The organism is Acidobacteriota bacterium (assembly GCA_016196035.1).
In the GTDB taxonomy this organism is placed as follows: domain Bacteria; phylum Acidobacteriota; class Blastocatellia; order RBC074; family RBC074; genus JACPYM01.
Genome location: JACPYM010000062.1, coordinates 1 through 45,288 on the forward strand (window position 1 = coordinate 1; position 45,288 = coordinate 45,288).

General features: G+C 59.8%; 35 protein-coding genes and 1 tRNA gene. 16 read left to right on the plus strand and 20 right to left on the minus strand.

The genetic code is table 11. The annotated features are described in order from the left end of the window. The 3 genes from HY011_18865 to HY011_18875 all read left to right on the plus strand — a co-directional run. Positions 1–105 (plus strand): IS110 family transposase (locus HY011_18865; protein ID MBI3425003.1); only part of this gene is annotated, 105 nt, incomplete at its 5' end. A gap of 761 nt (positions 106–866) precedes the next feature. Then, entirely contained in the window at positions 867–7,343 is a 6,477-nt protein-coding gene (locus HY011_18870; protein MBI3425004.1) for a PAS domain S-box protein, read from the plus strand. Next, positions 7,318–7,947 carry a response regulator transcription factor gene (locus HY011_18875; protein MBI3425005.1) on the plus strand — a complete coding sequence of 210 codons (630 nt, stop codon included), beginning with the start codon at positions 7,318–7,320 and terminating at the stop codon, positions 7,945–7,947. The genes HY011_18870 and HY011_18875 overlap by 26 nt, the downstream gene beginning before the upstream one ends. 128 nt (positions 7,948–8,075) lie before the next feature. Here the strand turns inward: HY011_18875 and HY011_18880 are convergent, their stop codons facing one another. Both HY011_18880 and HY011_18885 read right to left on the minus strand, forming a co-directional pair. Further along, positions 8,076–9,056: an asparaginase gene (locus HY011_18880; GenBank protein ID MBI3425006.1), complete on the minus strand. Its 981-nt coding sequence runs from the start codon at positions 9,054–9,056 to the stop codon at positions 8,076–8,078. Positions 9,057–9,188: 132 nt separating this feature from the next. After that, positions 9,189–12,668 (minus strand): HEAT repeat domain-containing protein, encoded by a 3,480-nt coding sequence (locus tag HY011_18885; GenBank protein ID MBI3425007.1) that lies wholly within the window; start codon positions 12,666–12,668, stop codon positions 9,189–9,191. Positions 12,669–13,002: 334 nt separating this feature from the next. Here HY011_18885 and ppc point away from each other — a divergent pair, with 334 nt between their 5' ends. Further along, on the plus strand, positions 13,003–15,918 hold the full coding sequence (ppc, locus tag HY011_18890) for a phosphoenolpyruvate carboxylase (protein MBI3425008.1): 2,916 nt from the start codon (positions 13,003–13,005) through the stop codon (positions 15,916–15,918). Between the two features lie 77 nt (positions 15,919–15,995). After that, positions 15,996–16,601 (plus strand): P1 family peptidase, encoded by a 606-nt coding sequence (locus HY011_18895; protein ID MBI3425009.1) that lies wholly within the window; start codon positions 15,996–15,998, stop codon positions 16,599–16,601. 149 nt (positions 16,602–16,750) lie between these two features. Here HY011_18895 and HY011_18900 read toward each other — a convergent pair whose 3' ends face one another. Further along, a complete protein-coding gene (locus HY011_18900) occupies positions 16,751–17,089 on the minus strand; it encodes an STAS domain-containing protein (protein ID MBI3425010.1) in 339 nt (112 codons plus the stop codon). 346 nt (positions 17,090–17,435) lie between these two features. Here HY011_18900 and HY011_18905 point away from each other — a divergent pair, with 346 nt between their 5' ends. From HY011_18905 to HY011_18915, 3 genes are read left to right on the plus strand one after another with little or no spacing between them, the layout of a single operon-like run. Continuing rightward, positions 17,436–18,989, plus strand: coding sequence for a GNAT family N-acetyltransferase (locus HY011_18905; GenBank protein MBI3425011.1), 1,554 nt, complete (start codon positions 17,436–17,438; stop codon positions 18,987–18,989). A 17-nt stretch (positions 18,990–19,006) separates the two neighbouring features. After that, positions 19,007–19,954, plus strand: a complete 948-nt coding sequence (locus HY011_18910) for a hypothetical protein (GenBank protein MBI3425012.1) — start codon at positions 19,007–19,009, stop codon at positions 19,952–19,954. 60 nt (positions 19,955–20,014) lie between these two features. Further along, positions 20,015–20,488, plus strand: coding sequence for an OsmC family protein (locus HY011_18915; GenBank protein MBI3425013.1), 474 nt, complete (start codon positions 20,015–20,017; stop codon positions 20,486–20,488). Positions 20,489–20,726: 238 nt separating this feature from the next. Here HY011_18915 and HY011_18920 read toward each other — a convergent pair whose 3' ends face one another. The 4 genes from HY011_18920 to HY011_18935 all read right to left on the minus strand — a co-directional run bounded on the left by HY011_18920 (position 20,727) and on the right by HY011_18935 (position 29,081). After that, entirely contained in the window at positions 20,727–22,088 is a 1,362-nt protein-coding gene (locus HY011_18920; GenBank protein MBI3425014.1) for a DUF1501 domain-containing protein, read from the minus strand. Positions 22,089–22,508: 420 nt separating this feature from the next. Further along, positions 22,509–25,583 (minus strand): DUF1800 family protein, encoded by a 3,075-nt coding sequence (locus tag HY011_18925; protein MBI3425015.1) that lies wholly within the window; start codon positions 25,581–25,583, stop codon positions 22,509–22,511. Between the two features lie 920 nt (positions 25,584–26,503). Then, positions 26,504–28,219 (minus strand): alkaline phosphatase family protein, encoded by a 1,716-nt coding sequence (locus HY011_18930; GenBank protein ID MBI3425016.1) that lies wholly within the window; start codon positions 28,217–28,219, stop codon positions 26,504–26,506. A 118-nt stretch (positions 28,220–28,337) separates the two neighbouring features. Beyond that, positions 28,338–29,081, minus strand: a complete 744-nt coding sequence (locus tag HY011_18935; protein MBI3425017.1) for a TlyA family RNA methyltransferase — start codon at positions 29,079–29,081, stop codon at positions 28,338–28,340. Between the two features lie 131 nt (positions 29,082–29,212). Between HY011_18935 and HY011_18940 the strand changes: the two genes are divergently transcribed. Continuing rightward, positions 29,213–29,286 (plus strand) — tRNA-Arg (locus HY011_18940). 140 nt (positions 29,287–29,426) lie between these two features. On the opposite strand, the gene HY011_18945 is transcribed toward HY011_18940, so the two are convergent. The 4 genes from HY011_18945 to HY011_18960 form a co-directional block, all read right to left on the minus strand. Then, positions 29,427–29,828, minus strand: a complete 402-nt coding sequence (locus HY011_18945; GenBank protein ID MBI3425018.1) for a PIN domain-containing protein — start codon at positions 29,826–29,828, stop codon at positions 29,427–29,429. Continuing rightward, positions 29,825–30,058, minus strand: a complete 234-nt coding sequence (locus tag HY011_18950; GenBank protein MBI3425019.1) for a hypothetical protein — start codon at positions 30,056–30,058, stop codon at positions 29,825–29,827. Before HY011_18950 ends, HY011_18945 begins: the two co-directional genes overlap by 4 nt. A 93-nt stretch (positions 30,059–30,151) precedes the next feature. Further along, on the minus strand, positions 30,152–30,385 hold the full coding sequence (locus HY011_18955; GenBank protein MBI3425020.1) for a hypothetical protein: 234 nt from the start codon (positions 30,383–30,385) through the stop codon (positions 30,152–30,154). Then, a complete protein-coding gene (locus HY011_18960) occupies positions 30,385–30,783 on the minus strand; it encodes a helix-turn-helix domain-containing protein (GenBank protein MBI3425021.1) in 399 nt (132 codons plus the stop codon). Before HY011_18960 ends, HY011_18955 begins: the two co-directional genes overlap by 1 nt. A gap of 112 nt (positions 30,784–30,895) precedes the next feature. On the opposite strand from HY011_18960, the gene HY011_18965 reads away from it, so the two are divergent. The 7 genes from HY011_18965 to HY011_18995 all read left to right on the plus strand — a co-directional run bounded on the left by HY011_18965 (position 30,896) and on the right by HY011_18995 (position 34,107). Then, positions 30,896–31,222 (plus strand): hypothetical protein, encoded by a 327-nt coding sequence (locus HY011_18965; GenBank protein ID MBI3425022.1) that lies wholly within the window; start codon positions 30,896–30,898, stop codon positions 31,220–31,222. Positions 31,223–31,245: 23 nt separating this feature from the next. After that, positions 31,246–31,677, plus strand: coding sequence for a DUF1071 domain-containing protein (locus HY011_18970; GenBank protein ID MBI3425023.1), 432 nt, complete (start codon positions 31,246–31,248; stop codon positions 31,675–31,677). A gap of 54 nt (positions 31,678–31,731) precedes the next feature. Then, complete coding sequence (locus tag HY011_18975) at positions 31,732–32,070, plus strand: hypothetical protein (GenBank protein ID MBI3425024.1); 339 nt, start codon at positions 31,732–31,734, stop codon at positions 32,068–32,070. A gap of 85 nt (positions 32,071–32,155) precedes the next feature. Further along, entirely contained in the window at positions 32,156–32,581 is a 426-nt protein-coding gene (locus tag HY011_18980) for a hypothetical protein (protein MBI3425025.1), read from the plus strand. A gap of 130 nt (positions 32,582–32,711) precedes the next feature. Then, complete coding sequence (locus HY011_18985) at positions 32,712–33,497, plus strand: hypothetical protein (protein ID MBI3425026.1); 786 nt, start codon at positions 32,712–32,714, stop codon at positions 33,495–33,497. Between the two features lie 8 nt (positions 33,498–33,505). Then, entirely contained in the window at positions 33,506–33,871 is a 366-nt protein-coding gene (locus tag HY011_18990) for a hypothetical protein (GenBank protein ID MBI3425027.1), read from the plus strand. Then, on the plus strand, positions 33,868–34,107 hold the full coding sequence (locus HY011_18995) for a hypothetical protein (GenBank protein MBI3425028.1): 240 nt from the start codon (positions 33,868–33,870) through the stop codon (positions 34,105–34,107). The genes HY011_18990 and HY011_18995 overlap by 4 nt, the downstream gene beginning before the upstream one ends. 327 nt (positions 34,108–34,434) lie before the next feature. On the opposite strand, the gene HY011_19000 is transcribed toward HY011_18995, so the two are convergent. The 9 genes from HY011_19000 to ssb all read right to left on the minus strand — a co-directional run bounded on the left by HY011_19000 (position 34,435) and on the right by ssb (position 45,100). Continuing rightward, positions 34,435–34,869 carry a hypothetical protein gene (locus HY011_19000; GenBank protein MBI3425029.1) on the minus strand — a complete coding sequence of 145 codons (435 nt, stop codon included), beginning with the start codon at positions 34,867–34,869 and terminating at the stop codon, positions 34,435–34,437. Continuing rightward, positions 34,869–35,177 (minus strand): hypothetical protein, encoded by a 309-nt coding sequence (locus HY011_19005; protein MBI3425030.1) that lies wholly within the window; start codon positions 35,175–35,177, stop codon positions 34,869–34,871. Before HY011_19005 ends, HY011_19000 begins: the two co-directional genes overlap by 1 nt. Further along, a complete protein-coding gene (locus HY011_19010; GenBank protein ID MBI3425031.1) occupies positions 35,174–39,412 on the minus strand; it encodes a lytic transglycosylase domain-containing protein in 4,239 nt (1,412 codons plus the stop codon). The genes HY011_19005 and HY011_19010 overlap by 4 nt, the downstream gene beginning before the upstream one ends. Before the next feature lie 11 nt (positions 39,413–39,423). After that, entirely contained in the window at positions 39,424–41,232 is a 1,809-nt protein-coding gene (locus HY011_19015) for a hypothetical protein (GenBank protein ID MBI3425032.1), read from the minus strand. Positions 41,233–41,369: 137 nt separating this feature from the next. Continuing rightward, entirely contained in the window at positions 41,370–41,651 is a 282-nt protein-coding gene (locus HY011_19020) for a hypothetical protein (GenBank protein MBI3425033.1), read from the minus strand. Positions 41,652–41,663: 12 nt separating this feature from the next. Beyond that, positions 41,664–42,446, minus strand: coding sequence for a hypothetical protein (locus tag HY011_19025; GenBank protein ID MBI3425034.1), 783 nt, complete (start codon positions 42,444–42,446; stop codon positions 41,664–41,666). Then, a complete protein-coding gene (locus HY011_19030) occupies positions 42,343–43,887 on the minus strand; it encodes a hypothetical protein (protein ID MBI3425035.1) in 1,545 nt (514 codons plus the stop codon). Before HY011_19030 ends, HY011_19025 begins: the two co-directional genes overlap by 104 nt. Then, entirely contained in the window at positions 43,802–44,440 is a 639-nt protein-coding gene (locus HY011_19035) for a hypothetical protein (GenBank protein MBI3425036.1), read from the minus strand. The genes HY011_19030 and HY011_19035 overlap by 86 nt, the downstream gene beginning before the upstream one ends. Before the next feature lie 192 nt (positions 44,441–44,632). Beyond that, positions 44,633–45,100, minus strand: a complete 468-nt coding sequence (ssb, locus tag HY011_19040; protein MBI3425037.1) for a single-stranded DNA-binding protein — start codon at positions 45,098–45,100, stop codon at positions 44,633–44,635. Between the last annotated feature and the right edge of the window lie 188 nt (positions 45,101–45,288).

Sequence of the window (45,288 nt, forward strand, 5' to 3'; positions counted from 1 at the left end):
GCGATTATCGCGACGGCGCGCAAGTTCCTGGGGGTGATCTACCGGACGCTGAAGAACAAATGGGTGTTCGCAGACTTCCCCCATTTCGTCCTCGCCGAGGGCTAACAACCACCTCGGAGTAGACAACTCATCATAGGAGGAATAATTTTCGTTTCAATTTCGGATCAAATCGAACAGCCAGCACGGCGCGGACAGCAGGCGCCTGAGCAGCGTTTGAGCGCGAGTGCGCGGCGTCTGACCTCATTTTTCAATTCAGCAAACTCAAGTATGCTTAACCCGTCACGCCTGACAGGAAGCCGGACTTTTTGCTGGCCAACTTTCATGTCTTGCGCGTCACGGGCATGAACAAGCTGCCACCCAGGCTCTCCGGTTAGCGCCGCTGCACTGCGCGCTTTTCACTCATTTGCCTGGCGGGAGAAGCTCCCTGCTGATGCGCGCCACGCCTGAACGTTGCGCGCATCAGCTTGCTTGGCTGTCGCAAAACCAATTTGGCTACATTGCAGCTTGCCTGCGGGCCAGGATGACTGGTAGACGTGGATAGCGGGGCAAAACCGCACTTGGTGTCTGGCCGCCGCGCAAAGCCAAACAGAGTTTAGGGGTGGCTCCCATGCGCCTTGCACCTGTACAGCGGCAGTGGTAGAAGGGTGTTGTCTGAAACTGAAAATTTTTCCCAAGCCAAATTCATTATTGATTTATTTTTTTTGACTGTGATTGCTGCGGAACGTCCGCTGAACAGTGATTTGGCACACCACCGCACAGTTTTGGATTAGCCGCGAAATCAAACATACCACCCACGCTTACTCCACGTGTTGAGATTGTTCTCCGTGTTGGTCAGGGAAGCTGTCCCACCCTCCCTAGAGTCGTCTATGTTGCATCAATCTCCCCTATTGAAGCACTTGCTCAAGCGCGCTGGCGGTCTCCTGCTATGCCTATTATGCCTGCTGTGCCTGCTCACCTCCCCCGCGCTGGCCCTGGCGCTACTGCCCGAACCCGGTTTAAGCAGCGCCAGCCTTATTTTCCTGCCCTGGCCAGGGAAGCTTGTCTGGCTGGGGCTGCTTTGTCTGGGAATGGCGCTTTACCAGTCAACGCCACAGGCCGCAGACCTCAACGAAGACCTCAACCTCGATCAACCTTTCGCCAAAATCTTCGATGACTTGCCGGTGCCGATGGCGCTCATGCGCATACGTGATCGCGTTTTCGTCTCGGCCAACCAGGAATTTCAACGCCTCACGCGTTTGCCACTCACTGGCATTGTGGGCAAAACCCATCAACAAGTTGGGTTCGAAGTGGCACCCGCCGAACAGCAACGCTTTTACGCTTGCATTCTGGCGCAACCGCGCGTGCGAAATTACGAATTGACGTTGCGCTTCTCTGGGCATGAACTTGTCTTGCTGATTTCGTCTGAACAGATCAGCTTCAACGGCGAGCCTTGCCTGCTTGGCTCATTTCAAAACATCACGGCGCGCAAGCTGGCCGAAGAGCGCTTTGCCAAAGCCTTTCACGCCAATCCGGTCTCGATGACGATCATTCGCCGCCGCGATTACCGCATCGTCGAGACCAACCCCAGCACGTTAAAACTGACCGGCCTCACGCGCGCCGACATGCAAGACAAAACCTTGCGCGAGCTGAACGTAGAGATTGCGCCGGCAACCTGGCAGGAAATCAACGCACGTCTGGCCGCCACCGGCCAGCTCAGCGACTATGAATTCAAAGTCATTTATCGCGGCCAGGAGCGCACTTTACTGGCAGGCGCTGAAACGATTGAGTTCAACGGCGAGCCTTGCATTTTGTGGTCGCAACAAGACATCACCGAACGCAAACTCGCCGAAGAGCGCTTTGCCAAAGCCTTTTATGCGAACCCGCTGCCGATGTGCATCAGCCGCGCCAGCGACCTGCGCTTTATCGCTGTGAATGAGAGCACGCTACGTTTTACCGGCTATACGCGGGCGGAAATGCTGGGCAAAACGCGCTGCGAGTTGGGCATGGTCGCCGATGAAGCAGAAGAACAAAGGCTGCAAGCCCAATTGCAAGACCACCAGGCGTTGCAGGATTTTGAGTCGAATGTAACCCTGCAAGGAAAACGCCATACGCTGTTGGTTTCGGTTGAGTCAATCGTGCTGAACGGAGAACCCTGCTGGCTTTGGACTTCGCAAGACATCACCGAGCGCAAGCGCATAGAGGAACGCTTTACCAAAGCCTTTTTCAAAAGCCCTACGCCCATGACGATCTCGCGGTTTGCCGACCGCCGCCATCTGGCCGTCAATGATAGTTATGCGCAACTCACGGGGGTGACGCCAGCCGAGTTGGTGGGCAAGACGGCGCAAGACCTGGGGTTTGTCGTTGACCCGGTGAAACAAACGCTATTCTGGCAAACTTTGCTAGAGACCAAGTCCGTGCGCAATTTCGAGCTTGAAGCGCAATACCGCACGGGCAACCGGAGCTTGCTGGTGTCGGCGGAATTGCTGCCCCTGGAAGGCGAATTGAGCATCTTGTGGACGCTGCTGGATATTACCGAGCGCAAACAGGCTGAAGAACGCTTCACCAAAGCCTTCCAGGCGCACCCGCTGCCGATGGTAATTTTGCGGTATGGCTCACATGAAATTCTGCATGCCAACGAGATTTTTCTCCGGCGCTCCCGGCGCTCGCTCGCCGAGGTGCAAGGGAAAGTGCCCGCCGAAATCGGTTTCGGCATTGATCTGGCAAAGGTCAAGGCCATTACCGAGATGTTGCGTGCGACAGGGTCGGTGCGGGATTACGAGTTACAGACCAGCTATCAGGGGCAGGAACTTTATTTTTTGACCAGCGCCGAGTCTATGAACCTGGACGGCGAACGCTGTGTGCTGTGGTCATTTCAGGACATCACGGCCCGCAAACGCGCCGAAGCGGCCTTGCAAGAAAGCCAGGCCCGCTTGTGTATGGCGCTGGAAGCCGCAGCGCTGGGGATTTGGGAACACGATCTAAAGACCAATCTCGTCTATCTGGATGAGCGCGCGCAAAAGCATTTCGGCCTCGCCTCCGGCCTGCCCCTCGCTGAAATCTTTTGCCGCATTCATCCGGATGATTACGAAGCCGCGCGGCGCGTGATGCACGCCCTGCACGATCCGCAAACACCGCGGCAACAGCAATCGCTCGAATATCGTTGGCGGCATCCGGACGGGACGACCCGTTGGCTGCGCTTCGACCTCTATGTCAGTTTTGCGGGGGAAGGCAGCCAGCGTCATCCCGTGCGCAGCATCGGCACCAGTCTCGACATCACGGAACGCAAGCAAGCTGAAGAAGCCTTACGGGAAAGCGAATGGCGCTATCGCAGTCTGGTCGAAGATCAAACTGAATTCGTCGCGCGCTGGCGGCCCGATGGGACGCGCACCTTCGTCAACGACAGTTATTGCCGTTTCTTCGGCTTGCCCCGCGAGAAAGCAATCGGCACGAAATGGTTTCCGGCGACTTTTGACGAGACCACGCAAGCGGAATTTGCCAAACTGCTCGCCTTGACGCCCGCGCAGCCCTTGCATCAGGTCGAACACTTGACCCGCCGCAAAAATGGGCAACTCACCTGGACCCACTGGAGCAATCGCGCCATCTTCGATCAGGGCGGACACCTCAGCGAATTTCAATCCGTGGGGCGCGACATCACTGAACGCAAGCAGGCCGAAGAGATTGCCCAGCGCTGGCAGAGCGTGTTTAACCAAACGCATTGCGCCATGGCCTATCTCAATGCCCGGGACAACACGTTTATTGATGTCAACGAAGCCTATGCCGGCGCCCACGGCTATCGGCGCGAAGAGTTACTGGGCCAGCCCCTCGCCATCCTTTATCCGCCTGCCCGGCGCGCCGAATTGGCCGCCGACATTCAATTGACTCAGCAGGCCGGCCATCGCGTTTTTGAATCTACGCACGTGCGCAAAGACGGCACCAGCTTCCCGGTGTTTTTGGAGGTCACCGCGTTGCAAGACGCCGCTGGCCGGCCCTTCGCGCGCATCGTTTATGCACGGGACATCACCGAACGGAAACAAGCGGAAGAAGCTTTGCGCGCCAGCGAATTGCGTTACCGGCAATTGGTCGAAGATCAGCTTGATTTCCTCGTGCGTTGGACACCGGATGGCCTGCGCACCTTCGTCAATGATAGCTATTGCCGCTTTTTCGGCTTGCCACGCGAAACGGCCATCGGTACAAGCTGGTTCGATATGGCAGCGCTCGCCGCAGACGATCCCCTTCGCCAAAAACTGGCGGGCATCTCGCCCGAGACACCGATTGTTGAATGGGAGCACCAGTGCCCTGCCCCGGACGGCAGCCTAGCTTGGACGCATTGGGTCAATCGCGCCTTTTTCGATGAAGCTGGCCGCCTCGTCGAATTTCAATCAGTCGGACGCGACGTCACGGCGCGCAAACAGGCAGAAGAACGCTTCGCCAAAGCCTTTTACGACAATGCGGTGCCGATGAGCATTGTGCGCGCCGACAACGATGTCATCATCGAGGTCAACCGCGCGTATACCGTACTCACCGGCTGGTCGCAGGAAGAAGCGTTGGGCAGGACTTGCGCCGAAGCCGGCATCCAGTTTTCGGTTGAAGATCATCAGCGCGCGCTGGCTGAATTGCGCAGGACTGGGTTGTGCAATCCAGCCGAATTCAAGGCCGATTTCAAGACCGGCCCCAAAACCCTGCTCTCCTCCGCCAGTTTGATCTTCTTTAATGGAATGGAGTGTGTGCTCTGGTCGGAACAGGACATTACCGAACGCAAGCAGGCCGAAGAAATCGCCCAACGCTGGCAAAGCGTTTTTAGCCAAACGACTTTCGGGCTGGCCCACACCAACGTGGCTGACAATACTTATCTGGATGTTAACGAAGCCTATGCGCGCACGCGCGGTTATACGCGCGCGGAACTGATTGGCCAGCCGGTTGCCATCATCTATCCACCAGAAGAGCGCGCGCGAATTGCACAGATCACCATCGAAATTGATCGCACCGGACATGCCATTTTCGAGACCGTCCATCAGCACAAAGATGGCTCGCAATTCCCTGTGCTGATGGAAATCACGGTCATCCGTGATGCTCAAGGTAAGCCCGTTTCGCGTATCAGCTACACCAGTGACATCAGCGAACGCAAAAAGGTCGAGGCCGCGTTGCAAGCCAGCGAAGCCAAATTCCGCATTCTGGCCGAAACCTCGCAGGCGGCGATTTTTATCACCGATCAGGAGCGTTTCCTGTATGCCAATCCAGCGGCAGAAAAAATCTTCGGCTACACGCCAGCGGAAATGTTGCAGCATTCGTTTGCGGGTCTGGTGCATCCTGATTCTCTGCCCGCCATTCAAGCGCGTTACAACGCCTGGTTGCACGGTGAACCCGTCGCCACCCGCACCGAGTTAAAGATTGTGACGAAAAGCGGCGCGCCGCGCTGGATTGAGTCGGCGGGCGACAGCCTCGTGCTCAACGGCCGCCATTGCTATCTCTCAACGATCCTCGACATTACCGAACGCAAACAGGCCGAAGAAGCCTTGCGCGCCAGCGAAGCCAAATTCCGCGCGCTGGCTGAAACCTCGCAGGCGGCGATTTGTATTTACGATGCGCAGGATACCTTTATCTACGCCAACCCTGCCAGCCATGAGTTATTTGGTTATACGCCGGCTGAACTGACCAGCAGAACGATCTGGGACGTGATTCATCCTGATTCGCGCCCTGCGGTGGTAAAGCGTCAAGCGGCCCGCTTGCGCGGCGAGACCGTTCCCCCACGTAATGAAATCAAGATTCGTAATCACGCCGGTGAGACTCTCTGGGTAGATTATTCAATCGGTCAAATCGAATTTGCAGGCCGCTCTTGTTACGTCATCACGAACTTTGACATCACGGAACGCAAACACACCGAAGAAGAATTGCGCATTTCCGAAGAACGTTTCGCCGCCGCCTTTAACGCCAGCCCCGATGCCATGGCGATCACCACTTTTGACGAAGGCCGCTTTGTTTTGGTCAATGATGCCTGGGTCAAAACTTTCGGCGTCACACAGGCAGAAGCGCTCGGCCAGCGTTTTCAAAGCCTCAACCTCTGTGTGGACGAGGCGCAACGCAACTACCTTTTCAATCAAGTGCGAACAGTTGGGCCGGTGGTGGATTACGAGGTGACGACGCACGCTCCGGAGGGCCAGACCAGCACGCTATTAGTCACTGCCAAATTGATCAAACTCGGGGCTGAAACCTTTGTGCTCTCCGTAAGCAGAGACATCAGCGAACGCAAGCGGGCCGAAGAAGAGTTGCGTATTTCCGAAGAGCGATTCGCCGTCGCCTTTAACGCCAGCCCGGATGCTATGGCCATCACGACCTTTGATGAAGGCCGCTTTGTTTTGATCAATGACGCTTGGGCCAGGATTTTTGGTGTCAACCCGGCAGCGGCACCCGGCCAGCAATTGCAAAACCTCAACGTCTGGATGGACGAAAAAGACCACCATTATATTTTCAATCGGGTGCGCACAGCCGGGTCGGTGGTTGATTATGAAGTAACCGGGCGCACGGCGCAGGGCCTCTCCATTACGTTTCTGCTCACGGCTAAATTGATCAAACTCGGCGCCGAAACCTTTGTGCTGTCGGTGATCAAAGACATCACCGAACGCAAACGCGTCGAAGTGGAATTGCAAACCTCACAAGCACAATTACGCAATCTGGCCGGACGTTTACAAACCGTGCGGGAAGAAGAGCGCACCGCCATCGCCCGCGAGATTCACGACGAACTGGGTCAAGCCTTGACCGGCATCAAAATGGATTTGAAATGGCTGGAGCAATTGCTGCCGCCTGAGGCTGAACCGGCGCGCGAACGCCTCACATCAGTGTACAGTTTGATTGGGAATACGGTGCAGAGTGTGCGGCAATTGGCCACTTCGCTGCGTCCGGGCGTGCTGGACGACTTCGGACTGGTCGCGGCGCTGGAATGGCAAGCCCGTGATTTCACCAAGCGCACCGGCATCGCCTGCGGCTTTGACGAACTACCCGAAGAGTTGCCGCTGGAACCCGCGCATGACACCGCGCTGTTCCGCATCTTTCAAGAAGCACTGACCAATGCCGCGCGCCATGCCGGGGCCAGCCAGATCAACGTGCGGTTACGTTATGAGAGCAACGCCTTACGCCTGCAAATTCGTGACAATGGAAAAGGGATTAACGCCGACGCCATCAAACACAGCCGTTCGCTGGGTTTGGTCGGAATGCGCGAACGCGCGTTATTGTTGGACGGAGAATTCAGCATTGAAGGCAGTCCCGGCGCCGGTACGACCATCAACGTACACATTCCGGTGGCTGCCCACACTCAACCAGAACCTCTAACCGGGGAGAACACGAATGATTCGCATCCTGATCGCCGATGACCACGCCATTGTGCGCAGTGGCCTGAAACAAATCGTCACGCATACGCCCGACTTGACCGTCGTCGGTGAAGCCACCTCGAGCCAGGAATTGCTCACGCTGGCGCGCCAACAGCCTTGGGACCTGATCATCCTCGACATTCACATGCCCGGCCGCGGCGGCCTCGAAACGCTCAAAGACCTCAAACGCGAGTTTCCCAAATTGCCCGTGCTGATTCTGAGCATGTACCCCGAAGACCAATACGCCGTGCGCGCCATCAAGGCGGGCGCTTCCGGTTACCTCAGCAAAGACAGCGCGCCCGACGAATTGCTGACTGCCATCCACAAAATCCTGCGCGGCGGCAAATACATCAGCTCCATCGTCGCGGAGCACTTGGCGACCGCCGTTGATGCCAAATCCGACAAAGCGCCGCACGAATTGCTCTCGGACCGCGAATACCAAATCCTCTGCCTGATCGCTTCCGGCAAGACCGTCGGTGAAATCGCCGTCGAACTCAATCTCAGCGTCAAAACCGTCAGCACGCATCGCGGCCGCATCCTCGACAAAATGCAGATGAAGACCAGTGCCGAACTGACGCATTACGCGATTCGCAATCAGTTGGTTTAGTCGGTAACCGGCAATCAGTAGTCGGTAGTCGGTAGCCGGTAGTATCGCAATTTCTTTATCAATGCCTGACATTAGCCGCGCACTCGTAACCGGCTACCGACTACTGACTACTGACTACCGACTACCGACTACTGCACTTCAAAGATTTCTCGTATCCGCTGCAACTCATATCCGGCGCCCAGCGCCAGCATCAGCTTGATGCGCGCTTTATGGCTCGGCAACAAGCCGCCCAAGATCGCGCCCAGCCGCGTCAATTGCCGCCCGCCGCCTTCATACGCATAAGTATCCAACACACGTCCGCGCGGACAACGCGAGGTGATCACGACCGGAAGGCCCTCCTCCACCGCGCGTTCAATCGCGCCCAGCGCCGCCACCGTCACATTGCCGCGCCCCAACCCTTCGATCACCAGGCCGCGCGCGCCTTCGTCCAGCGCGAAGTTGATGAAGCGCCCGTCCGCGCCGCTGTACATTTTGAGGATGTCCACGCGCTCTTCCATCTGCTCGGTGATGATGTGCTCGCGCCGCGCCGGTTTGCGCATCACGAGCACGCGGTCTTTGTCCACGATCCCCAACGGCCCGAAATCGCGGCTTTGAAACGTGTCGGTCTTTTCGGTGTGCGTCTTGGTGACTTCAAACGCGGCGATCAACTCTTCATTCATCACGACCAGCACGCCCAAGTCGCGCGCGTCCACACTCGTCGCCACGCGCACTGCCGCGCGCAAATTGGCCGGGCCGTCCCAGCTCAATTCCGAACTGTTGCGCATCGCGCCGACAAACACGACCGGCTTGGGCGAATCCAGCAGCAAGTCCAAACAGTACGCCGTCTCTTCCAGCGTATCGGTGCCGTGCGTAATCACCACGCCATCAATTGCGTCATCGGCCAGCTTGGCGCGCACCTCACACGCCAGTTCCAACATCAGCGCCGGCGTCACGTGCGGCCCCGGCAAGCGCCCGAAGTTCGTCAAATCGAAGTCAGCCAAATCATGAATGCCCGGCACGGCGGCCAGAATCTCTTCGCCCGACAGCGCGGGCACGGCACCGCCCGTCTGCGGATCAATCCGCATTGAGATCGTGCCGCCGGTAAAAAACATGGCGATGCGTGGTTTCATCAGTGCTTGCCTCAAACTGGGTTGCGCCGCAGATGAACGCAGAAAAACGCGGATCAGAATCAATTGCCAATCCGCGTCACTCAGCGTTGCTCTGCGGCCAAATTTCTTGTGTTTGCTTGACCGTGTTGTAGCTCACTTGCCCGGCGCTGGCAACGGCAGGCGCAGCAAATGTCCTTTGTAGGTTAGCCAGACTTTGCCGCGCGCCTCGTCTACCCAAACATCGGCGCTGCGCAACGACAGGCCCGGCACTTCGAGCACGGGCGTGAACGTAAAAGCGCGTTCATCGTAACGGCCCACGCGGCTGCCTTTCGCGTCACTCAACACGGCCCAGAATTCGTTCGCTTTGCCGGTTGGTTGCAATGGGCGCAGTGATTGATCTTGCAAGGGACGGAATTCACCTTCGACGGTCTGCACTTCGCCATTCTCAGGATTGAGCAGGTAAAAACGCCTTTGCCCGCGGCGATAATCCAGGCCGCCGCTCAATAGCATCTTGCCAGGCCCTGCCACATAGGCCAGTGGTAATAACAGTTGGCCGTCTGGGGCGACCTCGAATTCCTGTCCGGTTTGCGTGTTGATGCGCAGCAGACGCGTGCCACGCTTCGGGTCGAATTTGAGACCAACAGTCCATTGATGATTCGGCGTGCTCAATGCCTCTAAATATCCATTGCCTGTGGGCAGGCTTTCGGCGGCTGCGGGGATGCCTCCTGCCATACCTTGTGGATTTGGCCGAATTTCAAGCTGTCGCACATCATCAACTGAAACAGGCCCACTGATCGCTTGGCGCGCATTCATCAACCGCAGCCGCATCAGAACTTTTGCATACTCAGAGAGGTTGAGTTCGTTGAAAATTGCGGGTGCATTGACCGCGCTGCCTAGTCGGCCGTCTTTGAACAAATGCCACGCGAGTTCTGCATTGAGCAGTCCATGCTTTTGATCGAATTGCTCGCCCGCTAGCACCAGCGTCTCGCCACCTTCCTGACACACGGCAAACACCTGCTGCGGCTCAGCGGCAAACAGCACTTCGACGCCCGGCAGCTTCGCTTCGATGGAGTAATGCGTTTTGTATTCGCCCGCTTTGCTGAAGCGGTAAAACAGTTCCGACAGTTGTTCGTGTAAGGTGGCATCACGTGGCGCAGGCTTCAGCCCTTCGAGCACCACACGGTAGCCGCCGTCTTTGCTCACGCGCACAAATTCGGCGAAGCCTTCGCGATACCCGCCGAGCGGCGCTTCGGGTTTGAGTTCCGCGACTTCGGGCCGCGCCGCGAGCGTTTGCAATTCGATCAACTCGCTATTACTGAGGTCGCGCATACGCCATACATTTGGGTCGGTGAATAGGCGCAATTGTGCGCGGTCTTTGCGCACACGGATTTCAGCTTTGAGCAAATCACCAGGGCTGTAGAGTGCATAAACCTCTTCAGCCTCACCCGCTTTGACGATATGTTGTGCCACTTCTTCGCGGCGTTTGAAGGCTGGAGGATCCGCTTGCTCCATTGACATGTCGAGCGGACGGTTTGCGCCGAGGAGTAGCGCCTCACCCGGATGCCGTGCCCACACTAGCTGTCGTGCTGGCACACTGTCTTCCACAATCAAATAACTTTCCGCCGCCATCCCCAAGGTTTTGTCTGCTAACAATGGTGCGACCAAATCCACTGGCAAAGCGGTGCGTAAATAGCGCGCGGTGGCCAGCAGCGCCAGTTGCGCCTTCGCGTCTTTGCCCTGCAAGACGGCAGTTTGCAACGCGGTATCTTTCAACAATACCGCCGCAATGCCCGCCGCGTGAACGCCTTGTGTAATCAGTGGGAATAGTTCGCCGCTCGCGTGTTGGCGCAGTTCAGCAGCATGCTCCAACGCCAGCTTGAGCGCCTCCACGTCCAGCCAACCTTCGCCCAGACGCTCGGCTAGAAATTGATAAGCCTGGGGCAGCGGCGCACCTTGCACGATGTTGAGGATTTGTTTAGCGACATTGGGCTGGGTTTTGCGCAAGGCTTTGACGCGCGCAAACAGGCGCGCGGCCAGTCCTTCGGAACACGGGATGGTTTCGCTGTCGCTGAGGATACGGCCAACGCTCAATTGCAGTGGCAAGGGCGCGACGTCTTCATTATTGCGTAGCGCTTCAAGCTGCGCCTGCCCGTTGGGCGCAGCCATTTTGCGCGCGAAGGCTTCAATCGCCGCCGCCGCTTCTTCGTCAGAGATGCCGCCGCAGAACATCAGCGCCGTGACAAGCCGCTGGCGCAACTCTTCGTTTTTCTCGCGTTCGAGCGCGCGGCGAATGGCGGGCGCGGCGGCTGTGAATTTCAAATTGCCCAGCGTCTCTGCCGCCAGGGCGCGCAACGCTTCGTCCTCATCGTTTTCGAGCACATAAAGCATGCCGCTCGCGCTTTCCGGCAATTTCAAATCGGGCAACGCGCCGATCAATGCTTCGCGTTGCGGCCCGTCGGCCCAGGCGGGATTGCCGAGCCACGGCAACAGGCTGCGCGCGGCTTCGGCGGCGTCCTGTTCCCCGGCTTGCCGGTACGCAAACAGGAACTGCGTCAGCGTATCCACCGCCGCGTTGTGCACATTGCGATCAGGATTGCCGATCAGCTTTTGCACGATGGGCAGCAGCTTTTTGCGCTGGCTTTGCAGCAATTGAGCAAGCAGGTTATTCCCCGGCTCGTGTAGCTGATCCCAACTCTCGGCGGCGTCTTTAGGCGCGCGCATCTCCGGCAGGCGTCGCCGCAGGCGTTCGGGATCAATCCCCGTCAATGACGTATCAGCGAACAGCCCAGCCAGCCATTCCGCCTGCCCGTTCCATTCGCTTTCGGCCAACGCTTGCAAAGCGAACATGCGCATCTCGCCCGCTTCGCGCTCAGCCACCATCTCGCGCAACTGCGCGCGAATCTGATCGGCCAGCGCCACCTCATTGTTGCGCGCCGCGCCTTTATAAAGCGCCACGATCGCGAAGGGATTTTCTGATTGCGCCAACAACAACGGCTTGGCCTTTTCCCAATCCAGCCGCGCCAGCGCATCGAGCGCAAACGGATCGGCGCCAGGTTCCGCGCCTTCCTGCTTGGCCGCTTCCAACAACTCATCCACGAAATAGCGGCTGTTAAAGCGCAGCCACTGATGCAATCCGCTCTTCCAACGATCGTCATCATCCGGCGCTTGTTGATAAAGCCGGTACAGCCGTTCCGCTGTTTCCTCTCCCAGCGGCAATTTATCGAGCAGCCGCTCCATTAACCACGGGCGCGCTTCGACCGCCTCCAACAAACGCTGGGCGGCTTTTTCTGACGGATGCAGGCCATCAGGAACGACCTGCTGTTGCTGCCAAAAAGCGAGCAACTCCGCCAATGGCGCATCATCAGCGGGCGGCGGGGCAAGTGCGCCGTCTTTCAGATGTTTGGCGTTGTCCGTGGCGGCGTTCGATTCCGGCGGCGCGAGCGGTTCCTCTTTCAACAATTCATTGATGGCAGCGGCGAGTTCCGTGTTGAGCGAAATCACGGGACGCGCGCGGCGCACAGGCGGTGGTGGGCCGGTTTTGGGCGGGCGTCCTTGCGCGAAGAAAACGGCAGCGGCCAGCAGCGGCAACGCCAAGCTCAGCCACAAAGCGAGGTAAGGGCGCGACAATTTCATAGTCTTACTTCCTTCTGAAAAGCGGCGAACGCAAACAGGTGATGGCGGGCATTCTATACAGACTGTTTGCGGCGAAGGCCAGTCAAAATTGCCATTTCACGCATTAAACCTTGCCCATTTTTTCCCGGTTGAAGCTAGATTGGGTTTCAATTGCGTGTACGTTAGGGTGCAGCGCTGGGACGGTACCGCGCGCGTCAGCCAGCGGAGGCTATGATCCTGTACCTGTCCGCCAAGCTTGCTGCGCCGCTTGCTGACGCGCGCGGTACCGCCCCGCTGCGCGGCTTTTTTCCAAAGGCGAGACTAACCGCCAACCGCCACGCTATGATGCCGCTGCATGAAATCCCATCCAACAACACCGCTGGCGGACAAAGACGTGTCGCTGCGTAATGACATTCGCCGTCTGGGCGATTTGCTGGGCGAGACGCTCAAACGGCTGGGCGGCAAAAATCTGTTTGCGAACGAAGAGCGCGTGCGCGCGTTGTGCAAAGAGTTGCGCGCGAGTGAAGCGCCCGCCATTGAACGCCAGCTCAAACGCCTGTTGCACGGCTTGAGCCTGGATGACGCCAGCGGCGTGATCCGCGCTTTCTCGGTTTACTTTCAACTGGCGAACATCGCCGAACAGCATCATCGCATTCGCCGCAAACGCTATTACGAATTGCACACGCCCGATCAGCCGCAACGCGGTTCGCTGGCCGACACCTTGCGGCAACTGGCGCGGCAGCGCGTGCGCCCGCAAGATTTGCAAGCCGTGCTCGACCGTTTGGAAATCGTGCCCGTAATGACGGCGCATCCGACCGAAGCCGCGCGCCGCACACTGCTCGAAAAGCATCGCCGCCTGGCCGATTTGCTGGCCGCGCTCGACAACGGACATCTGGTCGAACGCCAACGCGGCGCATTGCACACGCAACTGGCCGCCGAGGTCGAAGCGATCTGGCAAACCGACGAGGTGCGCCACACCCAACCGACCGTGCTCGACGAAGTCAATAACACGCTTTATTACTTCGACGCCACCTTGTTTGAAGCGGTTCCCAATTTGCTGGAAGAGTTGGAAAAAGGGCTGGCGCAACACTTCCCCGGCGTCACACTAGCGGCTGAACGCGCGCCCTTGCGCTTCGGTTCATGGGTCGGCGGCGACCGCGACGGCAATCCGAATGTCACGCCCGAAACGACCTGGGAGACGTTGTTGCTGCAACAGCGGCTGGTCTTGCGCAAATACGAAAGCAGTGTGGCTGCGCTCAGCCGCCGCTTGAGCGAGTCATCACGCTTTGCGCCCGCGTCCGTCGAATTGCTGGCTTCGATTGAACGCGCTGCTGTAGCCATGCCTGAACTGGCCGAGCGTGTGCGACGGCGCAATCCCGAAGAGCCGTACCGGCAAAAGCTCTCGTTCGTTTACACGCGGCTGGAAAACACGCTGGCGCGCAATCAGGCGCTGGGCGCTGCTTTGCGCGTGACCTCACCCGAGGCACTGATTTCGATCCGCCCCGGGTTGCCCATCATCGAACGGTTCAAAGCGGAATCCAACCACGCGCCTGAATACGCCCACGTTTACCACACAGGCCAGGAGCTATACGAAGACTTACGCTTGCTGCGCGACAGTTTGCGCGCGGGTCAGGCGGCCTATGCGGCGCTCGGCATCGAACGCCTGATGCGCCAGGTCGCCACGTTCGGCTTGCATCTGGCCAAACTCGATCTGCGCCAGCACAGTGACCGCCACCTCGAAGCGTTGACCGAACTCACGCAGCGTTTGGGACTGACCAAGGACTATGCACAGATGGATGAGGACGAGCGCGTCGCCTGGCTGACCGCAGAACTGCAAACGCCGCGCCCGCTGGTCGGTTCGGAAGATCACTTCAGCGCCGCGACGATGGAAACACTGAATGTCTTTCGCGTCATGCGCCGCGCGTTGGATGAGATCAGCCCCGGCTGCTTGCGCACGTACATCGTCAGCATGACGCGCGCAGTCAGCGATTTGCTGGCTGTGTTAGTGCTGGCAAAGCAGGCCGGATTGGTTGAATGCGATGCAGCAAGCACACAATCTCAAATCTCAAATCCGAAATCTCAAATCCGTATTGCCGTCTCGCCGCTGTTCGAGACGATTGACGATTTGCGCAATGCCCCGGACGTGCTGACGAGCCTCTTCACCAATCCGGTTTATCGCACCGTGCTGGCGGCGCAGGGCAACTTGCAGGAAGTCATGATCGGCTATTCGGACAGCAGCAAGGATGGCGGCATCCTGACTTCAAGCTGGGAGCTATTCAAAGCACAGGAACGGTTGTGGGAAGTCGCGCGCGCCAACAGCATTGAGTTGCGGCTCTTTCACGGGCGCGGCGGCACCGTCGGACGCGGCGGCGGCCCTAGTCACGAAGCCATCCTCGCGCAACCGCCCGGCACGGTCGCCAGCCGCATCAAAATCACCGAGCAAGGCGAAGTCATTTCGTCAAAATACAGCCTGCCCGAAATTGCCCAGCGCAGTTTGGAGTTGAACACCTCCGCCGTCATCGCTGCGTCACTGCCGCATGCTGAAAAAGCCCCGCGCAAGCTGGCGCAGTGGCAAACGGTGATGGAGCAGCTTTCGCAAACGGCTTTTGAAACATATCGCCGTGTCGTGCGCGAGACGCCGGGCTTTTATGAATACTTCGTGCAGGCCACGCCCGTCGAAGAGTTGCAACACCTGCGCATCGGCTCGCGCCCGGCCAAACGCAAGAGCGGTTCGCAAAGCATTGATGACCTGCGCGCCATCCCCTGGGTCTTCGGCTGGACGCAAAGCCGCCACCTGCTGCCCGGCTGGCTGGCGGTGGGCACGGCGCTGGAAAGCTTTATTCAAACCGATGCCACGCGCCATCTCGAACTGCTGCGCGCGATGTATCGCGACTGGCCCTTCTTTCACAGCACGCTCTCGAACATCGAAATGACGCTGGCCAAAGCCGACTTCCCCATCGCGCGTCAATACGCCGCACGCACGCCCGACCGCAGCCTGGGGCGACGGCTATTCAAATTGCTCGAAGCCGAATACCAGCGCACCTGCCGCGTCGTTTTGCAGATTACGGGCGAAAAACAACTGCTCGACAACGCGCCCGTGCTGCGGCGTTCGATTGCCGTGCGCAACCCCTATGTTGACCCGATGAGTTATCTGCAAGTCGAATTGCTGGCGCGCAAACGGGCGGGCACGGACATTGAACAAGACAAACTGTTGTACGCAATTCTGCTGACGATCAACGGCATCGCGGCGGGCATGAGGAATACGGGATGAGTAAGAATAGTTGGTTGGCGGTTGGCAGTTGGCAGTGGTTGCCAGTTGTCAGTTGGTTGCTGCTTTCGCTTACGGTGATGAGTCAAGCTACGAAACAAAACACGCGCCCACGCGCCCGCGATCTGGGCCTCGTCATCGGCATCTTGCCGCCAGGAACGAACAACGCGATCACGGATGTGCCGGGCGGGCGCGCCGGTCACGCAACGTTGAACAAGGGCGACAACATTCGCACCGGCGTCACGGCCATTCTGCCGCACGGGGGGAATCTGTTTCAGGAGAAAGTCGCGGCGGCCATTCACGTCGGCAATGGTTTTGGCAAGCTGATGGGTTCGACGCAGGTGAACGAGTTGGGCGAACTGGAAACGCCGATTCATTTAACCAGGACGCTGAACTTGCCGCGTGTGGCCGATGCGGTGCTGGATCGGATGCTGGCGCTGCCGGGCAATGAAGAAGTGCGCTCGATCAATCCCCTCGTGGCTGATGAACCGTTACGCCGGATCGAAGTGCGCGGCAATGACACAGTGCCCCCGCTCTTTGAGGCGGTGGTCGAAGCGACGGAAGAGGCGACCTCCAAATCACTGCTGCGCGCTGTCACGACGAGCCGACGTAATGAGAATCGCGTGGAAGCGTTGCCGCTGGATAAGACAGTGGGACTCTTGCGCAAGTATGGCGCGGTGCCGTAGCCGGGAATTTGAAATTTGAGATGAAGTGGGCTGCTGGCTTAAGTGGCAGGTACCGTGTCCAAATATTTAAGCCTGGCGATTGAGACAGAAAACGGACTACGGACTAAACCCGTAAGTTCAATCCGCAATCCGCATTCTGCAATCCGCAATTAAGCAAAGCTGGCGACCGACGCGGCTTCGTCTTCGTGCATTTCAAAAACGGTGATGAGTTTGGTGATGGTCAAGAGATCGCTGATCCGTTTGGTGGCGTTGAGCAGCTTGAGTTCGCCGCCCGCGCGTTTGACCGTCGTATAGCTGCGCACGATTTCACCGAGGCCGCCGCTATCCATATACGGCACGGCGGCAAGGTTTAAGACCAGTTTGGTTTTCCCGCCTTCGATCAACTCGTCAATCTTGCGCTTCAATTGCACATCGCCTTCGCCGAGCAGAATTTTGCCGTCGACATCGAGGATTGTCACATCGCCGCTTTCACGCTCTGTAATGGTCATAGGGCCTCCAGATTTGCCTCCACTTTGTGTTGGTAGATGAAATTGCTGTAGAAAAGCAGGCAGAAACTACCACAGGCCCCGCGCGATGGCAAGATGGGCCTCCGGCATTTCACCAGAGAATTTCTAGCGTCCACAGCCACCCCGGTGCTTGCTTTTTCGCCGCCAGATCGCGTACAACCGCTTGGCTGAAGCTGGCCTGGGACCGGGAACGAACACGCATCGCCGCCGCCCCGCACGCATACTAACGGTTTTATTCGTTACGCCCTTGAGCGCGTAAATTCGCTTCGATCAGGGCAGTGCGTACCGCCGCCGTCAGCCTGCATCTTTAAGGGAGAACATTGAACTCATGCTGGCAACTCAAACGCTGCTGAATTTCAGCGAGGCCGAACGTCCGCTGGGCGAGCGTTTGCTCAAACTCGCCGCCGAAACCGACCGCATTGAGGGCTACCGCGAACCGCACGCCACCGAAATCGCCCGGCTGGCCGAAAAGCTGGGGCAGCGGCTGGGGTTGCACGGCCTGGACTTGAGCGCGCTGAAATTTGCGGCCCTGGCGCATGACCTGGGTGAACGCGCGATGAAACGCGATTACCTGCTGCGGCCCGGCAGCTTGACCTGGGAAGAGCAACTCGATTTGTGGCGGCATCCAATCATCGGAGAGCAAGCCGCCGCCGAAATGAAATTGCCCCGGCTGTCGCAACTGCTGATTCGCTGGCATCACGAATGGTGGAACGGTCAAGGCTATCCTGATGGATTGGCGGGCACGGCGATTCCGCTCGGCGCGCGCATCTTGCGCCTGGTGGATACTTATTGCGCGCTCTTAGCCGACCGCCCCTATCGCGCCAGTCTGGAACGCGCCACTGTCGAACAATTCATCGCGGATCAAGCGGGCATTGAAACCGACCCTCAAGTCGTCAAAGAATTTCTGGCCCTGCTTGTCGAAGAGCGCCCCGTCAGCATCCCCGTCGAACCCGAGCCTATGTTTGCGCCAGCCGAAGAATCCGCTCTGCCGGATTACTACACGACAGCTCCCTCTGAAGCTGAAGAGGCTGACGCGCCCATCGAGAGTCCGGCGGCGCCCATCGTTTCCGTTTGGAATCAAGCGCGCCAGGAGGCCGATGCCGCACCGCTCAGATGGCAGGGCCTGACGGCGGATGAAGCGCAAGACCGCTGGCCCGCCACGCAGGACTTTCCGGCTGTGGCGGAAGAATCGCCGACCGCCGTGGCCCACGACGAAGCCGCCATGAATTCAGTTCAAGCATTACCCGCTGTTGAATTCATTCCGGCTGAAGCGCCCGCCGAACCATTGATGGAACTGGCCACCACGCCAACTGCCAACACACTGATTGAACCGCCGGATGAACTGCCAGATGAACTGCCAGATGAACTGCCAGATGAACTGCTGGATGAGTTGATGCTGCCCGTCGAAACCCCGGCGCAACCTGCGGCAGCAGTAAGTATCGTTAGCTTAAGTGAGGCGCCGGATTATTTTTGGCCCGTCGCACAGTGGCTCTATGACCAATGGTGGGCGCTGCCGGGCAGCACAATCAATGTGGTTTCCGATCAACTCAAAGAGCATTTGGCTGTTCAGCCGCTGCCCTCAACCTTGGTGGCAGTCGTGAACGAAAAGCCTGTCGGTTCGATTTCCCTGCATGAACACGCCAGCGCCGAGCGGCCTGATTTGACACCCTGTTTGGCGGCGCTTTATGTGCGGCCCGAAATGCGCGGGCACGGCGTCGCCTCGCGCCTGCTGGCAGCCGCCGAAGCGCGCCTGCGCAGTTTGGGCGCGGAACGGCTTTACTTCACCGTGCCGGAACAGAATGACTTTTTCGTCAGGCGCGGCTGGCAAGTCCTCGAACCGGCGGCAGGCGCGCAAACCCTGCTCGTTTTAGTGAAGGAATAGAGGGGAATGAATTGGCAATGAATACGCATTTTGCAACCACCCCAAATCGGCGCTGGCTGGGCTTTGAGTTGAGCGTGCTGCGGCGTTTGAAATTCGCCTCGATTGCCGTGCCGTTTGCGGGCCAGCCCGACTTGGAATGGTATTTGAAATTCTGGGGCAAACAGATTTTGGACAACGATCTGTGCCAATGGGCGTGGTGGGCTTCGCGAGCGCTGATCGAAAACCAGGGCGACAAACTCACCGAAGACGCCGTCGCCGTGACGCTGGACAATGCCTATGTGCCGCGCCGCCGCTTGCACAACCCGGCGCTCGCACAAAGCCTGAGCGAAATGGACGCCGTCTGGTTCGACAACGTCTGGCAAAACATTCAATCGCTCGAAAACGAACATCAGCGCGCCTTGGCATACGCGCACGCGCTGGCCGTGGCCGATTACGTATTCAGCTTCACGCCCGCGACGGCGGAGTTGCGCCGCCCGCTCTCGCAGGTCTTTCTTTCCAGTTGGCGTAATCAACGCAAACTGGTCAACAATGGTCAAAGCAACTACAGCATGAACCGCGACGCGCACGAATTCATTCGCGGCGCGCGCGTGGATTTGATGTTCGCGCGCTTCCCGCGTCCGCAAGGGCTGGCGGCCTTGCGCAACACGATTGCGGGTTGGCGCGAAACCTGGATACGCGGCGGCGCTGAGGACGGGGCCAACACCTGGGATGCGCTGATCGAAGCCCAGCGCGGCAAGTTGGGCGACGAGGTCGCGTCAAAAGATCATTACCTGCAATTGATCAGCCGCTTTCTGGCCAAAGCCAAGCACATCCCGAAATGGGCGCTGGCGCACGCCGAAGACGGTTTTGTCAGCGCCGCCGAGTTGGGCGAAGTCGTCAGCCAATATCGCCGCATCGAAGTCAGCTATAACAAAGATTTTTCGGAAGCCCTGGGCGGGCTGAATGCCTTCATCATTGTGGCGTAATCATTTTTGTCAGTGCCGGTTCGTCAGTGCTGGTTTGTCAATGCCGGCAGAGGAAATGCGATGGGCAATATAACCACGAAAGTCACCTGGAACGGCGCGCTGCGCTTCACTGGCGCCAACGGCAAAGGACACGAAACCGTCATGGACGGCGACACGCAAGCCGGCCCCAGCCCCGTTGAGATACTGCTCGAAGCCCTGGGCGCGTGCGCCGCCGTGGATGTCGTCACGATTCTGGAAAAGAGCCGCACGCCCGCGCAAAAGCTGGAAGTCACCCTTACCGGCAACCGGCACGAACCGGAGCCGCGCTATTACACCGGCACCGTGATGCGTTTCGACATCTGGGGCGCGGGCATCCGGCCTGAAACCGTCACACGCGCCATCAATCTATCCGTCACCAAATACTGTAGCGTTTATCATTCGCTGCGCGGCGATTTGAAACTACAGCCTGAATTCCGGCTGCACGTGCCCGCAGCAGCGGCGGCGGGTGAGTATCACGTTGTCGAAATGGGCGTGCCGACAGGCGATTTAGGCTGAGCCTGGCGACCCTTGGTCAGCTTGCAATCGCGTGTACGGGAAAGCCAGCCGCGCTGCTGACACGCCGTACACTGATCTGCCAACCACTCTAACCCACTGGCGCGGGCAACGCGTGAAGCGCCCAAACGCAATACAGGCTCAACAAGCCCCAGGCCGTCTTTGCTACTCAAGCTCTCCCTCTTTAGCCGCAAAGACCGCCCGGAGCCAGTTGAGCCTGCACCGTGCGTCAGAACTGTTTTCAATACATAAAACCCAAATTGCGCGTCGCAAAGCGTCCGATGTTCGGCAGCACGGTCGGCAATTCGCTGAAACCCACGCCAAACCACGTCGCCAGCGTCGCGGCGTATTCATCCACCGCCGTCGTCGGAATCAAACGCCCCGCGCCCGCGTCATCCGGCCCATCCAGCGCCAGGTTGGGATAGCGGCCAAACAGTTCGCCGCCGCGCACACCGCCGCCCAGGATGAAATGATGATTGCCCCAGCCGTGATCGGAGCCTTGTCCGTTCGGTTTCGCCGCGCGCCCAAAATCCGAAGCCGTAAACGCCGTCACCAGATGCGCCACGCCCAGTTCGACCGTCGCGTCGTAAAACGCCTTCAAACCCTGACTCAGCTTTTGCAGCAAGCCCGTGTGCGAAGCCAGTTGATCGCCATGCGTGTCGAAGCCATCCAGCGTGACAAAGAAAACCTGCCGCCGCAGATTCAGCGTGTTGCGTGCGCCGATCAAGCGCGCCGCCATCTTCAATTGCTTGCCGAAATTGGTATTCGGGAACGCCGTCTGAATAACGGGCGCGCCGGCCAGCGCCGTGCGAAAGGCCGCGCCCGCATCCAGCGCGCGGCGCATCACGCCGTTCCAGGCTTCTTCCAACAGGTTCGCGCGCGTGGGTTGGTAAAACGTATTGCGAATCGCCGTCGAGATCACATCGGTCGGGCGTCCGGTGTAGTAATCCAAGGTCAGCGGCCCTTCGGATGGGCATTGGTACTGCGTCACCTGATGGCCGACTTGGAAGGTGTTGGTACCGCCCAGCGAGACGCTCATCGAAACCTGTGCGTTCTGGTTCAACGCATTCAGCGCATCGGCCAACCGTCCACCCCACCCCGTGCGCGCCGGTTGATCGGGCCACGCCGTTTGCCAATGCACCTGCTGGTCGGAGTGCGAAAAGAGTTGCGGCGGCAGCGTGGCCGTGCCGTTTTTATAAGCGTCTTTGCTCACCGGCGCGGCCAGCGGCCCGACGTTCGCCAACACCGCCAGCTTGCCCTGGTTGAAGAGCGTTTGCAGTTCCGGCAACGACGGATGCAAGCCATAAGCACGCCCGTCACCATTGCGCACGGTCAGCGGCAACAGGCCAGTCAACGGCAGCGCCAGTTCGCGGCGCGCGGCGGCATAACCGTTGTATTCGGCCTGCGTGCGCGGCACGAGCGTGTTGTGCCCGTCGTTGCCACCATAGAGAAACACGCACACCAGCGCCTTGTAATCGCCGCCTTGCGCGGGCGCGGCGGCGGCGGCGGTCTTGACCAGTTCGACCAGCGCGGTCGAAGCGCTCGCGGCGCTCAACGCGGCGCAGGTCGAATGGCGTAAAAATGTTCGGCGTGTTTGCAACATCGTTGTTAATTCAATAGTGGCTCAAAGAGGAGAGGTCTTGCCGCAGATCAACGCTGAAAAACGCTGAAAAACGCTGTTCAACCCAAGCGACTTGATCGGCGTGCCCCGCGTTGATCTGCGGCTTAGCTCTCTCCCCATTGACCCACTACCGTTAATTCTTCTCCGGCAGTCAGACGCGGCGTTCGTTCGCGGGTTCACTGGAGGTAGTGGTGAAGCAGCAAAGAAACCTCAACCGAACGCCTGCGACTGTCTGCCGAAACCGATTTGTGCCGTCTGCGCACCTGATTCTTACTTCCACGGGGGGTGGGGCAAACAGTGAAAGGTTGGGTAAAGCGTGACGACCATTTCACTGTTTGCCCCGGGTGTTCCCGGCCCGCGCAAATGCCCCCGCTTGCGCGCACCCGGATCACCTTTGAAGCGTCAGCGCTGAATTGCGAATTCAGGCGACAACAAAATCAAATAGACGGCCATTTGCACACGCCCCAACTGATCGCTGGCGGCAATCGTGTTGAGCACCGTCAACAGGCGCGCGCGCGTCTCGCTGGTCAGCGCATTCGCCAGCAACAACAGATTCAACTTGTCCAGCAACTGCCCCGGATTGCCCGGATTCACCGCCAACGGCAGCAACACTGTGTAATCGAGCGTGAGCTGATCCTGATCCCAGGTCAGCCCGCGAAAGGCCACGCCGCGCAGCGTGTTCGAACTGCCGATGATCGAAGTCTCGGTTGTGATCTGGAATTCGGGCGCAACCAGCCCGGCCTCTGTCATTGCGCCCGGTTGCGCATAACCCGGCTGGAAGAAATTAAAGACGGTCGGCGCATACAACGGATTCTGCCCCATCCCCCACAGCGGACTTTCCAGATTCCAGATGCGGAACTTGCCCGTGTTGGAACGCACGTTGAACGCACGCAACAAGGCGCTGAACCGCAAGACCGGTTCGCGCTGTTTGCCGAAGCCTTGATTACCGATGACATCCGGGCTGCGCGCTTCGTAATCGAGCAGGATGGCGCGCACCACGGCTTTCAGATCGCCGCGCACGCCCGCGCCGTTGTTGTCGAACACATTTGCCACGCGATAGACATAACCGGGACTCGGATTGCTGGTGACCAGCCGCTGAATCAATTGCCGCGCGATAAACGGCCCGACGTTCGGATGATTGAAGATGTTGTCGAGCGCGTCTTTCAGGTCTTTTTGCGGCGTTTGATTGGCCGGCAGGCGCGCGCCATTCAACAGCACCTTCTCGCCGGTCGAATGGTGCGTCACCCACGCCTCCAGCGGCGCGCGCCAGTTTCGATCAGGCCATTGCCACTTCCAGGCTTTGGTTTGATCGTTGCCCGCGTGATTCCAACCCGTGAACACCTTGGCGAAATTCTCGATGGTCGTCTGGTTGTAAGTCGGAACCGGCAAGCCGCCCGCATCCAGTTTCAACGTGCCGTCGGGATTGAGTTGGTAAAGACCGATGCTGAAAAGCTGTAAGACTTCGCGCGCGAAATTCTCGTTCGGCTCGCGCCCGGTCGCCGGGTCTTCCCTATCGTTTTGCAGCAGGTTCAGATACGCGCCCATCGCCGGATGCAGCGTCACCTCTTCCAGCAATTGCCGGAAGTTGCCGAAGGCGTTGCGATTGAGCATGTCCAGGTATGAAGACAGCGCGAACGCTTCGCCTTCCAACGGCCCGCTCGCATTCGAGATGACAAAGATTTGGCTCAACGCAAACACCACGCGCGCGCGCAATTGATCGCGGCCCGCCAAGGCCTGCGCCCACCACGGCTCCATCGTGTGGTGCGTGTTGATCTCGACACCCGCCGCCTTGGCCGCGTCCAGATAGGCCACGTGCGAAACCAGCGGCGCGCTGAATTGCTCATTCAACCACGCCTGATAGCCCAATTGCGGCAAACGATCCAAGTCTGTTTGCGCCGGGCCAAACGTCGCCTGCGTCAGAAAGCGCGCGGCCTCCCGCGGCGTCGGCGTTCCGCTCGGCAACGGCGGCGCTGCGGCGGGCGGCGTGAAGGTTTGCGAACCATTCGCCAGCCGGAAATGTCCGCGAATCTCGCCACCCGGATAGCGCGACGAATGAATGTTGACGTAAAGCCTGCCCGTTTTGAGCGCCGCCACGATTTGCGCCGCCGTCACCGTGCCCACGTTGGCAAACGTCCAGCGAAACGCGCCATCGGCCTCGCGCGGCGCGTCATCCAGATCGAACAGAATGCTGCCGCTCGTGCCGGGGTCAGCCGGGCCATGCACGTGCGCGGCCATCTTCGGCGTCGTCAAATTGGCGAAGTTGAACCTGACCGTCCCGCTCTTTTCATCGCCGCCGAGCAACAACGTCGCCACGCCCGAACCGCCGCTTTGCGCCGTGCCCTCCGGCGTCAACGCCGCCAGGTAAAGCGCCGGCCCCGTGTTCTGTGACAGCGGCGTCGCCGCGGCTACGTTGGAGTTGGCCGTCTCGCCCGCACAACCAGTCGCGCCTACAACGTAAAAATACGTTGTGCCATTGGTCAGCGCCGTGTCGGTGTGCGCGGGCCGGCTGACCGTTGCAATCGTCGTAAAAGGCCCGCCGCTGGCCGTCGCGCGTTTAACTTTGTAAGCCGCCGCGCCCGTCACCGTATTCCAGCTCAACGTCGCCTCATTCGCCCCGGCAGCGGCTGCCAAGCCGGTCGGGGCGCTCAGACTTAACGCGCCCACCGCCACCTGCACCTTGTTCGCCAACTTGCCATCAATCGTCAGCGTCACATCGAGTGTGCCGCACGTCGTTAGATCGCGCGGCACACGCAGATTGATTTGATCCAGCCCGACCAGCGCGCCTTGCGCGCCTGCCGATATTATTTCGACGGGCGTGGCACCCAGTTTCGCCGCGATTTGCGCCAGCCCGCTGTGAAAGCGCGCGCCCGTGCCATAGAGCACCAGATACACCTGCTCCGTTTCCGGCCCCAGATTGACAGGCACCGGGATGAATTTGCTTTGCGTGGCATCGAAGCGTCCGACCGGTTCATAACTCTGGACGTTGTTCGGTTTGATGCGCAGAAAATTGGCCGCCGCCACGCCGCGCCCGGTGGCATTGGCGGTGAACAGGCTCGGCGCGACTTTGGCGACTGTAATGTTGCCTAGCGAGACGGTGCCGTCGCCGCTGCGAATGGTGACCAGCGCCGTTCCCAACGCCGTTCCCGTTGGAAGCTGAAAGTTGACCTGCGTCGGCGAGACGAAAAACAACGCTGCCGCGCGTTCTGTGCCTGCGCTGTCTTTTACCTTGACGGTGGCGCCGCCCAAGACTGTGGGTAAGGGCAACACGGTTGCCACATTGGTCGTTGTCGCCAGCCGCGCGCCGAAGGCCGAAGCCATCGCTTCAGGCGCCAGTGTGCCCGCTTCATAACTCGCCGCTGAAACAATGCTGAGTTGTGTTTGGGCGCTTGCCGCCACCGGCAGTAACAATCCCGCCGGTATTACCAGGCAGACAGCCAATGACACAAACAAAATTGAATAACTCAGCTTTCGTTTCATAACTTAGCTGCCTGCTAATAGACACACTTCAAGCGCGCCAGCAGTAACTCTTGAGTTACTCTCGTAAAAAAATCCGTCACCAATGTTACTTGCAACTCTGCCTTAAGTTACTTTTCGACGAACAGCAGACACACTTCGACCGTGAGCGAACGCGCTTTTGCAAAAAAGCGTCCGCAGCCGTCACTCACACGATCAGGCAAGCCGCTAACGATGATGGTTATAAAGGAACAGCGACGATTGCGTTGGTGGAGGAAGTCCGGATCGTGAGGAAACTTTCCGGATTAACTGGGCAACCTGTATTTTCAGCCATTTCAGCCTCATTCTTCATCACTTGAGCATCTCGCACCAATTCCGAATCCGGCTTGTATCTATCCCGGCTTGTATCTATCAATGAGGCAATGAGGCAATCAGGCATTGAGGGGGCTTTGCACAAAAACCTCTAAAAATGACGGACTTTTTGTGCAGGTTGAAAAAAAGCGGCGATAAGTCATTTGGATTTGCGCGCGCTTCTACGCAATCACTCGACTTTTTGTGCAAACGGGACTTTTTGTGCAAAGCCCATTGAGGGCAATGAGGCCACACTCTAGCCAATGTACATTCTCCCACAGGGCGGAATGAATCTTCAGGGCACCAGTTGACGTGGGTTCAATCGGATGGGGCGGAAAAAACCATGCGGTTCAAACAAGTACGTCTCAATTGTTTTTGCATAGCTTCCTGACAAGCAAGCGGAAGGTAGCACAAAAGAACCAGCCCGACAATTGGAAAAATTTACCTAGCTGGCCTTACCATGCTACAGAAGTTACTTAATAAACACCTTGTGTAACTTCAGACAGCCAGAATACGCTGCTACAAAATTGCCCGGCGCTGGCCATAAATAACAGGAGCGTCTGAGGTGCGGGCGCTTCAATGCTAACGCGCAGTTACTTGGCGGCGGTTTTCAGCGCTTCTTCCAAGACACGTCCGATGTTGTTGCTGGGCGGCTGCACTTTCAGCAACGCCGCCAACGTGGGGGCAATATCCGCCGGGCTGCTGGCGTGGTGGTAATAGCCAGGGGTGACGCCAGCGCCGTAAAAGATCATCGGCACGTGCGTGTCATAGCTGTAAGGCGTGCCATGCGTGGTGATGATCAGGCCATCGCGGCCTTCGGCAAAAAAGTTAAACGGCTGCGGCACGACGACCAGGTTGCCGTTGCGGGGCGGGAAAAACCCGTTGGCCACACTGCGCGCGATCATCGTTTGCGGCACTTGCCCTTTCAGCAATTGCGAACGTGTCAAACATTCGGCGATGCCGGGAACGGCCAACACCGCCGTCTGTGCCGCGCGTTCCACTTCAGCGGCGTCCAGCTTGCGGCGTTCGATCACGGTTTCATCCAGATAGACGTTGCCGTTGCCAAAATTCAGCACCCATTTGTCTTCGCCAAAGCGTTGCGCGAGCGCATTCTGCACGGCATCGGTCACGGCTTTGGCACTGATCCGGCCGCCGTGGCCGATTTCCTGAACTTGCTCCGGAATGGGGGCAACGCCGTGATCCGCTGTGAGCGCGATCAGCACATTATCCAAGCCGATCTTTTTGTCCAGGTACGCAAACAGGTCGGCCAAGGTGCGGTCTGTGCGCAAGGTCAGATCCTGCACTTCCTGACTGTAGGGGCCATAAAGGTGGCCCAACAAATCGTTGGCCGAAAAACTGATGGTCAACAAGTCCGTCGTGTCATCCGCGCCCAGACCTTCGTTTTCAATCGCAGCCTTGGCGAAATTGGCGAGATATTCGTTGGCATACGGCGTGATCTCAAATTGCGTATAGAATTTCGGGCCGGGTTTTTCTTCCCCGCCATTGATGATGTATGGGAAGGTCGAGCCGTAACGCGCTTTCTTCTCGTATGCCGCATCATCGGGCGCGGAGCGTTGGTAAGCCGCTTCCGGCAAGAGTTTCTCCCACTTTGCGCCAAAGTATTTGTCGGGCCGCTGCGCTTGATTGAATTGCTTGACCCAGTCGGGCAGATCATTGAAGTAATACGTGCTTGAGGTCAGCGTCCCTGTGTCGGCATCGAACCAGTAAGCGCCATTGGGCCGCTTGCCGGCGGGCAAAATCGCCGAGCGGTCTTTGAAGGAAATCCCGACGACTTTGGCCTGACCCGCCGTGGCCAGCCGCAGTTCATCGCCCAGTGTCGAACCCAGCAGTTTGTGCGGCGCGGCCGCCCGCGCGCCCGGTTTGCCGCCCAACGATTTGAATTGAGCTTTGTCATCCGAAACGCTGGTGATCGTTTTGCCGCTCGCGCGGTCATACCATTCGTTGCCGATGATGCCGTTGGTCGCCGGCACCGAACCGGTCATAAACATGGCGTGGCCGCAGGCCGTGTAAGTCGGCGTTTGAGGATAGTTGGCATTAGTAAAAACGGCGCCGCCATTGAGCAAGCGCCGGAAGCCGCCCGCGCTGAACTGATCGGCGAAGCGTTGCAGATAATCGTAACGGAACTGATCAATCACGATGCCGACCACCAGTTTCACCGGTTTGGCCGCCGTCAATTTGGCCGCGCCGCGCCGTTGTTGCGCCGCCGTGCCGCCGCCGTCGAAACTCGCCAGCAACAGAATGAGACCGAGCAACGCGCTGAACTGACGTTGCGGCTTGCTGAATTGCATGAATGCTCCTTGCAAGGATGGTTTGGAAAGTTGTGAACGCTTCTGGTTGCGCAGAATACTGAGTGCCGCGCGCGAACACAAGACGCCGACAGGCTCACGTTACGCAAACGTTGAAACCTCACACCAACTTAAAGCAGGCCAGAAACTCCCGATTGCCATCCGCCCCCAGAATCGGCGAATCCAGCACTCCCTGCGTTTGCATTCCCTGGCTTTCGGCACACGCACAAACTTCCCGCGCTACACGTTGCTGCGCCGCCGCGTCGCGCACGATGCCGCCCCGGCCCACCTCGCTGCGGCCCACCTCAAATTGCGGCTTGACCAATGCGATGACCCAGGCCGGACGCGCCAGCAACGGCGGCAACACGGGCAAAATCTTGTCCAACGAGATAAACGAGACATCCAGCACCGCCACGTCAAAGCGTTCGCTGAAATCAGCAGGCTGCAAATACCGCGCATTGACGTATTCACGCACCTCGATGCGCGGGTCATTGCGCAATTTCCAATCCAATTGCCCATGCCCCACATCCACCGCGACGACGCGTGCCGCCCCGTGTTGCAACAAACAATCGGTGAACCCGCCCGTCGAAGCCCCGATATCCAGACAAACCTTGCCCGCCACCGCCACGCCGAATTGCGCCAACGCTGCCGCCAGCTTCACACCGCCCCGGCTGACATAGGGCAAAGTCTCTTTGACCAACAGCGCCGCATCCATCGCCACCAAATGCCCGGCCTTGTCCAACCGCTGTTCACCCGTGAAGACCTGCCCGGCCAGAATCAGCGCCTGCGCCTGGGTGCGCGTCGCGGCCAACCCGCGCGTCACCAGCAGCTTGTCCAATCGTTCTTTCGGCGATTTTTTCTTCACATAAATGCCCTCTCGAACGCGCTAAAAGTGCCGTCAATAGCGGCGGCGACCAATGATAGCGGATTATAGCAAAGTCAAATGCCCCCGTTGACAGACCCACCCTCGGATGGCAGAATGCGCCTTCTTCAAACGCGCCCGTAGCTCAGTTGGATAGAGCGTTTGGCTACGAACCAAAAGGTCGCACGTTCGAGTCGTGCCGGGCGCATCAAGTTTTTCAATAACTTGCAGACAACTCAATAAACCGAAAGGCCGTCAGCAACACATTGACTGACGGCTTTTCGCTTTCCCTGCCCTGTGTTTTCAAAGATCACTTCCGGCCTGAGCACCAACCCGCAGTTCTCTACCCTACCTGAAGAAATTGATCAGACAAACGCCCGCCGCCGCAATCGGGTCAAGCTCGTGATGATCGGAGGTGACAAACTCCCCTTGCAGCCGCAGTGTCAACGCCAGCCCAATGGCGTCTGCCAACGAAAGCCTGTATGTGCCCTTGATCTTCCCGGCTTGCTTCCATAACGCTTCGTCAAAGTCGCCGCGCGTCTGAATGCCCACAGCGGCCAGCTTGCTCATCGCCGTCTCCGCCGCCGCTTCCCCGCTCTCACGCACCACCTGATAGTAGATTTCGCAAAGGTTGATGGCGTGCGCCACGTTGAGCGCGTTCGGCGTGAGCAGACAAGCAGCCACGTTCGGTGCGCCCGGTTCGCCGTTCAGATACGCCAGCATTGCCGATGAATCGTAGACGTAGATCACCAGCGTTGTGCCCCTTCTTCGGTAGCCAACTCTGCGTGCCGCTCTGCCAATAGCTTCTCAGTCGAAGGCAGCAACCCGGCCATGCTGCCCATCGTCTGCATCACTAATGCGCGACGTGTTTCAACACCGTCTTGCGCCGTTTCTCTGGCGAGCCATTCCCCCAGCTTGATCTTGTCCGCCAGCGGTAGCGCCTGCACAGTTTGCAAAACCTGCTCGAATGTCGGTGTCATTGGTTGGTTCCTTTCTTCGCTGCCCGATTGTGCACGTTTTTCGTCTCAACTTTGCTGTTAGCCGCCGCTAGCTGTCTTCTCGTCTCACAATGACTAATTTTTTCTTGCACGGCGAAACCTCACAAACGTGCCCTGTGGTTCTGTTCTTAAAGCCCCCATCTTGGCTCTGACATGTTGGGGCAGCTTGCTTATATCTGTAACCTTGTACCAAGCGCCCTTTTTTTCTAATAGCCCTTCTGCAATCAACGCATCAAAATCAATCGGCAATGCGACCAGCTTCCGTCTTTGCTCAATCTCCTTGATTGTTATTTTTGAGTTTTCAGCCATTATTTTCCTTTCTTCGCCGTGCGTTTCTTCGTCGCCTTGGTCTCGACCGCCGCTGCGCCCTGCCCTGCCGCCTTCGTCTTCGACTTGGTTGCCGTGCCGGACGTGGCTTTCTTCGTCTTCGATCTCGCCAGCATCTGTGCTGGCGTCTTCACCACGTCGCCCGCTTTCATCTCTGCCGCCGTCACAGCAGGCAGGTCCGTCGTCTCGCCTTCGTCCAGCTTTTTCGGACGGCCTGGCTTGCGGTCGGAGACAAGGGCAAGGTCTGAACGATTGATGACGTAATCACGGCCTATGCGCTGCGCTGGAAGCTTTCCATCCGAAATCATCGCTCTGACTCTGCGCTCTGTTACCCCCAAAGATTGGGCAGCTTCGTTTGTGCTTATCAGTTCCATGCACATTTTATAACCTGAAATTTTCTATACCGCAAGCGGAATTATTCTCTTGCGTATTCATTCCGCTTGCGGTATAGTTCGCCTGTCAATTGGACATCTCTCACGGAGGCAAACGGCAATGATTAAACTGGAACGCGGCGACAAGATGAATAAAGCGATTGCACGGGCGAAGACGGTTCACCCGCGCGTCAAATGGCTGGGCAACCGGACGTATCTGGTTACGTCGAGCGACGGCCAGCGGCGCTACACCGTGCGCTTCGTGGTGGCGCACGGTCACAAGCTGGCGGAGTGCAATTGCAAGGCGGGCGAGAAAGAACAGCTTTGCTACCACGTCGCGGCAGCTGAGCAATCAGCCGCGCCGGTGGTCGAGACGAAGCGCGCCGCCGTGGCATTCCGAATGCCGTATACGCTGAAAGGTGAGAAGTACTGCGGCGTGGACATCTAACCGAGACGAAGGGAGCGCACAGAATGAGCACCAACACATCCGAACAACTTCAACCCCTCACCGCCGAGCCGCTGGCAGCACCGTTCACCCTGCGCGCGCTGGCGGCGATCATCGCGGACTTGTCCAAGCCTTTGAAGGCGCGCCATCTCAAGACGCGCAAACAGGGCGGTTCGGACATCACCTTCATCGAGTGGCACACCGCCGTGAAGTATCTCGACCTGGACGCGCCGGGCTGGTCATATAACGTGCGCGCGGTCGGGCTGGTAGGCAAACTGGTGACGGTGACGGCTTCGATCAGCGTGCCGTGCGCCGAAGGCCAGGTGACGCGCGAAGCCACGGGCTGCGAAGACCTGGACGCCAAAGGTTACGGCGATCCGGTCAGCAACAGTGAAGCGATGGCGCTCAAGCGCGGCGCGTCGAAGTTCGGGCTGGGGCTTTATCTCTACTCGAAATAATCACCAACCGGCTGGCGGGGCAACTCGCCAGCCCTCCTCAACGAGGAAATTCAAATGCCGCAAGTGCCAGCAATCAACCTGCGAGCCGTCGAAGACGTTGAGCGCCGCGTGGAGCAGTTATTCTCAATGTTGCACGAACTCCGAGCCGTGTGCACCGAATTGCGCTGTTTGCCACGTCCACTGATGTCCGGGCCGGAGGTGCAAAAAGCGCTGGGGCTGAGTGCCACCACCTACGCGGACATGGTGCGTCGGGGCGTGCTGAAGCCGTTGCGCGGAATGGATGGCGGTAAAGGCACGGTCAAGTATTTCCCCCGCCACATAATCGAGGCGCTGGGGCGTGGCGAACGAGTCGAATGGCCGGCGGGGTGTTTGCCGGAGCAATCGAAAAACTAACCACCACCTGGGAGCGGCAGACCGCAACGCTGCGTCACCTGCCGCTCCTGTTCACTTCACCAACAACCACCACGGAAAGGAACTTATGAAAGCAACCGACATCACCAAACGCGAGGCGAAACACACACTCAACGGGCAGGCGGACGCGCCAGCGGCAGGCACACCCAGCTTCCAGCCCACGCCCTTCCCTTACGCACCGAAAGCCGAGGAGATGCGCCCCTTGTATGAGCGGGTCGCGGCGACGTTCTCAAATCTCTACGAACTGCAATTCGATTACGACGACCCGCTGTTGCAAATTGACAGCCCGATGCAGGTGCACCCCACGGACTTCGTCGGCCTGATCGACAAGCACATGCATGACCTGTTTGACGAGGTGAACTTGGCCGACCGCCGGGTAATGGCTTGGCTCTATCCGCATCTGCGCCTCATCGTGGACACCCAAAAGGTCGAGCGTGAGACGGCCAAAGAGAAGGCTGACCTGCTGACTGCCCCAGCCCGGCGCGAGGTCTAACAGGAAAGGCTTTCCAAGTGCGTCAACACAAGGAAAGCCCCAACAACAACCACACGCCGAAGCGCGCAGGATGCTGCCTACACCGCCATCCTACCGCTTCGGCCTTTCCCTTTGAAAGGACACCCTCACGATGAAGGATTTCGAGAAGTATCAACAACGCTCCAAGCAGATCGCCGCCAAAGCCGCCAATTCCGGCGACACGCTGGGCACGGTCATTCCCTGGGCGATGATCGTGGTCGGCGTGATCGTCACGGCGATCCAGACCCACGCCCTGAGCTATCGCGGGATGAGCGGCAGTGACCTGTATGCGGGCTGGCTCGATGTCGCGGCCTGGCTGCCGGTTGTGCTGTTGGAAGGGACGGCCGTCGGCTTGACGCTGGGGCGGCTCTACTTTTTCAAGGGCACCGAACAGCGGCGGCTGGGTTACGTCGCCTCGTTCGCGGTCTGGGGCGTGCTGGCCTTCAACACCGTCGCGCAATTCGTGGTGGGCAACGGCGGCGCACTGCCTGCCCCGCTGCAATTCTACGTGCGTTACGTGCTGCCGCTGTCCATCGTGGCCGTGCCATATCTGTGGAAGTGGCTGCTCGATCTGCATCCGGATTCACAGGAACGCATCGCCACGTTGGAAGTGGAAGCCGAATACTCCGCCCAATGGCGCGACATCCAGCGCGAACAAAACAACCAACTCATTGGCGCCTATCGTGACGCCATTGACTCACAGGAAGTGAAGCAAGCCGTGACGAACCTGGTGCAGAAAGCGGCGCTCAAACGAGCCACGGAAATCGTCGGGGCGATTGATGAGAGCGTGCCGCAACTGCGCCGCGACTTCGATCAGAAGCTGGACAAGCCGCCGCAACCGCGCATCGCCTGGCGTGGCAACCAGCGCGTGGACGTGGACAACGCGGGAAACGGATGACGCCGGTGGTGACTGCGCCAGCACCATCGGCGACGTTTTCAATGACGGCTCCGGTCAAAGCGCAATCCGCACCAGCACCGAAGCCGGATGCTCCCACGGAAAAACGCGGCGGTAGCGGGTCGGCCCAAAAACGCGGCGGTAGCGGGTTGCCGGTCTTCGAGGGCATCCAGTGGGAACAGCGCACCGACCGACCGGCGATGACGGCGTGGTACGCACCGCAGGGCGCGCGCGCTCACCGCAACACCAAAACCTATCTCGGATACATCAGCCAAAAGCTGTTGGCTGAGTGGCTGGCGCTGCCAGCGAGCGAGCGGCGGCGCGTCATTGAAGCGTGGATCACCGACGCGAAAGCGAAGAAAGGATTGCCTCGATGATGGCCCCTTACGAATGCAAGCGCCTCTTACCGGACGGCACGTTGGAACAGGCTTGGTTCTACGAGTACGAAGCGGTGCTGTTTTGGATTCACCAACGGCTGGATTTGGACGCGGCGGTTTCCTACAACGGCATCCTCGTCAACCGCGCCCAGTTGGTGGAGGCGGTCGAGCACTTTATCCCTGACTTGGCCTGTCTGGACAAACGCGATGCTTTGAACTTGCTTGATTCCGAGTGAAGGGAAGAAGCGAGACGAAGGGCGGGCCTGCGGTCGCGGGCCTTTTCGCGTTTATTATGTCCTACGCCGCGCGGCGGTCTGAACGCGCAACAAGCCGCCGCAAAAATTGCAAAAGGCCAGCCCACACAGGCTGGCCTTTTTGCGTGGCGGCGCGGTTAGCCGGTGTGCTGTGGCGTATCCCTTTGGCCCAACCGCGACACCTTTGGCCGACTGACTCGTTGCCCGGCATCTGGCATTTGCGATTGATGTCTACTGGCATTTGCGTGAAGTGCTTCAAGTCCCGCACAAGCACCAATTGCCGGGGTTACTGGCATTTGACTTTGCGCGTTACTGGCATTTGCCGGTAACGCGCTGCTGGCATTTGGTTGGGCTGCTTGCAAAACGCGCCTTGAGCGCCGCCGTCGCCGTGTGGAAAGCGCCGCCGTCGCGCAATTCACCCGCGCGGACGGCGTGCGCCAGGATCGCCGTCAGTTCCGCCGCTGAGACTTGCGGGCAATGCGCCAGGAGCGTGCCGCGCCAGGCCAGAAACCGGCCCGGCTGGTTCCAATAACCCAACACCGCGCCGTAATGCGGCGGCCAACAGGGAATGGCCGCGCGGGAATGATTTTCAACTGCGGTGCTGTGCGCCAGCCGATGCCGGTTCAGCCCGTCCTTGCTCACGCCGAACTGCCGCGCCGTCACGCGCAGACTTACGCCGTCGTGCAAGGCGTCTTCGATCCCGGCACGTTCCGCGTGTCCGCAAATTTTGCAGGGTTGCGCCATCAGCCGTTTTTCCCCTTTTCATCCATCACACCGATGATCTGCACATCCGGTTGTGGCTGCCGGTCGCGCCACCGATGAATTTCCTTCCGGCAATTCGGCGGGCAGGGAAACGCTGCCAGCGCCGCCAACTCCACCGCGCGCGGCCAGGCATTCGATTTCACCTGCACCAGCAACACGTCCGCCGGGCCGACCGCGATCACGTCGAAGGCGCCCAACGAAGCCGCAGCCCGCGTGCATTGGTAACCCGCCGCTTCGAGCATGCGGATGGTTTTGTATTCGTTGCGATTGCCCTTCGCCTTCGCGTTCACGGTTCCTCCCGCAACTCAGGAAATTGGTATTGCAGCTTCAACCCTGCCAGTCCGCGCGGTTCGGCGCGGTAGGTGGCCGTGCGCAACTCCTTGATGAGCTTTTTGAGCGCCAGCGCTTTTTCCGCATCGCTGGCGGTTTCGTATTCGAGCGAGTTGACCAACTCGCCGGCGGCGGCGGCGAAGGTGTGACCGAAGGCCGCCTCGCGCTCGCGCAAGAGCGAGGTCGGTTCGTTCCAATCCTGCACGCCCACCGCTTTCCCGCTCAGCCGCGGCAGCCGCAGACTGACGCCCTCGCCCACCGGCAGCGCGCGGTTCAAGCGGCTGATTTCCGTCTGGATCGCCGACGGGTCGTAGGTGTTGACCTGGCCGGGCAGCACCGTCGCGGCCAGCTTGCCCGGCGCGCCTTGCTGGCCGATGGCCGTCTTGACCGGTTCGCCCGTCAACAGGCTCACGCGGGCGGGGAAGCGCGACGAGACGCCCGGCAATTGCGTCAGGACTTTGTTGCGGGCCTCTTCGACGACGCCGGAGAGGCCGCGCCGCGTTTCGGGCCGCGTGTCGCGCGTGTAGTCGTCGGTGAAGCCGCGCGTCTGGCGCAGCAGTCCGGGCACGAACGACGCCGGCGCGTCCACCGCGATGCTGCGCGCAATGTTGCCGGTCGCCTCGACGAAGTTGCGCCCGCGTGCTTGTTCGAGGTAATGCGCCACGTTCTTGAAAACGCTCTGGTCGCCCATAACTTCCAGCACATTCGTCAGGCTGTTGCCCGCCGCCGCCGCGCCCGCCTGTGCGCCCTTCATGCCGGTGAGTTCGCCCTTGCGCTGCAACTCCATCAACGAAGCGCCGACCGATGCCCCCATTGCCCAGGGTTGCACCCAATCAATCGGGACGAGCTTATCGCCTTTCACTGGCCGTAAGTCCGGTTGCACGCCGCGTGACAGGGCGTTGAGCGTTTCCGGCAAGCGCACCAGCGCCGACAGGTTCACCGAGAAGCCGCGCAAACCGGCACGCCCTTCTTCGGCTTTCAGCGTGTAGTCCTTTTCATCGGACGGCGCAGCGAGGATGCCCAGTGCATTGAGTGCCGCGCCCGCCCCCAACGTCTGCGCCGTGCCCACCGTCGCGCGGGAAAGGGAAAGCAACGCCTGCCGCCGGGCATACGGATCGGCGCCATGCACGGCATGCACCGCGTGACGCGCTGCTTCAAACAGACCGAGCGGGGAATACTCAAGCGCGCGTTTGGTGAGCGCGCCCGGCGTCTGGCTGTATTTCAACACGAAGTCGCCCAGTCCGAAGTTTTCGGTTCCGGTGACCGGCTTACTGAGCGAGTTGAGCGCGCTCCGAATCCGGCTGGCGGTTTCCGAGACGAAGTTGGGATCGCGGAGCGTTGCATAGTTTGCTTCGGCCATCGCGCGATCGAGCAAGGCGGCGCGCGCCTTGCCGTTGAGTGGTTGGCCGCTGCGCTGTGCCGTCTTCACCAGCGCATCAAAGGCACGTTGGTAATGGCCGGTCCAGTTGCCAGCGTCCGGAACTTCGTTAATCCAAAACAACAGGTTGTCGAACGCCTTGCCCAGCTTGTTTGAGCGCGTACCCGGTGGCAGGTTCGGTTTGCCTGGCAAGGGCTGGCCTTGCTGGTGCGCCGCGACAGCCTGCTTCATCCCGTCCACATAGTGGCGGAAGAAGGGCACGTCCGGCGCGATGTTCGTGCGCGCCGTGCCGGTCAGCTTCGAGAAACCAGCATCGAGCGCCGAGGCCACGCCCTGAACGAGCTTTTCCTGTCCGGTGAAGACGAAGTGCTGGACGATGTTCCGCCCCACGAATTTCGGCGTGGCAAGTTGCGCCGCTGTCTGCGCGCTGCCCACCGTGTCAAAGAAACGCCCGCGCGCCCCTGGTTGTGTGGCGGCGCTGGCTGCGTTCGCAATCCCTTGCCCGATGTCGGTGATGACCTGGCCGGACACGAAACCCGCCTCGCCGCTGCGCCGGTGCAAGGCTGGGGGATTGGTCGGTTGTGCGGAGGGCGAGTCGGGCGGCGTTTCCATCAACAGCGCATTTGGCCTTACGCCTTCCGCGCCGATCTCCGTTTGCTGTCCAAGCGCGGAGTCCGTGTCAGGGAAAAGCGCATTCAAGCGCGCGAGTTGGCCTTCGCGCCAGACATCCACCGGCGGCGCTTCGGCGGTGGGTAGCTCTGCCACTGTTGCCGCTGCTGCTGTTTGCGGGGCAACCGTTGCGCTTTCCGCCCGGAAGCTCTCAAGACTGAGCGGGTCTGCTGTTGCCGCAGTCGTCGCCCTCGTCACTGGCTCATCTGTCATCCGCATGGCCGTTTCTACTTCCGGCGACGTCTCTTCCGGCATCCAGAATCCCGCTTGCGCGCGCAAGGTGGCCTCGTATTGTGCGGCGGCTTCAGCTTGACTGAGCAATCGTTCGGCCTGGCTCTCCAAGGCAGCCAATTGCGTTGCCGCTGTTTGCCCGGCAGCAACAGCCTCACGTCCCACCGGCACAATGCCTTGACTCAAGAATTGCGCATCGCGTTCCTGCGCCAGCCGTCCCTGTTCGACGGCAGCGAGTAACGGTTGGGCTTGCGTGTGAAGCTCTGCCAACGCCTGCTGATGCTCATCAACCGTCAGGCCGAAGGCTTGGCGCACCTGTGCGTCAAGCTCCGGCGCGCTTGATTCCGTTGCAACACGTCCGGACGCACCGGCATGCTGCCGACCGGGATAAAAAGCGGCATCCATCAGACCGCTCGTCACGATGTTTTGCAGCGCGTCCTGTCCGTCCATTCCACGCGCCAACGCTTCCGCGCCACCCACGCCTGCACCCGCCGCGCCGGTGATGGCCCGGCCTGTCAGTTGGCGGCCCAGCGCGGAACCCGGCGCAACTTTTGCAGCCGTGCCCAGCGCCAGCCGTTCGGCCATTCCGCCCGCCTTTGCGCCTACGCCCGCCCACAACGCATCGAGCAGCATTTCGTCGCCCGGCGTCTCGCGCGCCACGTCCTGACCCACGGTCGAAGTGATGGCGGCCGCGACGGGCGGCACTCCCATTGCCGTCAGCGCCACCATCGGCAACACCTGGCCCGCCGCGTTGCCACCCAGCCGCGCCGCCTGTTGCAGCCACGACGCATCCGGCGGCAAGGCACTGACCGCCGCTTCGTCCTCTTGCAGTCCGGCTTTCCATTCGTCGAACGTTTTGCCCACGGAGCCATAGGCTTCGTCCACGCTGGCCTGACCTTCCGGCGTCAACCGCGACTTCAGCATCGTGCGCGGCAGATCGGCCAAGCCCAGCGCCGTTTGACCAACGCCCGTTTTCACGCCCTCGCCCAACCGGCGCAGCGCACCCCATTGCCCGCCGCGTTCCTGCGCTTTCTTTTGTTTGGCCTCTTGCGCCTGCCGGTTCTGCGCCGCGACTTTATCCCAGTGCTTGGGGGCTTGTTCTTCCGGGTCGGGCAAGGCCATCCCATGCACCAGGAAGTCGCGCGCTTGCTGTGGCGCCGCTTGCCAGTCTTTCAACGTCAGCCGCGGCGTCCGCGCGTTCACAGTTTGTTTGGTTGGTGGCGTGGATGGTTGAGAAACGGGCGTGTCTGGCGTTTGGCCAAAGAGCGGCGTTGACTGTTGGTAATCAAACAGCCGCTCCAACCCTGCCACCACTGGCTGGTTTTGGCGCACTGGCCCACGGCGTGATTCACGGCGCAAGAGTGGTGCAGCTTGAGCGGGCTTCGTCAACTGGTTGGCCCCTTCTGCGCGGAAGGCGTCGAACGAAAGCGGATCATCATCCCCCTGGCCGATGTGGGAGAGCACGCGCTGCGCATGGTCGCCGGTGTAGATGTCTGCGGCTTTGTCGTAAAACTCCGCTGAGCGGGGCAGGCGCTCCTTGCTTTTGAAGTACGGCAGCACCTTGCCTTCGCCCGCGTGATAGGCCGCCGCCGTGTAATAACTGTCGCCGCCGAACAGTTCATCCAGATGCTTGGTATAGCGCACGCCCGCGCGCACCTTGCCTTCGAGCGTTTCCCATTCGGCAGGGGAGACGTAGCGCAGGCCTGTCTCTGGAACCACCTGCAACGGCCCGTGGGCATTGGCTCCGGATGTCTGCGTGCCCAGCTTGCCGCCTTCTTGCTGGCTCATGCCGCGCAAGGTGCGTCTGGCACTGGGTGACAGGCCTTCTTCGTCGGCGATCCTGTCAATCAGCGGTTGCGCGGGTGTCTTCTGCATCTCCCGCCGGAAAGAATTCAAATCGTATTGGTCTTGCGGCATCGCCCCTCCTGTTACCTTGGCTGATAGGAATTCAACCGTTGCTGTATCTCGGCTGCGCTCAACCCCTTGCCACGCAACCATTCCGCATAGCGGTTTAGTTCGTCGGTATTTGGCGGCGCGGCAACACCACTGCTGTTACGCTTGTTCAATGAGCGTTGCGCCGCCGGTGCGGCCAGCTTCTGGCGTTCGCGCTCAATGGCGGCGTTGTAGATTTTCTGCGCGGCTGCAATTTCGGCGGATGTGGCTTTGGTCAGCAACTCTTGCTCGCGTCCGGTCGCGGGATCGCGCACGACTTTCGTTTTACGCCCGGTCTGCACCATTTCCAGCACGCCCGGCGGTAAGCTGCCCTCAATGGCGGTGCGGCGTTCCAACAGAACATCCTCAATGTTGCTGCTAGGCGCGCCTGACACGGGCGCGCCGTTGCGATTGTCAAGATACCGCCGCGCTGCTTTCTGCTGCGCCACGGCGCGCGTTTCGACCAGCATGCGCTTCCGTTCTTTCTCAATCGCGTCCTCGCGCAATTTTTTCGCGGCGGCGATCTCCTGTGGTGTCGCGGCCACGTCCACCGTCACTGGCTTGCCCGTCGCCGGATCACGCACGGCCTTCGACTTTTTACCCGTCTGCAAAAGTTGCAACGTGCCCGGCGGCAGGTTGGCTTCGATGGCGGGGGGGCGTTCGCGCAAACCGTTCTCGACGATGGCTTCAACGCTGCCGTCTTCCGCGAGCTGCTCCATCTCCGCGTCGGTCTTCGTGTACGCGGGCAGCTTCGGCCCGCCTGGCTGACCTACGCGCGGCGCGGCGGCAGGCTTCGGCGTCACCGGGTTCGCGGCAATGGGCTGGGTGCCCAGGAAGCGCTTCCCACCGCTCGGCAGGGTGTATGGGAGATCAACTTGGCGGTACTCCAACGTCCCATCCAGCTTCGTGCGGTAAAAGACACCGCTTTGCGGATTGAATTGAAAGCGCGTCAACGGGTCGGGCTTCTGGGCGGGTTCGCGTAACGCCTTCAGCGCCGTGGCCGCGTGCGTCAAACTGCCGAATTGCTCCAACGCCTCACGCCGCGCTTGGGCGTCCTGTTGGCTGGCGGCCTGCTCGCGTTGCAAAGCTTCCGGATACTCAGTAGTCAGCCACCTTTGTTTATGCGGCCCATCCCGATTGACCGCGCCCGCCAGCGCGCCACCCAACGCGCCTTCCACCTTGCCCGTTTGCAGAAACCCTTGCCCCGCGCCCTCGAGGGCCCCCAGTAAGCGGTTTTTGAGGCCGGTCTTTTGCGAACGTTCGAGCGGCTGATAGACCGGCAATTGCGCTGCCCGCCGGGGCGTTCGCACCAGGCGTTCAGCTTCGTCGGCGAGGACGCGGCGCAACTGTTCGACCGGCCCGTCATTGTCAGGCGCAGCTTCAGCAGCCACTGGCGCGGATTTGTACATCTCCAACGCCTGGTTGCGCGCCTGTAGGTCTTCGTTCGCACCTTCTCCCTCAAGATTGCGCCGGAGCAACTCGCCCATCTTCATAGGGGCGGGCGGCTCCGCTGGCGGCGCGTCATCGTGCGCGCGCAGAGACCCCCAAAGCGCCTGATTGCGCAGTTCAGCGCCGGGGTCTTGCGCCTCGACGCTACGCCGGAGCAACGTTCCCGTGGTTGGCGGCGGTGCTGTCGGTGACGGCGTGCCGGTGACGGGGTTCGGTAAGGTACGCTCGACGGCACGGCGTACCAGCGCAGGCGTTGAGTTGTCGGCAGCGACCAAGGCGGACTGTTCCTGCTCGCCCGGCAACCAGCGCGTTGGACGCGCGCGGCGCATCAGCATCTGACCAGAAATGACAGGCATATAGATTCCAACTTGTCAGGCAACGCGAGGAAGGAAGGCAACCGCGAGGAAGGAAGACTGGCGAGATTATACGTGATGACCCGCCAGCCAAAGAACGAAAGTTTCGGCAGCCCGGGCTTGCCGATCAACCACATAGGCTACCGCCCGGTGTGGCGCAAGAAGTCCAGGATGTTATAGGCCAGACTCACGCGCTGGCGAATCGTGGCGCGCGCCGGTTCGCTGATCGTCTCGCGCGCGCCGGAGACGCGCCGCTCGATCTCACCTTGCAACTCCGCTTCATTGATCACAAAACCGTGTTCCTGCGCATAGGCGTTCACGAAATCAAAAAAACGCCCTTCGTCCGCTGCGTGCCCTTTGTACCAGGTTTCGATCCCCAGCCAATAAGCGAGCGCCGCATCCGTTTGTGGTTGTAACTGCATAAAATGACCTCCTTAGTCATCATCATCGTCGTCAATCCGGTACCAATCCGGGCTGACTTCATGGTGGATTGAATGGCGGCGCGCATCGCGCACCGTCGAGAAATTGTTGCCGCGTCGAGCCAGGCGGCCCGCCACGCCCCAGTTCGGCCCGCCTGCTTCGGACTCTTCGGACTGGGCCTGCTCCACTGCGGCACGATAGCCGTAGTAAGCATTCGCGCCGTGTTGCTGGATCGTCTTTGGCAGGTTTTCGCGCTGGAAATGCGCCGGGAGCTTGGCCTCCAGGCGCTGCGCTTCAGAGAGTTCACGCGCAGCCGGAAAAAACTGCGCCGCCAAGGCCCGCGCGCAGTCAAACGCATCATCGAGCTTTTTGAAATGGCGTCGTGCCCGCACCGGTTTGCCCATTTCGGACTGTGGAATATGAATCGCCGGAAACTCGCGCCGTAACCGCGCAAAGCCATCGCTGTCGAGCGCCGGTTTCGATTTCCAACCGGTCTGTTGCCCGTCCACCACGTCAGGAACCAAACCGCCTTGATTGTCAGCCACCACCACAAAGAGCTTCGGGCAGCCCACTGGCGCGCCTTCCTTGTCCTTCAACCACGGGCGAAACAGATGCGGCAGCTGCTTGTCCGGCTCCAGGTACGCCTGCAATTGAGGGTAGCCTTGCGTATACCCCTGCACGGTGTCCCAGGGTTCAAACGGGATGCCGTAATCGCGTTCGTACAGCAGCCGTTCCGCGTTGCCTTCGTGCGAGATGAGCGACAGCACCAGCGAGCGCCATTCGTTCGCGGGATCCATCGCCGCTTTGATCAATGGCGCCACGATGCCCGGATGCGCGCCTTCGCCCAGATACAGTTCCCGATAGAGAAAAACATAACCTGGCGCGCGAATCCTCCGCTGCCGTCGTGCCCCACAAAATGACCGCCGGATGTTCCTGCGTCGTGCCCACGTCGTGCGCCATGCCCCGGCTCCAACGCGGCGGAATGCACGGGCGGCCCTGTTCATCGCGCGCCTTTTCGCCATAGAAATCGGCAAACTCCGACCACGTGATGACGTGCAAATTCTCGTTCCACATCGGCAGCAACCGCCCGGCTTGCGAACCTTCGTAATCCAAGTCAATTTCCTGCGCGATCTCCGCCGCCGACATCTCCATCGTCTGGCCCTTGTACCAGCGTTCGTCTTTCCACGGATGCCGCCGCCAGTTAAGGCTCAATGCTTCCACTTCGGAGTTAAAACGTAGCTTAGCCTGTTTGGTCAACTTACCTTTGGGCGTCGAGATGGAAATTTTGCAGGGCGTGGATTGGCTTGAGGCCGTCCATTGTGGAAAGCCGCCGTGTGGCCAGGCCGCATGTTCATCCAGCACGGCCACCGTGTAGCGGCCCTGCCGTCCGAAGTCCGGCGTCGGGGCTTCACCGGTCAACAAACAATCCAATTCTGGGTTGACGATGTTCATATAGCCCGTGTGGCTACGGTAGTCGAAGCCCGCCGGCAGCATCCAGCCCGGTAGCAACCGCAATTGGAAGCGCACCTTTTCCAGCAACGCATCGGAATTTTTCTTGTCGTCTACGAGGTCTTCGACGCGCGAACCGAAGAGCGCCTTGAACCCCGGGTAGAAGCGCCAATGCTTCACCGCCCAATCCACCGCCACCCAGCTCGCGCCCATGTCGCGGCTTTTGTCGAGCAAGCCCGATTTACGTTCGAGAAAAACCAGCCGATCCAGCCAGGCGATGGCTCCCTCCTGAAACTCGAACGGCTCGAACGGCGTGACGGCCAGCGGCGCGACCGGGCGCGGGTCTTGCGACCAGGCCCAATACTTGAACCAGTGCAGCGTCCCGTTCACACCGTCGGCGCAACGTGCCAGTTCCGCCTGGCGCGCGGCCTTGCTCTTCAACACGCGCAGATGCGCCAACCGCATTTCCGCGCAAGTGGCGGCTCGTTCAACCTGCAAGGGAATCACATCGGCCAGGTACAGCAGATAATCGCGCTCAACCGCCTTTTCTTTCGTCGCCGCCAGGTCGCGCAACTCCGCGCACTTTTGCGGCACCAGCACCCGCGCCGCCAGGCACTCTTCCAGCGCCGCCCGCAAGCGCGCGTCATTCGCTTGGCGCGGGTCTTTTTCCGCCTTTTGCGGGTCGCGCACCTGCCGCAACGCCTCAAGCGCGGGCGCGATCAGCGTCGAGCCGGATCGCGCCCCAGCGTTGTTCGACAGCGGTAAGAAGTTGAGTTGCAGTGTCTTCATCCAATTCAGCCTCGCGCACCGCCCGCAACAGATCTTCGCCCATTGCCCACATCACGCGGTTGAGTGTCGCCAGCGAAATGGAGCTGGCCGCTTTCTGTTTGTGGATGCGTCCGACCATCGCGCCAACGCGCTCCACCAGTACCGTCACCGTGCTGAAGTCAGGCAACTGGCGTGGCTTCGGCGGGGTTTCCTTGGCGCTGAACGATTCGTGCCAGGCCAGCAACGCCCCGTCCGGCCCATAGATCGCGTCCCAGCGTTCGATGAGGTCTTCCAGGAAGGCGCGCAACAAGGCGACTTCCGGTTCCAGGTTGAGCGGCTCAGGATCATCCGCAAATTTTGCAATCCGATCGCGCAAACTCGCGCGCTGGATCGCCGAATAGCGCCCGTGCTTGATCGGCGTCGCCCCACCGTGCAAATAACATTTCCCTTCCCCCGGATGGTCGGTGCGCCAACCTGCTGGTTGCGCGCACGTCCTGCCGCCGCTTTTGGTCTTTGCTCCGCAGCGCCCTTCAGCATGAGGTTCCGCGCTTTTGCGCGCAGCATGAGGTTCCACGCGCTGCGCCTTTTTTGTGACCTGTTTTTTCACTGCTGGTTTTGCCATCGCTTGGTACTTGCCCCGTCTTTTTGCGTTTAACGGCCCGTGGTGGCGCCGGATATTCGACATGGCCAACGCCGCGCGCCGCTGTCGAAACGCACCAGGCAGACGGTAAAGCAGGAAGCTGTGCCGCCCTTCCTGCCGCCCGCTTTAGAACGGGATGTCGTCTTCATCCAGATCGGGCGGGGCTTGCGCCTTCAACACGGCCCGCGCGGCTTCCTTGCCCACACTAGCGGCGGCATCTTTCGTCTGCGGTCGCGCCATCTCCGGTTCACCTACCGTGTCCACCGCTTTGCCCAGGGCATAGACCGCCGCCGCACCGACTTCCAATGATGTCCGTTGCGCGCCTTCGCGGTCGGTGTAAGTTTCGAGACGAAGACGGCCTTCGACGAAGACTTGCTGGCCTTTGCGCAAATGCTCGCCCACGAATTCCGCCGTCTGATTCCAGCACGTCACGCGGAACCAGGTCGTGAGGTCTTCCGGCTCGCCATCGGCATTCTTGCGCCGCTCAGAAGTGGCGACGCTGAATTTGCACACCGCTGAACCTTGCGGCGTGTGTTTCAGCTCGGGATCGCGGCCCAAGTAGCCAACGATGGTGATTTTGTTGAACGATGCCATTCCTCTTGTTCCTCTTGTTCCTCTTTTTCAGTTCTTTCAGTTCAGAGAAAAAATGTGGCTCATGTGTAACCAGTTTGCATCGTTGCTGTCCGGCACATTCGTCGAATGAGCATCGCATTGATGCGTTTGGCGTTGTACATGGCTTCATAGGTCGCCACGTAGTCTTTGAGATAACGCTTGTGGACACC

Bases quoted from the DNA above. Each gene is read 5' to 3' on its own strand.
- HY011_18950 (MBI3425019.1), bottom strand. From the start codon at position 30,058: ATGACACCGACATTCGAGCAGGTTTTGCAAACTGTGCAGGCGCTACCG.
- HY011_18905 (MBI3425011.1), top strand. From the start codon at position 17,436: ATGCTGGCAACTCAAACGCTGCTGAATTTCAGCGAGGCCGAACGTCCG.
- HY011_18915 (MBI3425013.1), top strand. From the start codon at position 20,015: ATGGGCAATATAACCACGAAAGTCACCTGGAACGGCGCGCTGCGCTTC.
- HY011_18980 (MBI3425025.1), top strand. From the start codon at position 32,156: ATGAAAGCAACCGACATCACCAAACGCGAGGCGAAACACACACTCAAC.
- HY011_18910 (MBI3425012.1), top strand. From the start codon at position 19,007: ATGAATACGCATTTTGCAACCACCCCAAATCGGCGCTGGCTGGGCTTT.
- HY011_18960 (MBI3425021.1), bottom strand. From the start codon at position 30,783: ATGTGCATGGAACTGATAAGCACAAACGAAGCTGCCCAATCTTTGGGG.
- HY011_19020 (MBI3425033.1), bottom strand. From the start codon at position 41,651: ATGCAGTTACAACCACAAACGGATGCGGCGCTCGCTTATTGGCTGGGG.
- HY011_18900 (MBI3425010.1), bottom strand. From the start codon at position 17,089: ATGACCATTACAGAGCGTGAAAGCGGCGATGTGACAATCCTCGATGTC.
- ppc (MBI3425008.1), top strand. From the start codon at position 13,003: ATGAAATCCCATCCAACAACACCGCTGGCGGACAAAGACGTGTCGCTG.
- HY011_19010 (MBI3425031.1), bottom strand. From the start codon at position 39,412: ATGCCGCAAGACCAATACGATTTGAATTCTTTCCGGCGGGAGATGCAG.
- HY011_18975 (MBI3425024.1), top strand. From the start codon at position 31,732: ATGCCGCAAGTGCCAGCAATCAACCTGCGAGCCGTCGAAGACGTTGAG.
- HY011_18965 (MBI3425022.1), top strand. From the start codon at position 30,896: ATGATTAAACTGGAACGCGGCGACAAGATGAATAAAGCGATTGCACGG.
- HY011_18885 (MBI3425007.1), bottom strand. From the start codon at position 12,668: ATGAAATTGTCGCGCCCTTACCTCGCTTTGTGGCTGAGCTTGGCGTTG.
- HY011_18930 (MBI3425016.1), bottom strand. From the start codon at position 28,219: ATGCAATTCAGCAAGCCGCAACGTCAGTTCAGCGCGTTGCTCGGTCTC.
- HY011_18995 (MBI3425028.1), top strand. From the start codon at position 33,868: ATGATGGCCCCTTACGAATGCAAGCGCCTCTTACCGGACGGCACGTTG.
- HY011_18925 (MBI3425015.1), bottom strand. From the start codon at position 25,583: ATGAAACGAAAGCTGAGTTATTCAATTTTGTTTGTGTCATTGGCTGTC.
- HY011_18955 (MBI3425020.1), bottom strand. From the start codon at position 30,385: ATGGCTGAAAACTCAAAAATAACAATCAAGGAGATTGAGCAAAGACGG.
- HY011_19030 (MBI3425035.1), bottom strand. From the start codon at position 43,887: ATGAAGACACTGCAACTCAACTTCTTACCGCTGTCGAACAACGCTGGG.
- HY011_18920 (MBI3425014.1), bottom strand. From the start codon at position 22,088: ATGTTGCAAACACGCCGAACATTTTTACGCCATTCGACCTGCGCCGCG.
- ssb (MBI3425037.1), bottom strand. From the start codon at position 45,100: ATGGCATCGTTCAACAAAATCACCATCGTTGGCTACTTGGGCCGCGAT.
- HY011_19000 (MBI3425029.1), bottom strand. From the start codon at position 34,869: ATGGCGCAACCCTGCAAAATTTGCGGACACGCGGAACGTGCCGGGATC.
- HY011_18875 (MBI3425005.1), top strand. From the start codon at position 7,318: ATGATTCGCATCCTGATCGCCGATGACCACGCCATTGTGCGCAGTGGC.
- HY011_18895 (MBI3425009.1), top strand. From the start codon at position 15,996: ATGAGTCAAGCTACGAAACAAAACACGCGCCCACGCGCCCGCGATCTG.
- HY011_18870 (MBI3425004.1), top strand. From the start codon at position 867: ATGTTGCATCAATCTCCCCTATTGAAGCACTTGCTCAAGCGCGCTGGC.
- HY011_18985 (MBI3425026.1), top strand. From the start codon at position 32,712: ATGAAGGATTTCGAGAAGTATCAACAACGCTCCAAGCAGATCGCCGCC.
- HY011_19015 (MBI3425032.1), bottom strand. From the start codon at position 41,232: ATGCCTGTCATTTCTGGTCAGATGCTGATGCGCCGCGCGCGTCCAACG.
- HY011_19025 (MBI3425034.1), bottom strand. From the start codon at position 42,446: ATGGATCCCGCGAACGAATGGCGCTCGCTGGTGCTGTCGCTCATCTCG.
- HY011_18970 (MBI3425023.1), top strand. From the start codon at position 31,246: ATGAGCACCAACACATCCGAACAACTTCAACCCCTCACCGCCGAGCCG.
- HY011_18880 (MBI3425006.1), bottom strand. From the start codon at position 9,056: ATGAAACCACGCATCGCCATGTTTTTTACCGGCGGCACGATCTCAATG.